69 protein-coding genes, 1 other RNA gene and 2 pseudogenes (1 of these 72 running past the window's edge) are annotated in these 57,671 nt (G+C 24.5%); 29 read left to right on the top strand and 43 right to left on the bottom strand.

Translation table 4 applies throughout. The features are described 5' to 3' along the window. The 3 genes from SKUN_RS00300 to mreB (SKUN_RS00290) all read left to right on the top strand — a co-directional run. Positions 1–107: the end of a hypothetical protein gene (locus tag SKUN_RS00300; RefSeq protein WP_053390368.1), read on the top strand. It extends 628 nt beyond the left edge of the window; 107 of the gene's 735 nt are visible here — the last part of the coding sequence; its start codon lies beyond the left edge, outside the window; its stop codon occupies positions 105–107. A gap of 171 nt (positions 108–278) precedes the next feature. Next, on the top strand, positions 279–1,322 hold the full coding sequence (gene mreB / locus SKUN_RS00295) for a rod shape-determining protein (protein ID WP_053390367.1): 1,044 nt from the start codon (positions 279–281) through the stop codon (positions 1,320–1,322). Between the two features lie 55 nt (positions 1,323–1,377). Next, positions 1,378–2,436, top strand: a complete 1,059-nt coding sequence (gene mreB / locus SKUN_RS00290; protein WP_053390366.1) for a rod shape-determining protein — start codon at positions 1,378–1,380, stop codon at positions 2,434–2,436. Between the two features lie 71 nt (positions 2,437–2,507). Here the strand turns inward: mreB (SKUN_RS00290) and SKUN_RS00285 are convergent, their stop codons facing one another. The 4 genes from SKUN_RS00285 to SKUN_RS08995 form a co-directional block, all read right to left on the bottom strand. Beyond that, positions 2,508–3,278, bottom strand: coding sequence for a TatD family hydrolase (locus SKUN_RS00285; protein ID WP_053390365.1), 771 nt, complete (start codon positions 3,276–3,278; stop codon positions 2,508–2,510). Between the two features lie 9 nt (positions 3,279–3,287). Continuing rightward, complete coding sequence (mnmE, locus tag SKUN_RS00280; protein ID WP_053390364.1) at positions 3,288–4,637, bottom strand: tRNA uridine-5-carboxymethylaminomethyl(34) synthesis GTPase MnmE; 1,350 nt, start codon at positions 4,635–4,637, stop codon at positions 3,288–3,290. Positions 4,638–5,087: 450 nt separating this feature from the next. Beyond that, complete coding sequence (locus SKUN_RS09000) at positions 5,088–5,246, bottom strand: hypothetical protein (protein WP_158500721.1); 159 nt, start codon at positions 5,244–5,246, stop codon at positions 5,088–5,090. A gap of 113 nt (positions 5,247–5,359) precedes the next feature. Next, positions 5,360–5,497: a hypothetical protein gene (locus SKUN_RS08995; RefSeq protein WP_158500720.1), complete on the bottom strand. Its 138-nt coding sequence runs from the start codon at positions 5,495–5,497 to the stop codon at positions 5,360–5,362. A gap of 840 nt (positions 5,498–6,337) precedes the next feature. Here SKUN_RS08995 and SKUN_RS00275 point away from each other — a divergent pair. The 7 genes from SKUN_RS00275 to SKUN_RS00250 all read left to right on the top strand — a co-directional run bounded on the left by SKUN_RS00275 (position 6,338) and on the right by SKUN_RS00250 (position 9,863). Then, positions 6,338–6,607, top strand: coding sequence for a hypothetical protein (locus tag SKUN_RS00275; RefSeq protein ID WP_053390363.1), 270 nt, complete (start codon positions 6,338–6,340; stop codon positions 6,605–6,607). Next, a complete protein-coding gene (locus SKUN_RS00270; RefSeq protein ID WP_053390362.1) occupies positions 6,608–7,396 on the top strand; it encodes a hypothetical protein in 789 nt (262 codons plus the stop codon). Position 7,397: 1 nt separating this feature from the next. Next, the gene (locus tag SKUN_RS00265) at positions 7,398–8,138 is read left to right on the top strand and encodes a recombinase RecT (protein ID WP_053390361.1); all 741 of its coding nucleotides are present in this window, start codon (positions 7,398–7,400) and stop codon (positions 8,136–8,138) included. 113 nt (positions 8,139–8,251) lie between these two features. Next, positions 8,252–8,728, top strand: a complete 477-nt coding sequence (locus tag SKUN_RS00260; RefSeq protein WP_053390360.1) for a hypothetical protein — start codon at positions 8,252–8,254, stop codon at positions 8,726–8,728. Then, complete coding sequence (locus SKUN_RS00255; protein WP_144416745.1) at positions 8,718–9,491, top strand: DNA-methyltransferase; 774 nt, start codon at positions 8,718–8,720, stop codon at positions 9,489–9,491. The genes SKUN_RS00260 and SKUN_RS00255 overlap by 11 nt, the downstream gene beginning before the upstream one ends. A 12-nt stretch (positions 9,492–9,503) precedes the next feature. Continuing rightward, the gene (locus SKUN_RS08990) at positions 9,504–9,662 is read left to right on the top strand and encodes a hypothetical protein (protein ID WP_158500717.1); all 159 of its coding nucleotides are present in this window, start codon (positions 9,504–9,506) and stop codon (positions 9,660–9,662) included. A 9-nt stretch (positions 9,663–9,671) separates the two neighbouring features. Continuing rightward, entirely contained in the window at positions 9,672–9,863 is a 192-nt protein-coding gene (locus tag SKUN_RS00250; RefSeq protein ID WP_053390358.1) for a hypothetical protein, read from the top strand. A 198-nt stretch (positions 9,864–10,061) separates the two neighbouring features. On the opposite strand, the gene SKUN_RS08985 is transcribed toward SKUN_RS00250, so the two are convergent. The 12 genes from SKUN_RS08985 to SKUN_RS00195 all read right to left on the bottom strand — a co-directional run bounded on the left by SKUN_RS08985 (position 10,062) and on the right by SKUN_RS00195 (position 15,403). Beyond that, positions 10,062–10,223, bottom strand: coding sequence for a hypothetical protein (locus SKUN_RS08985; protein WP_158500719.1), 162 nt, complete (start codon positions 10,221–10,223; stop codon positions 10,062–10,064). An 81-nt stretch (positions 10,224–10,304) separates the two neighbouring features. Further along, positions 10,305–10,571 carry a hypothetical protein gene (locus SKUN_RS00245; protein ID WP_053390357.1) on the bottom strand — a complete coding sequence of 89 codons (267 nt, stop codon included), beginning with the start codon at positions 10,569–10,571 and terminating at the stop codon, positions 10,305–10,307. A gap of 77 nt (positions 10,572–10,648) precedes the next feature. Next, positions 10,649–10,957, bottom strand: coding sequence for a hypothetical protein (locus SKUN_RS00240; RefSeq protein ID WP_053390356.1), 309 nt, complete (start codon positions 10,955–10,957; stop codon positions 10,649–10,651). 3 nt (positions 10,958–10,960) lie between these two features. Beyond that, on the bottom strand, positions 10,961–11,179 hold the full coding sequence (locus SKUN_RS00235; protein WP_053390355.1) for a hypothetical protein: 219 nt from the start codon (positions 11,177–11,179) through the stop codon (positions 10,961–10,963). A gap of 482 nt (positions 11,180–11,661) precedes the next feature. Beyond that, positions 11,662–11,886, bottom strand: coding sequence for a hypothetical protein (locus SKUN_RS00230; RefSeq protein ID WP_053390354.1), 225 nt, complete (start codon positions 11,884–11,886; stop codon positions 11,662–11,664). 51 nt (positions 11,887–11,937) lie between these two features. Continuing rightward, a complete protein-coding gene (locus tag SKUN_RS00225; RefSeq protein ID WP_053390353.1) occupies positions 11,938–12,318 on the bottom strand; it encodes a hypothetical protein in 381 nt (126 codons plus the stop codon). Between the two features lie 3 nt (positions 12,319–12,321). Continuing rightward, a complete protein-coding gene (locus tag SKUN_RS00220; RefSeq protein ID WP_053390352.1) occupies positions 12,322–13,716 on the bottom strand; it encodes a hypothetical protein in 1,395 nt (464 codons plus the stop codon). Continuing rightward, the gene (locus SKUN_RS00215; protein WP_053390351.1) at positions 13,709–13,987 is read right to left on the bottom strand and encodes a hypothetical protein; all 279 of its coding nucleotides are present in this window, start codon (positions 13,985–13,987) and stop codon (positions 13,709–13,711) included. Before SKUN_RS00215 ends, SKUN_RS00220 begins: the two co-directional genes overlap by 8 nt. After that, positions 13,987–14,301 (bottom strand): hypothetical protein, encoded by a 315-nt coding sequence (locus tag SKUN_RS00210; protein WP_053390350.1) that lies wholly within the window; start codon positions 14,299–14,301, stop codon positions 13,987–13,989. Before SKUN_RS00210 ends, SKUN_RS00215 begins: the two co-directional genes overlap by 1 nt. Before the next feature lie 95 nt (positions 14,302–14,396). Next, positions 14,397–14,645 (bottom strand): hypothetical protein, encoded by a 249-nt coding sequence (locus SKUN_RS00205; RefSeq protein WP_053390349.1) that lies wholly within the window; start codon positions 14,643–14,645, stop codon positions 14,397–14,399. Positions 14,646–14,992: 347 nt separating this feature from the next. Continuing rightward, positions 14,993–15,181, bottom strand: coding sequence for a hypothetical protein (locus tag SKUN_RS00200; RefSeq protein ID WP_053390348.1), 189 nt, complete (start codon positions 15,179–15,181; stop codon positions 14,993–14,995). A gap of 12 nt (positions 15,182–15,193) precedes the next feature. Then, positions 15,194–15,403 carry a hypothetical protein gene (locus SKUN_RS00195; RefSeq protein ID WP_053390347.1) on the bottom strand — a complete coding sequence of 70 codons (210 nt, stop codon included), beginning with the start codon at positions 15,401–15,403 and terminating at the stop codon, positions 15,194–15,196. A 318-nt stretch (positions 15,404–15,721) separates the two neighbouring features. On the opposite strand from SKUN_RS00195, the pseudogene SKUN_RS09980 reads away from it, so the two are divergent. From SKUN_RS09980 to SKUN_RS00150, 15 genes and pseudogenes are all read left to right on the top strand, one after another. Further along, positions 15,722–16,415 (top strand): annotated as a pseudogene (locus SKUN_RS09980) (IS30 family transposase); the annotation flags it as partial. Positions 16,416–16,950: 535 nt separating this feature from the next. After that, positions 16,951–17,244: pseudogene (locus tag SKUN_RS08665) on the top strand (IS30 family transposase); the annotation flags it as partial. 198 nt (positions 17,245–17,442) lie between these two features. Continuing rightward, positions 17,443–17,640 carry a hypothetical protein gene (locus SKUN_RS00190; protein WP_053390346.1) on the top strand — a complete coding sequence of 66 codons (198 nt, stop codon included), beginning with the start codon at positions 17,443–17,445 and terminating at the stop codon, positions 17,638–17,640. A 449-nt stretch (positions 17,641–18,089) separates the two neighbouring features. Then, a complete protein-coding gene (locus SKUN_RS11125; RefSeq protein WP_268794840.1) occupies positions 18,090–18,221 on the top strand; it encodes a hypothetical protein in 132 nt (43 codons plus the stop codon). 13 nt (positions 18,222–18,234) lie between these two features. Continuing rightward, positions 18,235–18,399, top strand: a complete 165-nt coding sequence (locus SKUN_RS08980) for a hypothetical protein (RefSeq protein WP_155522072.1) — start codon at positions 18,235–18,237, stop codon at positions 18,397–18,399. Positions 18,400–18,528: 129 nt separating this feature from the next. Continuing rightward, a complete protein-coding gene (locus SKUN_RS08975) occupies positions 18,529–18,666 on the top strand; it encodes a hypothetical protein (RefSeq protein ID WP_158500718.1) in 138 nt (45 codons plus the stop codon). 1 nt (position 18,667) lies between these two features. After that, complete coding sequence (locus SKUN_RS00185) at positions 18,668–19,426, top strand: pentapeptide repeat-containing protein (protein WP_053390345.1); 759 nt, start codon at positions 18,668–18,670, stop codon at positions 19,424–19,426. After that, positions 19,426–19,704, top strand: coding sequence for a hypothetical protein (locus SKUN_RS00180; RefSeq protein ID WP_053390344.1), 279 nt, complete (start codon positions 19,426–19,428; stop codon positions 19,702–19,704). Before SKUN_RS00185 ends, SKUN_RS00180 begins: the two co-directional genes overlap by 1 nt. After that, positions 19,704–20,150 carry a single-stranded DNA-binding protein gene (locus tag SKUN_RS00175; protein WP_053390343.1) on the top strand — a complete coding sequence of 149 codons (447 nt, stop codon included), beginning with the start codon at positions 19,704–19,706 and terminating at the stop codon, positions 20,148–20,150. The genes SKUN_RS00180 and SKUN_RS00175 overlap by 1 nt, the downstream gene beginning before the upstream one ends. Continuing rightward, positions 20,141–20,794 (top strand): hypothetical protein, encoded by a 654-nt coding sequence (locus SKUN_RS00170; RefSeq protein ID WP_053390342.1) that lies wholly within the window; start codon positions 20,141–20,143, stop codon positions 20,792–20,794. The genes SKUN_RS00175 and SKUN_RS00170 overlap by 10 nt, the downstream gene beginning before the upstream one ends. Continuing rightward, positions 20,778–21,464: an ERF family protein gene (locus SKUN_RS00165; RefSeq protein ID WP_053390341.1), complete on the top strand. Its 687-nt coding sequence runs from the start codon at positions 20,778–20,780 to the stop codon at positions 21,462–21,464. Before SKUN_RS00170 ends, SKUN_RS00165 begins: the two co-directional genes overlap by 17 nt. Further along, the gene (locus tag SKUN_RS00160; RefSeq protein ID WP_053390340.1) at positions 21,464–21,874 is read left to right on the top strand and encodes a hypothetical protein; all 411 of its coding nucleotides are present in this window, start codon (positions 21,464–21,466) and stop codon (positions 21,872–21,874) included. Before SKUN_RS00165 ends, SKUN_RS00160 begins: the two co-directional genes overlap by 1 nt. Before the next feature lie 32 nt (positions 21,875–21,906). Next, positions 21,907–22,680 carry a DNA-methyltransferase gene (locus SKUN_RS00155; protein WP_053390339.1) on the top strand — a complete coding sequence of 258 codons (774 nt, stop codon included), beginning with the start codon at positions 21,907–21,909 and terminating at the stop codon, positions 22,678–22,680. A 12-nt stretch (positions 22,681–22,692) separates the two neighbouring features. Beyond that, positions 22,693–22,851 (top strand): hypothetical protein, encoded by a 159-nt coding sequence (locus tag SKUN_RS08970; RefSeq protein ID WP_158500717.1) that lies wholly within the window; start codon positions 22,693–22,695, stop codon positions 22,849–22,851. Continuing rightward, the gene (locus tag SKUN_RS00150) at positions 22,844–23,053 is read left to right on the top strand and encodes a hypothetical protein (protein ID WP_053390338.1); all 210 of its coding nucleotides are present in this window, start codon (positions 22,844–22,846) and stop codon (positions 23,051–23,053) included. The genes SKUN_RS08970 and SKUN_RS00150 overlap by 8 nt, the downstream gene beginning before the upstream one ends. Before the next feature lie 25 nt (positions 23,054–23,078). Here the strand turns inward: SKUN_RS00150 and SKUN_RS00145 are convergent, their stop codons facing one another. Genes SKUN_RS00145 through SKUN_RS00135 form a run of 3 tightly spaced genes read right to left on the bottom strand, consistent with a single transcriptional unit; the run spans position 23,079 to position 25,374 of the window. Next, complete coding sequence (locus SKUN_RS00145; protein WP_053390337.1) at positions 23,079–23,678, bottom strand: hypothetical protein; 600 nt, start codon at positions 23,676–23,678, stop codon at positions 23,079–23,081. A 2-nt stretch (positions 23,679–23,680) separates the two neighbouring features. After that, entirely contained in the window at positions 23,681–24,991 is a 1,311-nt protein-coding gene (locus SKUN_RS00140) for a head-tail connector protein (RefSeq protein ID WP_053390336.1), read from the bottom strand. Between the two features lie 44 nt (positions 24,992–25,035). Continuing rightward, positions 25,036–25,374, bottom strand: coding sequence for a hypothetical protein (locus SKUN_RS00135; protein WP_053390335.1), 339 nt, complete (start codon positions 25,372–25,374; stop codon positions 25,036–25,038). A gap of 275 nt (positions 25,375–25,649) precedes the next feature. On the opposite strand from SKUN_RS00135, the gene SKUN_RS00130 reads away from it, so the two are divergent. Both SKUN_RS00130 and SKUN_RS00125 read left to right on the top strand, forming a co-directional pair. After that, positions 25,650–26,213: a lipoprotein gene (locus SKUN_RS00130; protein WP_053390334.1), complete on the top strand. Its 564-nt coding sequence runs from the start codon at positions 25,650–25,652 to the stop codon at positions 26,211–26,213. An 86-nt stretch (positions 26,214–26,299) separates the two neighbouring features. Continuing rightward, complete coding sequence (locus SKUN_RS00125) at positions 26,300–26,812, top strand: lipoprotein (RefSeq protein WP_053390333.1); 513 nt, start codon at positions 26,300–26,302, stop codon at positions 26,810–26,812. A 22-nt stretch (positions 26,813–26,834) separates the two neighbouring features. Here SKUN_RS00125 and SKUN_RS00120 read toward each other — a convergent pair whose 3' ends face one another. Further along, complete coding sequence (locus SKUN_RS00120; RefSeq protein WP_053390332.1) at positions 26,835–29,717, bottom strand: hypothetical protein; 2,883 nt, start codon at positions 29,715–29,717, stop codon at positions 26,835–26,837. Further along, positions 29,717–31,129, bottom strand: a complete 1,413-nt coding sequence (locus tag SKUN_RS00115) for a hypothetical protein (protein ID WP_053390331.1) — start codon at positions 31,127–31,129, stop codon at positions 29,717–29,719. Before SKUN_RS00115 ends, SKUN_RS00120 begins: the two co-directional genes overlap by 1 nt. Before the next feature lie 59 nt (positions 31,130–31,188). On the opposite strand from SKUN_RS00115, the gene SKUN_RS00110 reads away from it, so the two are divergent. Continuing rightward, positions 31,189–32,103 carry a hypothetical protein gene (locus tag SKUN_RS00110; protein ID WP_053390330.1) on the top strand — a complete coding sequence of 305 codons (915 nt, stop codon included), beginning with the start codon at positions 31,189–31,191 and terminating at the stop codon, positions 32,101–32,103. 7 nt (positions 32,104–32,110) lie between these two features. Here SKUN_RS00110 and SKUN_RS00105 read toward each other — a convergent pair whose 3' ends face one another. From SKUN_RS00105 to SKUN_RS00080, 6 genes are all read right to left on the bottom strand, one after another. After that, complete coding sequence (locus SKUN_RS00105) at positions 32,111–32,650, bottom strand: hypothetical protein (protein ID WP_053390329.1); 540 nt, start codon at positions 32,648–32,650, stop codon at positions 32,111–32,113. Between the two features lie 113 nt (positions 32,651–32,763). Further along, positions 32,764–34,611: a hypothetical protein gene (locus SKUN_RS00100; RefSeq protein WP_053390328.1), complete on the bottom strand. Its 1,848-nt coding sequence runs from the start codon at positions 34,609–34,611 to the stop codon at positions 32,764–32,766. Positions 34,612–34,614: 3 nt separating this feature from the next. Further along, entirely contained in the window at positions 34,615–35,085 is a 471-nt protein-coding gene (locus SKUN_RS00095) for a hypothetical protein (RefSeq protein ID WP_053390327.1), read from the bottom strand. Between the two features lie 67 nt (positions 35,086–35,152). Then, entirely contained in the window at positions 35,153–35,452 is a 300-nt protein-coding gene (locus SKUN_RS00090) for a hypothetical protein (protein WP_053390326.1), read from the bottom strand. Positions 35,453–35,456: 4 nt separating this feature from the next. Further along, positions 35,457–36,974 (bottom strand): hypothetical protein, encoded by a 1,518-nt coding sequence (locus SKUN_RS00085; protein ID WP_053390325.1) that lies wholly within the window; start codon positions 36,972–36,974, stop codon positions 35,457–35,459. Then, positions 36,974–37,333 carry a hypothetical protein gene (locus tag SKUN_RS00080; protein ID WP_053390324.1) on the bottom strand — a complete coding sequence of 120 codons (360 nt, stop codon included), beginning with the start codon at positions 37,331–37,333 and terminating at the stop codon, positions 36,974–36,976. Before SKUN_RS00080 ends, SKUN_RS00085 begins: the two co-directional genes overlap by 1 nt. Positions 37,334–37,739: 406 nt before the next feature. Here SKUN_RS00080 and SKUN_RS00075 point away from each other — a divergent pair, with 406 nt between their 5' ends. Next, positions 37,740–38,732, top strand: a complete 993-nt coding sequence (locus SKUN_RS00075) for an IS30 family transposase (protein WP_053390323.1) — start codon at positions 37,740–37,742, stop codon at positions 38,730–38,732. A gap of 455 nt (positions 38,733–39,187) precedes the next feature. Here SKUN_RS00075 and SKUN_RS00070 read toward each other — a convergent pair whose 3' ends face one another. From SKUN_RS00070 to dnaA, 16 genes are all read right to left on the bottom strand, one after another. Beyond that, positions 39,188–40,051, bottom strand: coding sequence for an Hsp33 family molecular chaperone HslO (locus SKUN_RS00070; RefSeq protein ID WP_053390322.1), 864 nt, complete (start codon positions 40,049–40,051; stop codon positions 39,188–39,190). An 87-nt stretch (positions 40,052–40,138) separates the two neighbouring features. After that, on the bottom strand, positions 40,139–42,157 hold the full coding sequence (ftsH, locus tag SKUN_RS00065) for an ATP-dependent zinc metalloprotease FtsH (RefSeq protein ID WP_053390321.1): 2,019 nt from the start codon (positions 42,155–42,157) through the stop codon (positions 40,139–40,141). 73 nt (positions 42,158–42,230) lie between these two features. Continuing rightward, the gene (gene tilS, locus SKUN_RS00060) at positions 42,231–43,538 is read right to left on the bottom strand and encodes a tRNA lysidine(34) synthetase TilS (RefSeq protein ID WP_053390320.1); all 1,308 of its coding nucleotides are present in this window, start codon (positions 43,536–43,538) and stop codon (positions 42,231–42,233) included. Positions 43,539–43,547: 9 nt separating this feature from the next. Next, a complete protein-coding gene (locus SKUN_RS00055) occupies positions 43,548–44,270 on the bottom strand; it encodes a tRNA1(Val) (adenine(37)-N6)-methyltransferase (protein ID WP_053390319.1) in 723 nt (240 codons plus the stop codon). A gap of 1 nt (position 44,271) precedes the next feature. Then, positions 44,272–45,108 (bottom strand): DNA polymerase III subunit delta', encoded by an 837-nt coding sequence (locus SKUN_RS00050; protein WP_053390318.1) that lies wholly within the window; start codon positions 45,106–45,108, stop codon positions 44,272–44,274. Beyond that, the gene (tmk, locus tag SKUN_RS00045) at positions 45,101–45,745 is read right to left on the bottom strand and encodes a dTMP kinase (protein ID WP_053390317.1); all 645 of its coding nucleotides are present in this window, start codon (positions 45,743–45,745) and stop codon (positions 45,101–45,103) included. The genes SKUN_RS00050 and tmk overlap by 8 nt, the downstream gene beginning before the upstream one ends. A gap of 27 nt (positions 45,746–45,772) precedes the next feature. Then, positions 45,773–46,153 (bottom strand): toprim domain-containing protein, encoded by a 381-nt coding sequence (locus tag SKUN_RS00040; protein ID WP_235511153.1) that lies wholly within the window; start codon positions 46,151–46,153, stop codon positions 45,773–45,775. 17 nt (positions 46,154–46,170) lie between these two features. Next, positions 46,171–46,344 carry a hypothetical protein gene (locus tag SKUN_RS09975; protein ID WP_235511151.1) on the bottom strand — a complete coding sequence of 58 codons (174 nt, stop codon included), beginning with the start codon at positions 46,342–46,344 and terminating at the stop codon, positions 46,171–46,173. A gap of 17 nt (positions 46,345–46,361) precedes the next feature. Continuing rightward, positions 46,362–48,386 (bottom strand): DNA polymerase III subunit gamma/tau, encoded by a 2,025-nt coding sequence (gene dnaX, locus SKUN_RS00035; RefSeq protein WP_053390316.1) that lies wholly within the window; start codon positions 48,384–48,386, stop codon positions 46,362–46,364. Between the two features lie 66 nt (positions 48,387–48,452). Beyond that, a complete protein-coding gene (locus SKUN_RS00030) occupies positions 48,453–48,896 on the bottom strand; it encodes a deaminase (RefSeq protein WP_053391566.1) in 444 nt (147 codons plus the stop codon). Between the two features lie 16 nt (positions 48,897–48,912). Beyond that, positions 48,913–49,003: signal recognition particle sRNA small type (gene ffs, locus SKUN_RS08110), an RNA gene on the bottom strand. A gap of 128 nt (positions 49,004–49,131) precedes the next feature. Beyond that, on the bottom strand, positions 49,132–50,403 hold the full coding sequence (gene serS / locus SKUN_RS00025) for a serine--tRNA ligase (protein WP_053390315.1): 1,272 nt from the start codon (positions 50,401–50,403) through the stop codon (positions 49,132–49,134). Positions 50,404–50,405: 2 nt separating this feature from the next. Next, entirely contained in the window at positions 50,406–52,868 is a 2,463-nt protein-coding gene (gene gyrA / locus SKUN_RS00020) for a DNA gyrase subunit A (protein ID WP_053390314.1), read from the bottom strand. 15 nt (positions 52,869–52,883) lie between these two features. Continuing rightward, on the bottom strand, positions 52,884–54,803 hold the full coding sequence (gyrB, locus tag SKUN_RS00015; RefSeq protein WP_053390313.1) for a DNA topoisomerase (ATP-hydrolyzing) subunit B: 1,920 nt from the start codon (positions 54,801–54,803) through the stop codon (positions 52,884–52,886). 169 nt (positions 54,804–54,972) lie between these two features. Beyond that, positions 54,973–56,091 carry a DNA polymerase III subunit beta gene (gene dnaN / locus SKUN_RS00010; protein ID WP_053390312.1) on the bottom strand — a complete coding sequence of 373 codons (1,119 nt, stop codon included), beginning with the start codon at positions 56,089–56,091 and terminating at the stop codon, positions 54,973–54,975. A gap of 170 nt (positions 56,092–56,261) precedes the next feature. Further along, positions 56,262–57,614, bottom strand: coding sequence for a chromosomal replication initiator protein DnaA (gene dnaA, locus SKUN_RS00005; protein WP_053390311.1), 1,353 nt, complete (start codon positions 57,612–57,614; stop codon positions 56,262–56,264). Positions 57,615–57,671: the final 57 nt, after the last annotated feature.

Below are 57,671 nucleotides of genomic sequence, written 5' to 3'. Positions count from 1 at the left end.
AAACAAAGCAATGAATTGAAAATTTAGTTAATATTTTAATTAGAATTTTAACAATTATGTCACCCACTTTTGTAATTCCTTTAAGCATTAATACAAACCGATACTAAACTTAATTATGGAATAATTTTTAGGAAAGATTAAGATTTATGTTATAATATTTTTGTATTGTATTCTATATCTGAAAATAAATATAGAGACTTGCAATTCATTTTATTGATTAATCAAAAATATATTAATCTAACTAATTAATTTAACAAGAAACAGGAGGACAAAATTACATGGCTTTATTTAATAGTGCAAAAAAACCGGCTTTCGTTTCTATGGATTTAGGAACTTCTAATACATTAGTATATGTTTCAGGTTCAGGAATAGTTTACAATGAACCTTCAATTGTTGCTTACAGAATTAAAGAAAACAGAATTATTGCTGTAGGAGCCGAAGCTTACAAAATGATCGGAAAAGGAAATAAGTCAATTCGTATTGTTAGACCAATGGTTGACGGGGTTATTACAGATATTCGTGCAACAGAAGCACAATTAAGATATATTTTTACAAAACTACGTATTACAAAACAATTAAAACATTCAATTATGTTATTGGCTTGTCCATCAGTAATTACTGAATTAGAAAAAGCTGCTTTGAAAAAAATTGCTATGAACTTAGGAGCATCAAAAGTTTTTGTAGAAGAAGAAGTTAAAATGGCCGCATTAGGTGGCGGGGTTGATATTTACAAACCTGCTGGAAACCTAGTGATTGATATGGGAGGAGGAACAACAGATATTGCTGTTATGGCCTCAGGAGATATCGTATTATCAAAATCAGTTAAAGTTGCTGGAAATTACTTAAATGATGAAGCACAAAAATTCATTCGTTCACAATATGGTCTAGAAATTGGATCAAAAACTGCTGAACAAATTAAAATCGAAATTGGGTCATTATCAAAATACCCTGACGAAAGAAGAATGAAAGTTTATGGACGTGATGTTGTTTCAGGATTACCAAGAGAAATTGAAGTAACACCTGAAGAAATCAGAGAAGTATTAAAAGTACCGGTGTCAAGAATTATTGACCTAACAGTTCAAGTGTTAGAAGAAACACCACCAGAATTAGCTGGTGATATCTTCAGAAATGGAATTACAATCTGTGGGGGAGGAGCTTTAATAAAAGGGATTGATCGTTACTTTGTAGATACATTACAATTACCATCAAAAATTGGAGAACAACCAATATTAGCTGTTATTAATGGAACTAAAAAATTCGAATCAGACATCTTTGATATCTTAAGATTAGAATCAATGCATGTAAAAGAATTAAATTACTAGAATAATAATTAATTGATTATATAATAGTTATTAAATTGTTAAGGAGGACAAAAACGTGAGACCAGAAACTAGACCATTTATTTCTCTTGACTTAGGAACTGCTAATGTTTTAGCATATGTTTCAGGACAAGGTGTAGTCTACAATGAACCATCATTAATGGCTTATAACAATAAAACTAATAGTTTAATTGCTTTAGGGAAAGCTGCCTATGATATGGTAGGAAAAACACACGGAGATATTAGAATGGTAACACCATTAATAGATGGAGTTATCGCAGACATGGAAGCTGCACAAGATTTATTAAAACATATCTTTTCAAGAATGAAAATGATGAACATTTGAAAAAATGCTATTGTATTATTAGCATGTCCAAGTGGAGTTACTGAACTTGAAAGAGAAGCATTAAAAAATGTTGCTAAAGAAATGGGCGCTGAATTAGTTATCATTGAGGAAGAAGCTAAAATGGCTGCTTTAGGAGCAGGAATTAATGTTGAATTACCTCAAGGTCATTTAATCATTGATATTGGTGGAGGAACAGCTGATTTAGCTATTATTTCATCAGGTGAAATCGTTGTTTCAAGATCAATAAAAGTTGCCGGAAATCATTTTGATGATGACATTCGTAAATACATTCGTTCAGAATATAATATTGCAATTGGGCAAAAAACAGCTGAAGATGTTAAAAAATTCATTGGTTCATTAGTTAAATACCATAACGAAAGATCAATGCAAATCTACGGACGTGATATTGTTTCGGGATTACCAAAAGAAGCAAAAATATCTTCAGAAGAAATTAGAAATGTTTTATTAAATGCATTTTCTAAAATTACAGATTTAGTAATTGAATTATTAGAAAATACACCACCAGAATTAGCTGGTGATATTATGAGAAATGGAATTACAGTTTGTGGGGGAGGAGCTTTAATTAGAAATATTGATAAATATTTCTTTGATATTTTCCAATTACCAACCAAAATAGCTTCAGATCCATTAAATTGTGTTATCGAAGGAACAAAAATCTTTGAAAAAACAATTAAGAAAAACATCGAAAATGGTTTATATAATTTCCAGGAAAAAGGATTATTATCGTCATTAGGTAAAAAAAGAAAATAAATTGAAGCAAAAAAAATATTAGGTTAACCTAATATTTTTTTTATTGTAATTTTTAAATTTAAAATTAAAAATTAATCAAAATTAAATAACTTACGTGCATTCTTATTAGTAATACGAATCATTTCTTCAACCGGCATATTCTTTAATTCTGCTAATTTTTTAACTGTATACATAATAAATTTAGGATAATTCTTTTTCCCTCTATATGGATCAGGAGTTAAATATGGTGCATCAGTTTCCACTAAAATTTTATTTAATGGTACCATTTTAGCAACTTCCCGTAATTCCTGAGCATTTTTAAAAGTAATATTACCAGCAAACGAAAGATAAAATCCTAAATCTAAGAATTTTTGAGCCATTTGAATTGTTCCATTATAACAATGCATCAAACCTTGTGTTATTTTTTGTTCTTTTAATATTTCATAACAATCTTCATAAGCATCACGGCAATGAATGGCAAGTGGAATATTATGTTGTTTTGCTAATTCAATTTGTTTAATAAATCAATGCTTTTGTAAATCTGGAGAAACAGTTTTATGAAAATAATCTAAACCAATTTCGCCAACAGCAATTACTTTATCACTATTTAATAATTGATCTAATTTCTCTAAATCTGAAAACCCATATTTACCAACATCAGTTGGATGAAACCCAATTGTTGCAAAAACATTATCATACTGCATTGCATGACGAACTGCTGCTTGGCTAGAATCTAAATCATAACCAACATTATTAATTCAAAACACGCCACTAATTTTAGCATCAGCTATTATTGCTGATGTTTCTTCGTTCTCATATTCATGTGACATTAAATGACAATGTGTATCAAAAATTCCTTGCATATTTTCCTCCTATTTTCCTAGGCAATACTTACTAAAAATTGTTGTTAATAAGTCTTCTTCATAGTTTTCACCTAGAATATCACCCAATATTTCTCAAGCCTCATGTAAGTCAACATTAATAATATCAACCGGAAATCCACTCATACTATTATTATATGCATTTTTTATTGAATTTGCTACTTTCTCTAATAAAGAAATTTGTTTTATATTTGACAAAACTAGTTGATCATCTTTTGTAATCTGCGCTGTTTTATATAAATTTAAAATTTTATCAATAAGAGACTTGATATCTCGGTTTAATGCTGAAATTAAAAAAATATTTTGTTGCAAATTTTCATTTTGTACTTGCATATTAAGCAAATCGCTTTTATTTAAAACTAACAAATATTCTTTATTTTTAATTAGTTTTTTAAGTTCAGGACTTAAATTCATTAAATCAGCATAATTATCAGCAACAATTAAAATTAAATCAGCATTAATAACTTGTTGACGTGCTTTATCAATTCCAATTTGCTCAATTTTATCAACTGTCTCACGTAAGCCAGCTGTATCAATAATATTTAATGTTAATGGTCCTAAATTAATCTTTCCTTCAACAATATCTCTTGTTGTTCCTGGCAAATCAGAAACAATAGCTTTATCTTCGTTCATTAATGCATTTAATAATGATGATTTTCCAACATTTGGCTTTCCTAAAATTAAGACATTAATACCATCATCAATCATTTTTCCAACTTTACTAATTTTAACTAAATCATTAATTTTTTGTTCTAAAATTAATAACCGCTGGTTTAATTCTTGTGTAGTTAAATCACCAACACCATCATATTCAGGATAATCAATATTTACTTCAATATTTGCAATGATATCTAATAATTCATCACGATATGTAATAATTAAATAAGTATTTTTATTTTGCAAATTATTCAAAGCTATTTTTGCACTAGTATCATTTGTCGCATTAACTAAGTTATTAATAGCATCTGTTTGAATTAAATTAAGTTTTTTATTTAAAAACGCTCGTTGTGAAAATTCACCTTTATTTGCTAAACGTGCTCCATTTTTTAGTAATAACTTAATAATATTATTTGTAACTAATACACCACCATGGCAATTAATTTCAATAATATTTTCTCCAGTAAAAGAATTAGGTTTTTGAAAACAAACTAAAATAACTTGGTCAATAATCTCTTTGCCATCTCTTAAATAACCATAGTAAATTTGATTTCCGTGTGGAATAATTTTTTTTGAAAAAACTTTATTAATAATTTTATAACTATCCACTCCAGACATGCGAATAATTGCAATTGCTTGCTTTACCATTGCGGTTGCTGGAGCAATTATTGTATCCTCAATCATTTTATAAAACTCCTCTTTTATTAATTAGTTATATTATATCAAACAATAAATTATAAATTCAAGTATAAAATATATAATTTTTGTGGAAATAATATACATTTAAGACCAGTTCTATCGTTAGATTAATTATACAGCTTTTTTATTAATTTTTAAATCAACTAAATTAAATCTAAAAAATGACAAAGTACATTCAAATACATTAATATCATCCAATTTATTTCAGCCAGGACGTTCGTCCCTAATATTCGTTTTTTCGTAATTAAGACATTTATATAATTCATCATATAGGTAACCATATTTTTTGTAATTATATCTTCACCATTAATATTTTTAGTAACAGTTAAATTTTTTGAAAAATATATTCTTCCAGAAGATAACTAGCGTTTTATCGTAAAATTTCGATCAACTATTTTTCATCCTTTTTCACCCATAACCAAAATCCGACTAATACTATTTTCAAGACTTTTTTTCATCTCAATTATGATTAATAATTAATTTTTCTGTTTGTGCATCATGCCCAATTCTATATTTTAAATCTTCTTTTAATTTATGGTATTTTAAAAATCAATCATTAACTTTATTTGTCATACTAAAAACCTTTTTAGTCATATCTTTAAATTCAGTAGCTGAAATTGATTGTTCTTATAAAATATAAATTTCAGTTAGAACATCATTTTTTTTATTTCTACCTCAACTAAAATTTTTACAGCGTCGTCTTTTCCTTAAATAGTATATGCATAATCAGACCCAACAGCTATAAAACTAAATCAATATTTATTAATATCTTTTCATCAAAATTCAGTTGGATCAAAAAACTCTGCTCCTTCTATTAGTTTTTTTCGATAACTATATTTTTCCAAAGTAAATTGACGTTCTTTTCCTAAAAATAAAGAATCGTATGTTTGTGGATTATTTTCCTTCTATAAACCACACACATTTTGTATTTTTGGTTTTTACAGTTTTGGAAAGTAATTTTTTTTTTAATATTTTTAATTAAGGAGTTTAAATTATGCAAACAAAGCAATATATTATTTTGAGGTCTCTAGTGAAAAAGTATGGTAAAGATAATGTTATTAATACTGTTAATAAGATTGGAAAAAAAATTGAAATTAAAAAGTAAAAGAATAAATTATTCCGCGTAATTTATTAGCGAATAATTTATTCAATAGTGTTTTTAAAGAAGCAAAGCGACAACGAGCGGATCGAGAGTTTGCAAATTTCAATTTTTTTAGTTTGTAGAATAAAGGATGAAGTAGGACAAAAAAACCGACCCTTATTGGGTTGGTTTTTTTATTTAAAAACAACCATAAAAAGGAGATGAAAAAAATATGTCTAAAAATACTTTTATTAAATGTAGTAAATGTGGAACACCAAAGCAGTTTCATACAGTTAACCATCGTGAAAAAACAGAATGATTTGAAGATGTTTATTACACTGAATATTAAAATTTTGTTTTTTTAAAACCTTAAATTTTATAAAACAACTTTAAAAATTAAATATATTGGCTCTACAAGTGTTTAATTTAAAATTACATATTTTTTAGGGAAGGTTCCCCAACAAGGCATTTCCGCCGGCATGAAACCATTAGAGCTGTTAACTTGTTTTTTTGCGATTTTGTAAATTAATGACTTTGATTAAGATAGACGCGTAGTGGTGCATTCATAACTATTAGAACAATTAACTATTGAGGAGGATAAATAATGACAAAAACAGAATCAATTAAATTTGATAAATTACAAGAAGAAAATGATGCACTTAAAGCAGAAAATGAAACACTTAAAAAAGAACTTGCTGAAAAAGATAAAGAGTGAGAAAAACTTGTATTAGAAATATATGATTTACAACAACGCCAATTATATAAAGAAGGTTTTGATGAATATTGTCAATATGTAAATGGTCGAAGAGAAGATACTTTTATTATAAAAGATAAATCTTTATATAAAAAATTACCTAATAAGGAGGTGAAATAAATGAGTGATATTGTAAAAAATACAGTAAATAATATTACATTTCATTTTCCTTTAAAAGTAGATGATTTTAAAAATGAAAGTATTTTAGCATATAATGTTCAAAAATTTAAAGAAGAAAATAAACAAGAATTAACTGAGTATATTTTTAGACATATTAATCATTATGCTTTAAATGGTTATCAAAATGTATATTTAAAAGATATTCCAAGTGCTATTACTAAAAATAATTTTGTTTTTAAAGAATGATTAGAACTTATTCAAAAATTATTAGATGAACATAATAGAATTGGAAAAATAATTACTAATTATAGAAATTATATTGAAAGATATAGAGTTGAAATTAATAATAATATGACGCAAGCACGCATACAAAAGCAACAAGAGTTTTTAAAAGAACAAGAATTAAAAAAACAGGAATTAATTGAAAAAACAAATAATTTAACACCTGAGATGGGTCTTGATATAGACCAAATTCAAGATGAACAAGTTCGTGTAATGGAACAAATTGAGCAAATTGATAAATCATTAGAACAAAAAGAATTAAAAAAAGTTGGTATTAATTTAATAAAAGAAAAAATATTAATAAAAGATATTGAAATACTGGGCATTGATAATGATTTTTTAGAAAATGCTAATCAATATGAATTAGTTCAATTAATTAAAACTTATTTAGTTATTGATGAAAAAATTGTTAAAAATGAAATTAAAGCACAATGAGATAGTAATGTAAATACTAATACTATTGGTATTAAAGGTATTAAATTCAAAATAAATAAAGGAGTGAAATAAAATGATAACTGAATTACAACAATATATTAAAGGTGCAATTATTAAATATGAATTAAAAGTTAATGATAAATATTTAAAAGAAAATATTTTAGCACTTGAAGAATTAAAAATGAAAAATGGACAAAGTTATATGCAGTTAGTTAATACTGCTGATAATACTAAAATTACAGCATTAGGTATTATTAAATTAAGTAATAAAGGGTTAATTTTTGGAAAAGATTTTAATATTATTCCATTTAAAAATAAATTAACTACTGTTATTGATAGCAAAGTTTATTGTAAAAGAATTGAAGAAGCAGGATATAGTCCAAGAAAAGCAATTATTTTTAAAGGTGAGAAATTTGAATGAGATAGTTTAAATTCATGTCCTAAAATACATGAAATTAATTTTAATGCAAATACTAGTGATTATAATGAGATTATTGGTGCTTATGCTTTTGCAAAAGATAAAAATGGTAATTATCAAGGTATTTTATTAAGAAAAGCAGATATTGAACGATTAAAAAATAGTAGTCCGAGTGGAAATAGTGAATATTCACCTTGAAATAAATGACCAAAAGAAATGGTTGAAGCAAAATTATATCGTAAATTAGCATTAGAGATAGGGCTTGATATATCTGATATTGATTTAGATGAAAAAGAAATTAAAGAAGATGGTAATTTTGAATATATTTCATTTAAAGATATTAATTTCGCCAAAAATAAGGGGCAAATTAGCGATGAACCATTATCAAATAAATAAATACCCCATCTTATCCAGAAATAGCAGACACAAATGATAATGTCGTTAAAGAAGATGATATATCAAATGTAACACCAGTAGTTAATAATAACGAACGATGAGGATTGAGCAACTTGATAAAAGTAGGTATTGACCCATCAGGAACTGGTACTACTGCTATTGTTGTATATGAAGATAATAAAGTTATTAGAAAAATTGAAATTATATATAATAATTGATTAAAACAATTAAAATTTATAATAGATGTATTTTCTGAATTTAGATATAAAAATTCATATGAAATTAGTATTGAAAATTGTTTACCAACAAATGCTAATGGTTCAAAAGATAGAGATGATTTATTACGATTAGTAGGTGCATTAGAAATTAAATTAAATGATTTACAACTTGAAATTAATTGAGTATCACCACGCCATACTAAGTCAGTTGTTAAAAATATGGAAAATTTAAGTAAATATCAGAAAATAACAGCAGTTTATGAAAAAGATAATTCATTAACTTATGAATATAGTAAAAGTTGATTTTATAATAATGAAAAAATAAGTAATCATCTTCGTGATGCTATTATTATTGCTAATTATGAAAACTAATTTAGGTAAATTATATTTAGGTGATAGTTTAGAAATATTAAAAATAATACCTAATAAAAGTATTGATTTAATATTAACTGATCCACCTTACCTTTACCCCGATATTGCTAAAAAATTAAAAAATAAAGAAAAGCATATTGAATATAATTTAAAAAAAATGCAAGATCCTAATTGTTCTAATATTCAATATCAAATTCGGAAAAGAGAACTTGAATTTTTACAAGGTGAATTTATTGATAGTTTTGATATACCATCATATTTTAAAGAATGAATGCGAATTATTAAAAAACCAAATTTTATAATTTATTTATCAAAACAACAATTAAAAGAATATTTAATTGAAATTGAAAATTATAATTTAAAATTTGAATTAATAATTTATCAAAAAACAAATGATGCACCTAATAATAATGCATATCGTAAAGATAAAGAATTATGTTTATATATTTATAATAAACCAATTTCTTATAGTAATGTTTGAAATCAAGATATGCAGACTGTTTATCAAATAACAAATAGTAATAATCAATTTATAGGAACAATTAAACACCCTACTGTTAAAGATATTAATTTAATTAAATTACAAATTAATAAACATAGTAAAGTTGGCGATACTGTATTAGATTGTTTTTTAGGAAGTGGAACAACTGCTATTGCTTGTGAACAATTAAGTCGGCATTGAATTGGTATAGAAATTAATAAAAAATATTATAAATTAGCAAAACAAAGATTAAATAGCATCCAAACTACATTATTTTTTTAAAGGAGATTATTTATGAAAAGAAAATTAATTCGTAATATTAATGTTTACTTAAATGAAAAACAAGAAAAAGTTTGAAATGAATTACCTGAATTATATACCAACTCACAACGAATAGAACATATTATTAATTTTTATATAAAACACAATAAAGGAAATAATAAAAATGAATAAATTTATTTTATGTTATCGTACAAAAAAGGTAATCGTCCATGTAAAAACTGATTTGGTGAATATATAACTGGTATTGATGTTAAAAATGTAAATATTAATTCAACCTGAGACTGAGAATATTTAATAAATAAATATGGTGAAAAGAATTTAATTATTTGTAAAGATGATAAATTAGAATTAATATTACAAAATAAAAAATAACCAACTAGGGTTATTTTTTTAAATGTTATTTATTTCATCTTTTTTTAAGACAATATTGATTTCAACTTGCTACTTGTTCTATTGTTTGTTTACAATTATGACAAATATTAACATTATGTTTTTTTAAATACTTACGAAATATTAATCAACCAAATAATATTAAATATAAGATATAACTTGGAATTTTATAAACTTTTTCTAAACATTTACCAATAGGTAATTTAATTGCTGGTATTTTAGGTATTGTAATTTTCCATCTGTTGTTTTACCATATAACGGTTTAATTTCTTGCCCTAATCATAATGATTTAGAAATCATATAAACCATTACTTTATCTTGGAATAAAGTACCTGTTACCATTGTATTTTCTGAAATACTTTCACCAACTAATTGAGTATATGCTCGTGTTAAATCTAAATATGAATGTGGTTCTCAAATTATTTATCAGTCACTAGTATTTGTACCAATTTGAGATGCGTTAATTTTTCTTGTTTCATCAGTCATACGATGTGCTAATTTATACATTAAATCTAATGCATCTTGTTGAGTTTTAATTGTACTTGTATCATAAACAAAAGCATAATTAGAATTAAATTTTGATCTAGCAATATAATTATCAATTACACCTTTTAAAAAGTATAATTCTAAATTAAACATCATATTTTCTGTAATTGAACCAGTTCATTTTGCTACTAATTCACCTCGCAATGATGGATCAGTATTTTTTAAACGATCTAAATCAAATCTTCTTCATTGTGTTTTTAATCCGATTGTATGATCAATTACTAAACGACCACGCTTAGCATTTTGATTTTGTTTTGGATTTCCTTTTTCATGATTTCATTCACTATCACCATAAAATAATCGTTCAGGTAAGGTATTGTATAAATTGCAAATGCATAATCTGCACTTTCCATATTAGGACTTGATTGTGCTGTTGCTGTTAAGCGATGAAAAGTATAATAATCAGGATTTGATAAAATATCTTTTACTCTCATTTCTTGTGCTGATAATAATAAATGTCCTTCTTTTGTTAAGTTTGCTACTCCATTTCCAATAACAAATCCTTCATGTAATCCTATAATTGATGCCATATTTTATTTTCCTTTCTGATATTCTTTTTGAACTAAGTTTTTAATTCTTTCATTAATAGGAATATTATGATTATCTTGTAAATTTTCTTTAATTTTTTGTGATAATTCTTCAATAAACATATTTTCATCTTTAATTTGAATTCCACCATTCATTAGGTTTTTCATATCTAATTGTGGTTTTTTCTCAATTAAATCTTTAAAGTTAGTTTTAATATATTCCATATCTTTACCACTATTTAATAGTTCTTCAACTAATTTACGATTTTCTTGTGGTACTTGTGATAACTCATATTCTTTTATTTTTGACTGATAATTATTAATTTTTTCTTCATATTGTTTTTCAGTTTCAGTTTTAATACGAGTTTCTACACAGGGTCTTTTATTAAAATATTATCTAATTCAACAATGCCTTTATTTAGTTTTTTATCATAAGTTATTTTAGGAAAACAATAACCTTCACCAGGAGCACTTGTTTGTATAAATTGTATTACTGATAAACCACTATGACTAATTTTGTCATTAATACTTGAAAAAGTAATTTCTTGTCATAAGAAACTGCCATCTTCTAATGAATAATAATTAATAACATTTGATGGATATAATAATTGCCTATCTTGTGGGGCAGAATTAATATCACCACCAATATTTAAACCAAAGTCATTAAATACAGTATAAAAATTATAATAATCATTAATATTTAATTTTTAAGAATCTTCATCTAAAATTAATAAAGTATATTGTCTTTCTGTTGATTGCTGAGTAAATACTTGTTCAAATTTAGCATCACCAAACTGAATTAAACTTCTATCATCAATCATATAAGCATCTCAATATTTACCAACTTTAACTTCTTTTGTATAAAAATTATCTGCTTTATTATCATTATTTATAAAATAACTTAATTTATATTGTTTTAAATATTCTAACATTCTATTAATATCATAAATATTTTCACCATCAATTAATTTTCAATAATCATTTTAATTTTCATCTTTTAATTTTATAGCAAATGGTGTTTCATTATTTGCTCATATTGTTGAGTCAACTGGTTGCTTTTTAAAATCATCAATAGTTAAAATATTAATTTCTTTACCTTTATATTTTTGAACTATTTTTAAACTACCTTGTCATTGTGCAATAGTACTTTCCATATTATCAAATATACAAGTATAAGTTCCATAATCACTTGTTTTAGCATTATTAGGTTTTCAACCTGTTTCTGTATCAGGAATATATGAACTATAAACATTAAAAGGAAATACCATTCAATGTCGATATTCTTTTATACTTTCCCTTATATCTATTGCAGTAACACCTGCTCTTGTTCTTAAATATGCCATAGCGGCTGGGCTAATTGTCATTTATTAATCCTCCTTAATTTCTGTTCTACCTTGAAAAGCATTTTGATTATTACCAGTTTCATCATATTCTAGTAATTTATTATTATTTTCTATTTCTTTTGCTTGCATTTTATCTTGTCATTTTTCAATTTTTTCATAATATTTAGTTGCTTCTAATTTATCAATATTATCATATTCAGTAATTGCTCTTATTGGTTCCATTGTTCCATTGTCTAATCTAGCAGTAATTAATTCATTTTGTCGCATTTGGTCAACCAAACTAGCACTAACAAAATCAAAACCATAAGGACATTCACCATTTCCATCTCATAAACCATAATATTTAAAAACAATATCAAACATCTTAGTATAATATTGTTTACGATATGATTGTAAATAAGCTTGTTTTTCTAAGTCTTTTGTTTTTTTTATTAATGATTGTGTTTTATTTTCTTCACTATCTGAAGCATCACCAAAAGGACTAGAAAAATTACATGCTATATATACTTGTTCAATAATAGATTTTTGGTCTTGTGTATATGTTTCTAAAATTGGTGTACCTTGTACTACTTGTAAAGATTGAGATGATGTTCCATCTGCTGCTGTTTGACCCGATTGAATAAAAATATCACTAAATACATCTTGTAATACTTTTTTATTACCATTATTATAAGCAGTCATTAAATTATCATCTAATTGACCATATCAATGTGTACGATTTGCATATCTTTCTTTTGATTTAATATTAAAACTATCTTCTAAATCAAATTGTAATTTATAACAATTTAACATTGTAGGTCATGGATTTAATGTAGTTGATATTGATAAAAATAATTGATTAGGTTCATTTATCATTTCTCAAAAAGTAATAATACCTAATTTATTTTTAAATTCTTGTACTAAAATAGGTTTAACATAATCTTTAATTTGTGTTTTACTTTGACAAACAACTACTTCATTATTTTTAGGTCAACCTTTAATAATTATTTTATCTTTAGTACAAATTAAATTTAAAATAAAACCACTATCTGATTGATGATAATTTAATCAAATATCAGCACCTTGTTCAATTTCATTTATTTTACTTACTCTTGAAGTAAAGTTAAATGGGTTAATTCATAAATCAATATTACCATCACTAGTTTCTAATAAATTAGAAATAGTTTTACCCATTAAACTTGCTGTTAATTCATTTTTATCTAATTTCTCTTTTATTTTATAAGTTTCATATCATCAATTTAATTTTTCTAAAATGTCTTTACGATGGGACTTAAATAATATATCTTTACCATTTACTAAACGCATTTGATGGCAAGCAATAATATTTGCTAAATTAATTGTTCAATCATAATTATAATATTTTAAAACACTATTAATATCATTTAAGTTTGGTAAAGAAGGGTATGTATTATTATTCATTATTATTTTGCTCCTTTAATTTTAAAATAAGTCCATAATTAATTATATTTACAGTTAATAAACTGGGTTCATTTGATAAAACTTTTACACATACTTTAACTTTTTTATATTTTTTAATATATTCGTTATATAAATTTAATTTACATATTGCAATATTATCTTTTTTTAATTCTTGACAAAGTCTTTTTTTAACTTGTCCACAAACAGACATATATGGTATTTTTGCATTTATTACACGCTCATCATGTATTACATAAATATCTTTTTTCATTAAGTTATTAACTCCCTTTGTTGTCATAATTTATAATCTGATGAATTATTATGTTTAACCATATGTTTAACCATTGATATTAATTCAAAATGTAAAGCATAAAAATCACTATCAAATGTATCATCATATAAGTCTAGCATTCTTTCTTCCCTTAAATCTTCTTTATCTTCTCATTGAATTAATTCATATTGATTTTTACTTACAGGACATTTTTCTCATAATCATTTTAATTGATTAGTATTTATTAACATTGTAAATGCTTCAATACGATTCTTTACTTTAAATTTTTGTTTTTGTGCTGGTTTAAATGTCATATATTGACCAAAACTATAATTATATTTTTCTCGATTTAAACTTTCTAATATTGCATAAGCACTATCATCAACATTAATTGATATACCTTGTTGTATTAAATTATAAAATATTGATTTAATTGATTATTATAAAACTCTAAAATATCTTTTACTTGTTCTAATGATCCTTTAAATTGTTGGTTAGCATTTGAATGTGTATATTCTGCTACTTTATATGCTTTTTTATTAAATGAATTATATATTCAAAAACTAGCTGCTGTTGTATGTCCTTTTGGACTAGTAGAGTTTGCTAAGTCAACTCCACCCAATAATTTTGTTGGTTGTATAATATCTGTTGCTTGCATAATATCAATATATCTTGCAAAAATTGAACCACTAGTATTACCTGGTAAACCTCAACTTCATACTCTTGCTCTTTCAATATCTAATTGTTATAATCTTAATTGTTCATTAACTTTATCTTGTGGTAATTCATAATTAAGTCTTCAATTAGAATAATGATTTTAATATTTCATTTTTCAATATATTTAATTTGTTCATATTTACTATGCATTATTTCTTCATTAAAAGGTAATAATTCATTACAATAACCAACAATATATCTTTTTAAACTTTCAGGATTACAAGTATTAATTGTTATTTTATTTTGATAACAACGAATAGCAAATTCTAAATCATTTAAATCTTTTTGTTAAAATTGGTCACATTCTTCTCTTCAATCAATAACTAATTTATATTTATTCAAATCAGCAAAAGCTTTTAATTTTTCTTTTCGACTTGGTGAATGTAAACCTTTACAATATATTTTGCTACCATTTGATAAAGTAAAAGTAAAATTTGATAAATTAATAGTATAAGGAATATGATTTTCATCTAACATATTTCAAATTAATTAACTTTCAATTTTATCAACTTGTCGTTCAAGCAAAGAAACTATCTTTTCGATCTTGTAATTTTCATATCGTCATCTGTTAGAAAGTCTTAATTTATTGGTTAAATCATTTAAAGTATATGGTTCATCAGGTGATTTATTTTGCCAAAATTCATCTATTTTACGATAAAATGTTCGTAAACTTGCAGTTTTTGGATTAAATTCTTTCATTTTTTGCTCCTTTTTGCATATTAAAATTGCTATTATTTAAACAATATGGTTAAATAAGAGATTATAAAACAAACTTATCAAGAACTAAAAACGTAGCAAAATGTATTAAAGAACTTAACATTATTTTTATTATGTTTATTTTACATCAAAATAAAAAGAAAGTAAAATTAATTACTTTCTTTTTATGATATAAACAGATTTCAGAGACAAAATTTATTACTTACTTATTATTTAATTGTATAATTTTAAAAATAATTGTCAATAGTTTTTTAAAAAATAGTGTATAAATAACTTTAAAAAGATTGGAGACAGAAAAAAGTGAAAAAATATATACATGTAAAATTTGATGAAAGATATTTATTTGAAGATTTATTATTTTCTAATGCTTGTAAAAAGAAAAATGGAACAATTAATATGTCAGAAATAGCACGATAAACAAATCGTGGAATTAATATTGTTAAAAGAGAAATTAATAGATTTAAAAAAATAGAAGATTATACAGCAGTTGAATCACATAAAGATTATTATAAAAAACGAAAAAAATGTATTAAAAAAATACCTGAATTTACAGAAGAACAATTAAATTTTATTCAAATTAGATTTAATAAATATCGTAATACACCTGAGCAACTTATTTATCGTTATTTTTTAAAATTTGGTGTTAAATTTCCTGCTTGTGTTAAAACTTTTTATAAATGAGTTCGTTTGGGCGAGTTTGGATTAAAAAAAGAAAATTTATGTCATCGTGGTAAAAAAATATAAAACAAAAGGAAAATCTGATAATCTTTGTTAATTAACTAATTTTAAGTCAATTTGAAACATTGAAAATAAATTTTCTAATGTTGGATGATTTGAAATGGATACTGTTGTTGGTAAAAATCATCAATCTTCTCTTTTAGTTTTAGTATAACAATCAAGTAAAAAATACTTTGCAATAAAATTAGAAAATCATACTGCTAATGAAGTTTTTGAAAAGTTTAAAGAATTAGTTAAAATAAATAATTTAATGGGTTGTAAATTGTAAATGCCAACCGATAAAAAGTTAACTATTAATTTAATTAACTTTTTTAAGTTAATTATAGGAGGTTGAAATTATGCAAACAAAGCAATATTTTATTTTGCAGTCGCTAGTGAAAAAGTATGGTAAAGATATTGTTATTAATACTGTTAATAAGATTGCAAAAAAAATATTGAAATTAAAAAGTAAAGAATAAATTATTCCGCGTAATTTATTAACGGATAATTTATTAAATAGTGTTTTTTAATGGAGCAAAGCAATAACGAGCGGAGCGATTTTACAAATTTCAATTTTTTAATTTATGAAAGGAGATGTATTATGCCAACTTGATTAACTACAATTAGACCTTGTTTGGGAAATTTTACATCAAGACAATATTTTAAAAAAATTTTTTCAAATTAAATTAATATTTGTGTATTGTTAATAAAATCTATTTTTTTTGTTATATTTAATTTTAAAATATTAAAAATATTATTTTTAATTTGTTATAGTTTTATTAACTTTTTATCGTTTAGTTTTACAGTATACAGGTAAAATAAAAGACGTAATAACTGACAGAGGAAGAGAATTTTATAAATGAAGAGAATTAGAAATATTCGCTGAAACACAAATATATTTTTGTGATGCTGGTAAACCTCGCCAAAAACCTTTAATTTAATATATGAATAGTGAATTAAGACACTGATTTCCTTTTGGAACTGATTTTAATAAAGTTAGTCATAAACGATTAAATTGAGTAGTTAATGATGTAATTAATGAAAAAATACGGCCCTGTTTAAATTGAATAAATGCAAAAGAAATATTTTTACAGAATATTAAATAAATTTATTAAAATTCTTAATAAATCCTTTTTAGTGTGCTTAAATATGGTTAAATTAAAGTATATTTATAAAATAAGTATATTTATAAAATAATTTTATTTTTTAAAAAATAGTTGCATTTGTTAAAAATGATGTTATCATCAAATTAACAAGAGATAGAATTTGCTACTTGAATATACTTGATGCAAGAGGATTAATATATGGGTTCTTGTACCGAACCAAAAATTTCGCATAATGTAAAATGATTAAAAGGATATGGTGCTAAATCATATAGTGAAAAAGTTTTTAAAAATATGATTGCAATAAAAATGGCGAAAAAAAATGGTGTTAATTTAATTGATTTTTATCTTAATAAATTAAACAAAAAAAAATGAAAAATAATAAAATTATTATTTTAAAATGTAGAATAAAGGATGAAGTAGGACAAAAAAACCGACCCTTATTGGGTTGGTTTTTTTATTTGAAAATTAACTCTAAAAATTAAATATATTGGCTCTACAAGTGTTTAATTTAAAATTACATATTTTTTAGGGAAGGTTCCCCAACAAGGCATTTCCGCCGGCATGAAACCATTAGAGCTGTTAACTTGTTTTTTTGCGATTTTGTAAATTAATGACTTTGATTAAGATAGACGCGTAGTGGTGCATTCATAACTATTAATTGCAAGGATAAAAATAAAATCGTGTGCGTAGAGGTTGAATAACTTTTAAGAACTGGGCAGGGATTTCTTAATTAATCTACTAGTGGGGACTTGATGAGGAGGTACTTAATACTACAAGTAACTACAAAATGTAGAACATTGTAGTACTTTGTAGTTAATTGTAAAAAGGAGAATTTAAAAATAACTATGAAAAAGAAAATATGTTTTAAAAAAAGATATTGAGGTTATTGCTTTAAATGTAATAAACAAAATAAATATATTATTACACACGATGAAATTACTGATGAACATTGAGCATTAAATACTAAAAAGAATTAGGAGGAATTAAATTATGACTAAAAAATACTTATTAATTATTAAAAATGAATATTTAACTACTTATGCTTATTACACACTAGAAGAAGCAAAAGTGCGAGAAAAAATTGAAAATAATAATTATGGCTTATCAACGGCAATTATTGATTTAAAAGATATTGAATGAAAAGGAAATAAATAATATGAGTACACCAACATTAATATTATTTCATCTATTTCATCCTTATTTACATTGTCTTTTTTAATATATGGAATAAACAAAATTACTAGAACTGAAAAAGCAATCAAAAAATTAAAGGAGATAAATAATATGTGAAAAGATGAAAATGGAAATATTTATACTGAAGAAGATTTATTTAATGAAGCATTAGAAGAATGTCATTCAGAAGAGAGTGCTTATGACTATATTGAGACATTAATTATGAAAAAGAATTTGGAGGAATTATAATATGAAAACATTAAAAGAAGTTATTAAAGACTTAACTAGTATTGAAGTTGAACAAGAAAAATTAAATCAATATTTAGAAAGTGAAATATTAGATTTACGCGGTGCTTATTTAGGAGATGCTGATTTAGAAGGTGCTAATTTAAAGGGTGCTAATTTAAAAGCTGTTAGATTTGCTGGTGCTAATTTACATGGCGCTAATTTATATGGTGCTAATTTAAAAGATGCTTATTTAGAAGATGCTAATTTAGAGTGGGCTGTTTTAGAATATGCTAATTTAAAGGGTGCTAATTTAAAAGATACTGATTTACGAGATGCTGATTTAGAAGATGCTAATTTAAAGGGTGCTAATTTACAAGGTGCTAATTTAAAAGGTGCTTATTTATATGATGCTTATTTACGCTGTGCTGATTTAGAAAAAGCTGATTTAGAAGATGCTAATTTAAAAGATGCTAATTTACGCTGTGCTAATTTAGAAAAATCTAATTTACGCTGTGCTAATTTAGAAAAAGCTGATTTACGATGTGCTAATTTAAAGGGTGCTAATTTAGGAGATGCTGATTTAGAAGATGCTAATTTAAAGGGTGCTAATTTAGAAGATGCTGATTTATATGGTGCTTATTTACATGGTGCTAATTTAGAAGATGCTGATTTAGAAGATGCTTATTTAATTGGTGCTAATTTAGAAGATGCTAATTTATTTGGTATTAAAATCACCAAAAAACAATTAAACCAATTAACTATTATTGAGGAGGATAAATAATGACAAAAACAGTTAAAGAAATAGAACAAATACAAGATATTATAGATTTTATTTGTTCTAAGCATCAAACAAATGTAGATGATAAATTATTTAAATTATATGAAATTAGAAATAAAATGTTATATTACGAAAATGAACTTGCTGAATTAAAACAACAACAATTATATAAAGAAGATTTTGATGAATATTGTCAATATGTAAATGGTCGAAGAGAAGATACTTTTATTATAAAAGATAAATCTTTATATAAAAAATTACCTAATAAGGATGTGAAATAATGAATCAATTTACTGCTATTGGTAGAACAACAAAAGATATTGAAATTAAGAAAACAAATAATGGTAAAGAATATGCTATCTTTCAATTAGCAGTGGCAAGACCACACTCAAATAAAAAAGAAACTGATTTTATTCCTTGTCAAGTTTGAAATAAACAAGCAAGTGTATTACAACAATATTGTCAAAAAGGTAGTCAAATTGCAATTAAAGGTATTTTACAATCTTTTAAAGATAAAGATAATAAAATACATTGAATGGTAAGAGTTTATAGTTATGAATTTTTACAAACTAAGAATAATTTAAATAATGATACATATAATGATATACAATCTATAACACCAAACATAACAGATCAAACCCAATTAATACCAAGAAATATTCGTTTAGAAGAAGTAGAAACAAAAGAATTATTTGAAAATCAGGATGATACAATTTTATGAGATTAGATTTAAAACCTTTATATATTTATAATGATAAATTACATAAATATAGCATTTTAATCCCAAGTGTTAGTCAAATTGTTAATATTTTAATACCAAAAGATTATTCGCAAATTGATGAGAATATTTTAAAATTAGCACAAACTCGTGGAATATGTTTACATAATATGATTGATAATTGAATAAAAAATAATTTTGATAATGAATTAATTGAGTTTATTGATTGTGATATAAAATCACATCGTGAATTATTTAAAAATTTTATAAAACTATATCAAGAAACTTTTAAAGATATTAACTTTAAATATTATGAAACTGAAAAAACACTTTATAATCCTTTAATGTGTGGTACAACTGATTTTATTGGCATAACAATAAATAATGAATATATAATATGTGATTGAAAAATTACTAGTTCTAATGAAAAAACTGATATTAAGCGTTATATTTGACAATTAAAACTTTATTATTTATTAGAAAAAGACTTTTGTATAAATAGTAAAAAAATATTAATGATAATTATTAATCCAAAATTAAAAATAGTAATTAAAGAAAAAGTTAATATTACTAAACAAGATTTAGAACAAATTAAAAATGCTATTTTAATATGACAAGAAAAAGAGGAGTGAGAAAATGCCACAAGAAACTAAAAAAACATTAATTGAAAGTATTGGTGAAATACAATCTGATATAACCATTTTTGTTAATAAAAATGCACGAAATGATTTTAATAAATATAATTATTTTTCTGAAAGTGATTTATATAAAGTTTTAAAACCAAAATTAAAAGAACATAAGATAACATACACAATAGAAAGTATAGGTGAACCAACATTTATTAACAATACTGTTAAAAGTAAAGATGGTGAGAAAATAGTAATAACTTATTATTCAAAAGGTTTATTAACACTTTATAAAGAAAATGAAAAAATTGAATTAGGAATTACTTTATCAGCACAAAATAATGATATGGCAAAAGCAGTTGGTAGTGCTTTAACTTATGGAGCTCGTTATTGATTATGTAAAACTTTTGGAATAGCAACTGATGAATTAGACCCTGATAGTACTGAAATAAGTAAAGAAAATAGTAATGAAGTTAATAAAGAAATTATTAGTAACTTAAATCCAAATTGAATGAGTGATCAACATTACAATAATATTAAGGATTTTATTACAAATAAAACAATTAAGCAAGATATTATTTTAAGAGGTAAAACTTGATTAAAAGAAGAATTAAATGTTGAAAAATTATCACCAGTTATAATTAGAAGACAAAATGAAGATTTTTATAATAAATTTAAAGAAAGGTTTTTAAGATAATGATAAAAGTAGGTATTGACCCATCAGGAACTGGTACTACAGGTATTGTTGTATATGAAAATAATAAATTAATTAAAAAATATGAATTTACTAATAAATATTGAAAAGAACACTACAAGTTTATTAATAATAAAATTAAAGAAACAATGATATTTATTAATGTTGAAGATTGTTTATATACAAATGCTAATGGTTCAAAAGACCGCGATGATTTATTAAGATTGCTTGGTTCTTTATGTGTTTTGTATTCTATTAATTGATGAGTATCACCTCGTTATACTAAATCAGTTGTTAAAAATATGGAAAATTTAAGTAAATATCAACAAATAACAGCAATTTATGAAAAAGATAATTTATTAACTTATGAATATCGTAAAGGTTGATTTTATAATAATGAAAAAAATAAGTAATCATCTTCGTGATGCTATTATTATTGCTAATTATGAAAACTAATTTAGGTAAATTATATTTAGGTGATAGTTTAGAAATATTAAAAATAATACCTAATAAAAGTATTGATTTAATATTAACTGATCCACCTTACCTTTACCCCGATATTGCTAAAAAATTAAAAAATAAAGAAAAGCATATTGAATATAATTTAAAAAAAATGCAAGATCCTAATTGTTCTAATATTCAATATCAAATTCGGAAAAGAGAACTTGAATTTTTACAAGGTGAATTTATTGATAGTTTTGATATACCATCATATTTTAAAGAATGAATGCGAATTATTAAAAAACCAAATTTTATAATTTATTTATCAAAACAACAATTAAAAGAATATTTAATTGAAATTGAAAATTATAATTTAAAATTTGAATTAATAATTTATCAAAAAACAAATGATGCACCTAGTAATAATGCATATCGTAAAGATAAAGAATTATGTTTATATATTTATAATAAACCAATTTCTTATAGTAATGTTTGAAATCAAGATATGCAGACTGTTTATCAAATAACAAATAGTAATAATCAATTTATAGGAACAATTAAACATCCTACTGTTAAAGATATTAATTTAATTAAATTACAAATTAATAAACATAGTAAAGTTGGCGATACTGTATTAGATTGTTTTTTAGGAAGTGGAACAACTGCTATTGCTTGTGAACAATTAAGTCGGCATTGAATTGGTATAGAAATTAATAAAAAATATTATAAATTAGCAAAACAAAGATTAAATAGCATCCAAACTACATTATTTTTTTAAAGGAGATTATTTATGAAAAGAAAATTAATTCGTAATATTAATGTTTACTTAAATGAAAAACAAGAAAAAGTTTGAAATGAATTACCTGAATTATATACCAACTCACAACGAATAGAACATATTATTAATTTTTATATAAAACACAATAAAGGAAATAATAAAAATGAATAAATTTATTTTATGTTATCGTTCTGAAAAAGGTAATCGTCCTTGTAAAAACTGACTTGGTGAATATATAACTGGTATTGATGTAGAAGATGTTAATATAAATTTAACTTGGGATTGAGAATATTTAATTAAAACATATGGTGAAAAGAATTTAGTTATTTGTAAAGATAATAAATTAGAATTAATATTACAAAATAAAAAATAACCAACTAGGGTTATTTTTTTAAATGTTATTTATTTCATCTTTTTTTAAGACAATATTGATTTCAACTTGCTACTTGTTCTATTGTTTGTTTACAATTATGACAAATATTAACATTATGTTTTTTTAAATACTTACGAAATATTAATCAACCAAATAATATTAAATATAAGATATAACTTGGAATTTTATAAACTTTTTCTAAACATTTACCAATAGGTAATTTAATTGCTGGTATTTTAGGTATTTTAGTTGTTAATCAAGCAGTACCATGTAATATTGGATAAGATATAACAATCCCAGCATATCCAAAAAACCCACCATCAGTTATTTCATGTTGACCAAACATAAATTCTTTAACTGGTTCTAAACTTTGAATTCAATTAAAATGTAAGCTAGTAAAAAATAATCCATATAAACTTAAAAATGGAGTATGATATAAAATTGATAAAGCATTATATCGCATAATATATGCTTTTTTAATATGAAATGGATATTTATCATATTTTAAAAACTTACGATTTTTTCAAGTTTTAAAACTTTGACTTGGATTTCTTTGTTCAAAACCTAATCTTTGTCAATAAGTACCATTTTCATTTTTAATAATAATGTTTTCTTTATCTATCATATTTACACCTCTTGTCTTAAAATAAGAACACTATTTATTTTTACATTACTACCAGTATTGCCATCAGTTAAATAAATACGGCCAGTAGTATTATATAAGGCAATACTATAGTGGGTTTTATCCATATCATCAATAAAAGCAACTGTTTGGCGTTTTGATAAAGTTTTATTTTCTTTTGGTTCTTTAAAATAAGGTGGGTCAAGTCGTAAGTTACCTTCGGCAGTACTCCGATTAGTTGGTGATATTCTAACTTGATAACGGTATTTTTCTGAAAAATTAGGAATATCAATAAAATTAGCACTATCAGGTTTAAATGATGGTATTGGAACTGATTCTCATCTAATTTTTTTACCTATTCCCTCAAGTATTTTTTGAACAACTTCAACTGTAAATTTTAATTCCCAAACTTTACTCAAAGATAACTTGTTTTCTTCAATATCAAAATCATCTGATATTAATAACCCTATACTACCATCATCTTCATCTACAAATAATGGTACATTAACTTCTACTGGTTTACTTTCTTTTGCTTTTCAAACATTATTTTCATAATAAATCGTATCATTATCAAAAGGAACAGATAATGCATTATTAGAATTATATACAATACTTTTATTATCAAGTTTAATGGAAATATTTTTTATATAATTATTAATAAAATTCTCTAATAATTGTTGTGATATTTCAATTTGTCATATTCCACTTTTTTCAGTACTAGATCATGGAATAATTGATAAAGTATTAGATGTAAACATACTTTTTTTTCATACATATTTAGCATCTGCTTCACTTAACATAATTGGTCTATCTTTATGATTAGTATCAGATTTCCCAAATCCATTATTATATTGATTTGTAAAACCATAATTATCTGGATTTATTTTAGTTAATGTTTGAGACTTATAAAACTTTGCTTTTTCTAATAAACTAATAATATCAGGTGAAAATTCTATTTTCATATTAGTAGGATATGTATAACTGGTAATACCATCACTACTAATTTCACCACCAGTTGAATATTCAATCCCAGTTCTTATTAAATATTGAGTTTGTAAACAACAAGCAATTTTTACATAATTAATCCGTTTTTTATCAATTTCACTATTAGGATCAAGTAAAGGAAACTCAGTTTCTAAACGATAACCACAAATACTATCTAATTGTAAACTTGCTCTTGTAATACCTTCAATTAAATAATTTGAAATAGTATCATCATAAAGTTTTTTACCATATTGTGCTACTAATTTATCAAAACCCTCTCAATTTTTAAACTCTTCTAATGTTATTAATTTAAAACTTTCTAATTTATTCATAATTCACCTCTATGCATCACCATTATAAACAAAAAAAGTCTTTTTTAGACTTTAATTGTTTTATCTGATAATTTAATATCTTTTTTAGAAATTGATTTTTTGGCTCTTTGTAATTTAACAATATGATTAAACTCTTCTTCACTAATAGGTTTATTTGTTTCTAATACTTGTGCTCATTCTGTATTACCAAGACCTAAAGTATTAGCAGTTTGCAATAAACCTAAATGAATAGCATCTAATGTTTCTTGTCCTACCACTTTATTTGTAGATTCTTTAACTTTATTTTTCATTATTTTTTTAATTAAAAGTTCTACACCTTTATAACCTAAAATTCCAACAAAAGCAATCCCAGCTCCAATACCAATTAAAACCTCATAACTCATATTTAATCTTCCTTTCTTAATTTTCACATCACCATCTTAGCATCAAGATAAAAATAATCAAGAATTAAATTAAAAATTAAAATATGGTTGCAGATATTATTTTTTATTATATAATTAAATTGTCCTAGGGATAGAAACTGTGGAAACACAGTCGCTGCAACTTTTTAAAAGTTAGTAGGCACGCAGGAAAACAGAAAGTAAATACTTTCTGTTTTTATTTAACTAAATTAAAATAATATGGTATGATAGTGACAACAAGGGAGGATAATTCTACAATGAAAAAATTATTAACTTTATTTGGTGCAATTACATTATTGGGAACAAGTGCAACAAGTTTAGTTGGGTGTAATAAAACAGAACAAGAATATACACCAAATGAATTAAAAAAACTAAAACAAAAAAAGAAAATAGATACAACAGATAAAAATATTAAAGATAACTTAGAATGAATAGCACCACAAGAAGAACCATTTAATATTATTGATAATCATAATCATTATTTTTATGTAGTATGGCGTGGTGTTAAAATTGGTGGAACAGATGAAGATGTAAGAGTTGAATATGGAATATGAAGAATTATTAAGTTTAAATATAATTATTCTAGTCCTTTAATTTTGGATACCGACATTTTTGGTAATTCACTTTCTTTAGAATTAAAAGAAAATAAAATATATTTAGGTATTAAACCCAATGGTTATGATTATATTTTTAATCATTGAATATCATCAGATTATACTTATAAAAAAAATATTAAAGAAGTTTATCGTTGAAATTTAGAAACAAAAGAACCTAATTTAGTTATTGATAATGATGGTAATATAAAAGTTAACGAAGGATAAAAAAAGAGATTTAATTATCTCTTTTTTATTTAATTAAATTAAAATAATATGGTATGATAGTGACAACAAGGGAGGATAATTCTACAATGAAAAAATTATTAACTTTATTTGGTGCAATTACATTATTGGGAACAAGCACAACAAGTTTAGTTGCTTGTAATAAACCACAATATAGCGAGGATGAATTACAACAACTAAAACAAGAAAACCAAATAAATACTACTAACCAAGAAATTAAAGATAATTTAGAATGAATAGCACCACAAGAAACGCCGTTTAATGAGAATGATAATAAATGATATTATGTAGTATGGCGTGGTGATGAAAATGATAATTGAAGAATTGTTAATTTTAAACATTCTGATTTACAATTAAAAATTTTAGATAATTATAATGAATATGAACTTGTATTAAATAAAAATATAATGGGATGTTTATTTATTCTTTTAAAAACATTTATGGGTAGTAGTAATAAACATTTTTGAAATAACAATAATAACAATACTTGAAAACTTTTTAAAGTTTATCGTTGAAATTTAGATATACAAGAACCTAATTTAATTATTGATAATGAAGGAAATATAAAAGTTAATGTTTAATAAAAAAAATAGGAATAAGTTCCTATTTTTCTTTTAATTTAATATTTGCTATTGGGTTAATTTCAATTTTAAAATTACCCAATATATTGGTCTGAATAAGTTGTTTTCCAACTCAATAACTAATGTTTTTAACAAACAATTCATATAAAACTCGCATTTTTAATTTAACACCATCATTATAAAATACAATTTTGGTTTTAAAATAATAACCTGATAACCTTACAATTCAAGGGTAATCCTTTTCTTCTAAATATTCAAAAACAGTAAATCCAGAGTTATTAATATCTTTAATTTTAATTTCAGTATTTACTCCTAATGGTTCATTAATATATTCTTTATATGCTCATATTCTTACTTTTCCAGAATTTGTACTAATTGTAAAACTATCATAATTATCTTGAACTTGTTTTCAATTAGTAGCACCAAATGTACCAAAATCAAATAATATTATATCTTGTGAATATGTTTTTTCAATAGGTTTAGAATAATCAATGTTAGTATTTAATTCAGTATTTGCTTTACTTAAATTAATTTGTACTGTATAGAAATTAATACTTGGTGGTGGGTCTGGTAATTTTACTGGTCATTCATGAACTATATCATCATCTATATATTGATCTAAATAACTAAGTGAATAAAGAGTTAATCAATCTCGAACTGAATTATTATATAAAGATGTTGTTTGTAAACTAACAAAATAACTCATAATTGAATATGGGTCATATATATCAATATCATCTGAAAACATATAAATACGAACTGCTGTTTTACCTAAATTATAAAACCCAATAGCATCAATTATATATCGACCACTACCAATGATATCAGTTAATATATTATTACTTTCCATAGTTGGTAATGATACAGTTTCTTCATTAATTAAATAAATACTATCTTCACTATTAAATGCTTCTGGGATCACAACACTACTAATTTTATAATTTTTACCAAATTCTTTTTTTGTTTTTTTAGATCAAAGCGATGCTGTTATTTTATCAGTTAAAGTAAATGCTCAACTTGTATTACTTGCACTAGCACCAATAATATCATTTACCTCATCTTGAGTATTATATCTAAAAGCATCTAGCGGGATATTGCCTTGATTTTTTGCTTGTGTACCACCACTTTCAACAATAGGCCAATAACTTTCATCATAAAAAGTATAATTTGATTTTCCTATAAATAAAGGTATTCCATTATTAATATTTGGATATAAATTATTAGTATTTTTATTTATTTCTTTTCAATAAATCGGAATACCCAAACTTATTGCATTTAAAAATTTACCAACAACTGGAATATCTCTTTGAGTTCATGCAATACTTTCTGTTACATCTATTGGTAAACTAATAATATGATTATTCATAACACTAAATAAATTTAACATATCTTTTAATTGCCCACGATTTTTACTTGGATTAATTTTATTATGTCCAATATCAAAATTATATTTAAAATAACCATTTGCTCTAACATCATAATCACGATTAATAACACCATTACCTTTATAATTTAATGCAACATCTTTAATAGTTAAATTATTTAGATTAGTTGCTTTTGTTAAATCTCTATTAGTATTTAAATAACCTTCATAATTCTTTTTAATTTCTTGGTTTGTTTGACCTTGTTTTCTTTTTAATCAGTTATCATACTGACCATTAATAGCAGGTATTCCATTTGTTAATAAATAAGTAGTTAATGGTTTTGATGATTTTGTTAGACTATCAGCAACTGGCATTTTTAAATCATCAATAAATAATCTACGTTGTGGATATACTTTTTCATTTCATTTCCCTAAATTTTCAATAGGGCGACCAAAAATAACTGGTGCTGAAAAAGCATTATTACCTAATAATGTTAATTGAATACTTTTAATACCATTATCACCAGTAAATTTTTCATTAATTTCATAATCTTTTGGAATACCTAAATCATCTCATATTATTTTAGGTATTACATAACCTTCACCTGCTGCTGAAAATTGTACAAATTGCTGAATAGTTTGTCCGGTAGTATTAATATAATCTTTAACATAACTAAAAGTAACATTTCAATATACTAATTCATTTAAGTCATTATATTTTGGTTGAGCATTTGAAATAAACATTAATAAATTATCATCAACATCTTCTTTATCAGATTGTAAAGGAACTAAATAAAACCTTAAAAAATCTTCTCGTTGAAAATTATAGGTAGTTTCAATCGTAATTGTACGATCAAGATATCAAGCATTATATTCACCAAAATATTCTTCACCAACTAATTTAGAAAATTCAACAGTATCATTAATATTAACAATATGACATTTATAAGCATCACCTTTAAATTTTCTTTTAATAGCAAAATTATCTAATGCTTTATTAATTTTTTGTAAATTTATAACATAAACATTAAAACCATTTTCATTATTAATTTTTTCTCAAATATCATTAACTGGATAATTATTATCAGGATTATCTTTATTAATAAAAACTTGTTTTGTTGCATCTCATAAATAAATTTTTTCAGTACTAGTAATATATAAATAACTAACTTTATCCGTTAAACTATTTTTAAATTCATTAATAGAATAAGTAAATCAATCTTTATTTTTTTTAAAAAAATCATAATTTCAAATATCAGGTATAGCACGAGATCTAATTTTAATAGCATTTTTTCATTGTGCTATTATTCCTTCTTTCCCAGTAAATATTTGTGACATTTGTGTAAAATTCTGTGGAACACCATTATTAGGTTGAAAACCTTTATCTGTAATATTTACTAAACCAGTTTTAATAATAAATGGAAAAAAGAAATAATTACTTTTAATATCAATATCTAATTTAGTTAAATCAGATCTTACACTATTATCCATTATTCTTTCATTTAAGTTTTTAAAAATACTATTAATATTTGGTACTTGCATTATTGTATATCTCCTTTAATATCTTCTTCTCTTGTTTGATTATAATCAATATAATTCATTTCTTGCTCTAATTGTTCTTTTTGTTCTTTTTGTTCTTTTTTAACTTCTTCATACATCATGCGTGCTTTTTTATTTGTTACTTTTTCTTGTTTATGAATTGCTCTAACATGAGTAATAGTTCCATTATTTATTTGTCTATCAATTACCTCAGATTGAGTAATTTCATTAACTATTGATATATCTATAAATTCTAAGGTATAAGGTCTAAAATTATCATTATTCTGACTATTATCATCTAAACTATCTCATTTTTTATAATGTTTAAATATATAATCAAATAAGCGATATAATTTAGGAAATCGTAAAGACCTTTTTTGTAAAGTAGTATGAATATCTAATTTATTATTCATTAATGACTCTGTTTTATTTGTATAATTATTTCCTGAAAAATTATCATATTCATAACCAGCACCATTAAATATCATTTTCATAGAATAATCACTATCAATAGTTATTTCAGTATAATTTTGTTGAGCATGAATTAAACCAACACCAGTAGTACCAGTCATAGCATATTGTTGAACTGTACTAGTAATAATAGCATCAGCACTTACTAATTCTTCATCACCTTTACCAGTATCTGTTAATGAATTAGTAGTATTTTTTTGTCCTACAAAATGAGTACGATTTATAATTCTTTCAATTCTTTTATAATAAATATTATCTTGTACATCTTTAATTAAATTAAATACAGGTAAACAATCTGGAACTGCATCTGCTGTTGTTTTTGTTCCATGAGCTAATTTAGGTAAGTTTGTAAATTCAACAATAGGCAATATTTCTATTCCAGTATCATATTCCATTATAGATACTGGTCTTAATTTACTTTCTAATTCTCCATAAGTTTGTCAAATACCAATTTCTAAATCTTTTGCAGTATAATAAGTTATTTTTGCTTTTCTTGGATAAAATTGTACTTTTTGATATCACATATAATCACTTTGGGCAGGTAATATTCACATTTCTGCATATTGTTCTATTTCTGAATATTTAGCAATACGGACACTTGAACCAATAGGTGCAACATCAATAGTTAAATCACCAGTTTCTGTTTTTAATAAATACATTACACTACGACCATATAAACTATTTGCTAATTCATTTTGAAATAATTTAGAATAAACATAGTTTTTTTCATATCATTCTTCTATTCAATCTTGTGTATCATCATTATCACAATTAAACATTAAACCTTGTCCAATAGTTAATGGAGCTGCTTTTCTATTAGCAATAATTCAAGGAATATCAATATAATATTTTTGTTCTGATAATATTGGGTATTTTCCTTTTTCTAAATAATTTAAATATTCGGGTTGTTTATTTAATTCTTTAAAATCTATTTCATTATTCATTTTTACACCTCTTTTTGTCATCACCCATTATATAATCACCATAAGGAGAGTGTCAAAATATGTGAAAATTATTAACATTAATTACTAGTATTTTAGAAAACCCTAAAATAGCATTAAGAATTATAAAATTATTAGAAAAATATGGTAATTCTAAAATAAAATCAATTTTACAAAGTATAAAGGATATTGAACATCAATTAACACAAATTCAATATTATTTAAATCCTAATATATTAAGTGATTTATTAATAAAATTACCTAAAAATTTAGAAATACAATTATTTAAAGATATTAGTTTTTTAGATAAAAATAAATATAAAGAAATTATAAATTCATTAACACCAACAGAAAATAATTGAACTATATTATCTAGTAGTTGATGTAAAAAAGGATTTTTTCAAATAACTAATAAACAAAAATTAATAGGTAATTTAACTATTTTAATTCAATCAGATAATGATAAACAAAAAAGATGATATGGACCATATAATTATCCAAAAGTACATATTCAAGTTTGACAAGCAATGAAATCAGCAATAGGTAAAAATGGAACTGGGGCAGGATCAGTATTTTGAAATATGTGATTACATGTATGATTACGCAGTGAATTAAGAGAATATGTTAATTGACAAATATATACACAACAAAATAAAGGCGGCGGTGATGTTAAATTAAGAGCAAGTCGTATTAATAAAAACTTATTAGAATTAAATAAAGAAATAAATCGTTATAGTACTAATTTTTATCAAACAAAAGATGCTAAGTTAAATAAAAACAAGCAATTTATTGATAATAAAAATTGATTAATTCAACAACGAGAATATGCTACTAATTTAAAATTAGGTTATCAAAAATTACATACTAAAATAATATCAAAACCAAAAACAATTAATTTTTATAATGAAATTAAAAAAGGATTTAATATAATTAAAAACCCAATAAACACAACAAAAAATAAAATAAAAAGGAAATAAATCCTTTTTATTTTCTAGTAGCAGCAGGAACTGTAATTTGCTTTCCAGTTGTTTCTTCGGTTAATCAATTTGTACCACTTAAACTATATGGCACTTCAACATCTTTACTAAAATCACCTTCATCTCTATCATTAAAGATTTGATGTGAATAATCTAAAATATTAACATTATAATCTGATGTTCTTAAACCAGCATTAATTTTTTGAATTGCTTTAATAATTCCTGTATTCATTTCATCAATTACAACTGATTTTTTAGTTAAATCAGGAACATCACTATATCAAGGTGTTATTAAAGACCCAATATTATCTTTACTAAATCGTTTAATACTAATTTTATTTACTTTTTGTACTTTATAATATTGAACTTGTGCTGTTCCAGTTGCATTATTTTTACCAGCAATATAAATATCAATTTCAATATCTGTTGATGTAATATCATAAGTATCTGGTGAACCTTGATAATATAAAGGTCATCAATCAAAATCATTAGTTGTTAAACTATTATCAACTGCTTTAACTGCTTTTAAAGCTTTATCATTTAACAATGATCTTAAATCTTCACTTGCTACTTTTTGTGGTACAGTAATTGCTTTAATTATTTCATCATCTGTTACACTATCTACACTTTTAATCTTATCGTGAATATCTATGGCGCTACTTACTTTGAATAAATTAAGTTAACTGTTCCACTATATTTATTTGGATTTCCAGTTGCTAATGCGCCAGTAGATGTAATAGTAGAGAATGTTGCATCTCCAGTTTGATAGTTAGTATTTTTTACTTTAATAGCAGTTTCTAATTCTGCTGTTGTTGGTGTATTGCCTGCCATTGTTATTTGACCTAAATTAGGTACTGTAATAACTGTTGATAAAGCAGGAATTGTCTTATTAATTAATATTTTTTTATCATTAATATTTTGATTATCAATAATACCAGCATTAATATGTAAATAAATATTACCATTTACAATTTGATTAACTGGTAAATAAGTACCTGCTGAATTTATTTGAATTGGATAATCATTTTTACCATCACTTAATATCATAGCAGAACGCATAAATGCTATAACTCTATCTTTCTGGTTTGTAGTTAAATTATTATCTAATACTTTATCAAATAATTTTTTAATTTCTGCTTCATCAGGAGTAGATTGATTAATTCCAAAAAATTTATAATATTTTTTATTTACATTCATATTTAATGATGTTTGATCTACCTCTAAATTATTAATATTATTAATAGTATTTAGCATTGCATTTTTAAATGTAGGATTATAAAAATCTTTATAATTTGGATCATAATCTAATAATTGATAAGTTAATTCATTTTCTCATTCCCCAGTAAATTCATTATATTTTTGTCATGAATCACCAGTTGTATTTGTATTATCTCACATACGAGCAATGGCATCATTTTTTTCTTGATCATTAAACTTTTCTTTAACAATTAAAAAACCTAATTCTGGTCTTGTTAAAGCAGGTAATGAAAATAATACACGACTTGTAAATGCTGGTTCTTGTGTATCATTATCAACATAACTAATATTTTCAGTAAAAATAGTAATCATTGCTGCATTTTCTCTATGAATTACAAGTCCTTCAATTTTTTTGCTAATAGATAAATCAAATCCACGAGTTCTATTCATTCCTTCTAAATTAACTTGTAATTTTCCATCTGATGTTTTACCATATAAAGGTTTAATATTTTGCCCTAATCATAATGATTTAGAAATCATATAACCCATTACTTTATCTTGGAATAAAGTACCTGTTACCATTGTATTTGCCGAAATACTTTCACCAACTAATTGAGTATATGCTCTTGTTAAATCTAAATATGAATGTGGTTCTCAAATTATTTCTCAGTCACTAGTATTTGTACCAATTTGAGATGCGTTAATTTTTCTTGTTTCATCAGTCATACGATGTGCTAATTTATACATTAAATCTAGTGCATCTTGTTGAGTTTTAATTGTACTTGTATCATAAACAAAAGCATAATCAGGATTAAATGATGATCTAGCAATATAATTATCAATTACACCTTTTAAAAAGTATAATTCTAAATTAAACATCATATTTTCTGTAATTGAACCAGTTCATTTTGCTACTAATTCACCTCGCAATGATGGATCAGTATTTTTTAAACGATCTAAATCAAATCTTCTTCATTGTGTTTTTAATCCGATTGTATGATCAATTACTAAACGACCACGCTTAGCATCTTGATTTTGTTTTGGATTTCCTTTTTCATGATTTCATTCACTATCACCATAAAATAATCGTTCAGGTATTGTATAAATTGCAACTGCATAATCTGCACTTTCCATATTAGGACTTGATTGTGCTGTTGCTGTTAAGCGATGAAAAGTATAATAATCAGGATTTGATAAAATATCTTTTACTCTCATTTCTTGTGCTGATAATAATAAATGTCCTTCTTTTGTTAAGTTTGCTACTCCATTTCCAATAACAAACCCTTCATGTAATCCTATAATTGATGCCATATTTTATTTTCCTTTCTGATATTCTTTTTGAACTAAGTTTTTAATTCTTTCATTAATAGGAATATTATGATTATCTTGTAAATTTTCTTTAATTTTTTGTGATAATTCTTCAATAAACATATTTTCATCTTTAATTTGAATTCCACCATTCATTAGGTTTTTCATATCTAATTGTGGTTTTTTCTCAATTAAATCTTTAAAGTTAGTTTTAATATATTCCATATCTTTACCACTATTTAATAGTTCTTCAACTAATTTACGATTTTCTTGTGGTACTTGTGATAACTCATATTCTTTTATTTTTGACTGATAATTATTAATTTTTTCTTCATATTGTTTTTCAGTTTCAGTTTTAATACGAGTTTCTACACTTGGTAAGACATTAGATAATATTTGCTTTTCTTTTTGTTCTAATAAAGCATTAATTTCATCTTGTGTCATATTTTCTTTATATTCATATTTAAAGTTTGACATACTTTAATCCCTCCATTATTTTTTTATAGAAAATTTCAAAAACTATCGTCACCATCTTACCATCATTTTAATTTTTGTAAACTTGTGGATATTTTTTCTTAATTTCAGTTCTAGTTTCTTCAATACCTTTTTTAAAACCTTTTTCATATTGTTCTAAATATTCTTTTTGATTATTAACACCATAATCATAAGTTTCTTTCATTAATTCTTGAAATATTTTAGTATGTTCTTCACAAGCAGGAACACCAATACCATTTCAATTTTTACTTACTCTTTTAAAACACTCTTTACCATCTATAATCATTCAACATATATTTTTATCCATTCGCATTTTTTCAACATTTCTTTTAATTTGTTTTTTTGCCATAATTTTACCTTCTCTTTCCAAATTGCTTACTTATTAAAAATGGATTATCTAATGTTTTTATAAAATATTCCATAATATCCATAACAGCATAAGTCATAGCATCAAAACCATCATCAAATAATTTATTATCTTCTAATTTATAAGTAGATTTATTTGCTGGTGGTTTCTTCCATTCCATTTTTAACATATCTTTAAATAACTCTGGTGTTAATCTTTGACTAATTTGTAAATAATTCTTATTTAGCAGGATGATTATAGCATCAATTCTATCAGTTCTATATCATATCTCTTTATTAACTGGTTTAAATATTAATCAATTAGCATCAGGAAAATATTTTCGCCTAATATTATTTAATGTATCAACCTCTACTAAATGACCACCACCAGTATCAACATTTACCTCTAAACCATTATATAAATCATTTCATTGTGTAGCACATATTATATAAAAGTGTACTATTTCATGTAAAACTTTCATTATGTCTTTTTGTACCATTTCAGCATTACTATGTTTATATTCCATTAATGGTGTCATTTTTTTATAATTGTTATCTATTCCCATTAAAATTGCATGGGTAGCATGTCCTAATGGTGATTCAGCATAACCTAAATCTAATCCTGCTCTAAAATTAACTAGTTCAAAATCATATAATTTACTAAATAAATAATTAGCAAAAATAGATCCATCTAATGCACCGGGCATTCCAATTCCTCAAACTTCATATTTTTTAGGTCATTCTGCTTTTAATTCATATAATTTCATTAATTCATCATAATTTAAATTATCTTTATTAATTAAATAATTAGTATAATGATTAATTACTTTTTTATCATATGCTTTTTGACCTGTTTTAGGATCTAAGACTGGAACTATAATTTTAGATATTTGTTCACCATTACTTTCTAATTCTTTACGATTAAATGGCATTAATTTATTTATATAATCGATATGATCTTGATAAATACTATCAGGATTAGTACTAGTAATTAATATTAATTTTTTATAATCACGAACTGCTTGCATAATTGCTTCTTTTTCTGCTTTACTAAATTCATTTGCTTCTTCTAATCAAATAATACATAAATCAGCACCATTTGCTCGTGCTGTTCCTTTACCTAATACTTGCGATGAATTACTTTTTCTTGCTCCTTGTAATTTAATAAAACTACCATTAGGGAATAATCAAGTTGGTTTATTAAACCTAGCATTATATTGATAATGTCCACCTTTTCATTTTTTAGTATCATTTAATATTAAACCTATTTTATCTAAGGCATCTTGAATATCTTGTTGCATTTCAGCAGTATCAGCACTATTTAATCTAAAACCATATATTGCTATTTTTTTATCTTTATTTGCTAATACAACACAACTTAATAATGCTATTAATTCATCAATAGAATATGTTTTACCTGCTTTACGACTACCTGCTAAATTAATCTCATCAGCAATATATTCAGTACTATTCAATAGACTAGTTACTATTTTATTAAAATAACTATATTCATATAACATTGCCATTATATATCACGACCATTCGTTATATTAATTACTGGTGGAGTATAATTTATTTCAGTTTCATTTTCACGACCATAATACTGTGCATATACTGATACACCCCCCTTAGTTTCATTTAAGAGATGTAATTTTATATTATTTTCTAATATTCGTATTTTCATTTTTAAGGTATTATAAGCAATAATATTGCTATTTTTAAGGTTTTCATATTCACCTTCTTCTAATTCACAAAATATTAATAAGGTTTCTTTTGTAGCAAGTTTGTAATTATTTTGTATACAATAATCATCAAATTTACTTATTTTTACATCAATATTCCGCTTTTTTGCATCTTTTCACCAATTAATTCCCACTTTTGCCATCTTTTTTACCTCTTTTGTCATCACCATTCTACAAAAAAAATATCAAAAAGTAAAATTGTAAATGTAATGAAAATAAAAATTCACAAAATAATAATTGTGAATGCAAAAAATAATTTTTTATGATAATATTAAATTGGACATAAAAAAAAGTGAGAGTTAACCACTCCACTAATCTATTATTACTAAATTATCCTATTCGGATAATTTTTTAATTATGTAAATAATTTGCAATAAAAAAAGACTTTTTCAAGTCTTTATTCTTAGTAATTTTTAAACAAGAGATTAAGGGTTGAATAATCCTACTTGTATTAAATTACATCACCATCCTAACATCTTTTAATAAAATGTCAATAAAATTTTAATTTTAATGTATAAATATATATTAAGAAAGGGTTGAACAAATCTTATGAAAAAGAAAAAATATAAACATTTTAATCTTGAAAAAAGATATAAATTAAAAGAATATTTAGAATGCGAAACATTTAAAAAGAAAAATGGTACACCTAATTATTCTAAAATAGGAGAAGTAATGAATAAAAGTCGTAATACAATTAGATTAGAGGCTAAAAGACTTAAAGAAGAATATGAACCTGAAAAAGCACATAAAGATTATAAACGAAAGCGTAAAAAATCTATTAAATATACAACAATTACAAAAAAAGTTGTAAATTATATAAGAAAAATTTTAAGTAAAAAAAGTTATTCACCAAGATTAATTATTTATGAATATGAAAAAAAATATAGTGAAAAGTTTCCATTTTCACATATGACACTTTATAAATATATTGATTATAAAGTTTTTGATGATGAAAATATTGAAATTAAGAAAAAATTACCATTTAAAGGTAAAAAATATAAAACAAAAAAAAGAAAAGATGATCGTGGTCAATTAACTAATATTAGATTTATTGAAGAAGCAAAACATGAAAAAGGTACTTTTGGTTGATTTCAAATGGATTGTATTGTTGGAAAAAATCATCAATCTGCTTGTTTAACTTTTACGGAAGAAAAGAGTTTATATACTATTTGTTTTAAATTAAATCAACATAATTCAGAAGAGGTTAATAATGCTCTTAAATGTATTTTTAAAAATAAACTTTATAAAGTAAATATAAAAGGAATTATTACAGATCAAGGTAAAGAATTTAGTAAGTGAAAAGAGATAGAGAAAATTACTAATACAAATGTTTATTTTTGTGATGCTGGAACTCCAACTCAAAAAGCAAAAGTTGAAAGAATAAATAGAGATATTAGATGATATTTACCTAAAGGAACTGATTTTAATACTGTTACTCAAAAAGAAATTAATAAAGTTATGAAAATTATTAATGAAAAGCCTCGACCTAGTTTAGGTTGATTATCCTCCAGAGAGGTATTTTTACAAAATACTAATATTTAACTTTTTTAAATATAAATTATATATTTGTAACAAATTTTTATTTTTGTCGTGCTTAAATATTAATTTATATTTAAAAAAGTTATTTTTTTTTGAAAAAATATTGCATTTTAAAATAAAAAGTATATTATCAAATTAATAAGGGTTGATTGACCTACTTGCATCTTTACAATACAAAAATGAAGATAAGCATAATAAGCAATTTTTAATAAATAAAAATGTTCCTCACCAAGCACAAGGTTTTATTTAAAATTTAAAGTAAAAATCAATAATTTAAAATAAATTTATTAAGATAATTTGCGAATTATTGATTTTTGTATTGTAAATTATTAATTTTATGTTATCATTAAATTAATAAAAAAAATAAATTTATCTTTTTCTTAGAAATTTTATTTTAGTAGATAAATATTTATTAAAATGATGTATCACCAACCGAATAATTTATGCCATCCTTGCCCTTATTCTTTAAGTAAACTTTTTAAATCACTTGCTCTAATATGATATTTTTTGCGGCAAAAATCACATGCAATTTCAATTTCACCATTATTTATTAAAATTTCATTAAGTTGCTCATTACCTAATAATTTTGCTGATTCTAAAGCTTTTTCGTATGAGCAACTACATTCAAATTTAACTTCATCAACTTCTAACACTTTGGCATTTTGATCAATTAGTTTAAAAATATTAATTAAATTATCTTCAGCAATTAATTTATGACTAATGTTTTCTAAATTTTCAATTTTTTCTTCTAAATAGTCAATATCTTCTTCTTTATGTTCTGGTAACAACTGTGCGAAAAAACCAACTGCTTTTGCAATTGTATTATCTTCATTCATTTTAATTGAACATGCAATAACTGATTTAATTTGTTCACTTTGTGCTAAATAATAAGTAAAATCTAAATTAATTTCACCAGAAATTAATTGAATTTGACCTGAGAAACTTTCTTTCATTCCTAAATCTTTCATTACACGTAAATAACCATTTGTACCAACTACTTGGGAAATAACATTATGTTCACGATCAATTTCATCAACATAAAATTGTGGATTAGCACAAAATCCTCGTACTTTATGACCAGTATATTCTGCCATAATCGTTCCAATTGGACCATTTCCATTAATAATACTTGTCATTTTATCGGTTGCATTTTTCATAACACTACCAATTAAAATAGTGGCTAGAACAACTCTTGACAACACAATTGTTGCAAGCGGATTAGTTGCATGTAATTTAATAATATCGTTTAATGATTTAGTTGCATCAACAACTGTCATTTTAACATTATGAACATTACTAATTGCTTTCATTACTTTGTCCATTTCTTTAAACTCCTTTATAAATTTCTTTCCTTTGCAATTATAGTATAATCATCGTTAAAAGTAAAACAAAAAGTAGGCTTAATTAGCCTACTTCTTATTTGTATTATTATTTTTATAATCTTCTGGGTGATCTTTTTTTCGTTCTTTTGGTTTAACTTCTAAAATTTCACCTTTTGCTTCTTTTTCTTTATGCTTTGCTGCACGTTCTTTTTCATGAATTACTTCATCAGGTAATTTATGATATTTATCAATATATTCAATCTGTTCTGCCGTAATTGTTTCTAATATTTTTAAACTTTCAGCAATTAAATTTAATAAACTACGATTTTCAGAAATTAATGCTTTTGCTGTTACATAACAATCATCTAAAATTTTACGAACTTCAGTATCAATTTTAGCCGCAATATTTTCTGAATAACGTTTTCTTGTTCCAGTATATTCATCTTTTGGTGATTCAAATTGAACTAATCCTAAACAACTCATTCCATATTCAGTAACCATATGACGTGCAATATTAGTTGCTTTTTCTAAATCATCATGTGCTCCTGTTGTTATTTTTGTTTTTCCAAAAATAATCTCTTCTGATGCACGCCCACCTAAATAACCAGTAATTGTCGCATATAAGTTTTCTTTACTATGAAACATTGTTTCTTCTTTTGGTGTCATAATTGTATAACCACCTGCTTGTCCACGTGGAATAATAGTAACTTTTTGAACTTTGCTAGCTGCTTCTAAACGTAAACCAATTAGAGCATGACCAGCTTCATGATAAGAAACAATATCTTTATCCATTACTGAATATTTACGTGATTCTTTTGCTGGTCCCCCAACAACACGATCAATCGCTTCATCAATAATATTAACAGTAATAATTTTTAAATTATTACGAACACATAAAATTGCTGCTTCATTTAAAACATTCTCTAATTGAGCTCCAGAAAATCCTGGCGTTCTTTCCGCGATTCGTCTAAAATCAACCTCTGTTGAAACTACTTTATTTCGAGCATGTAATTTTAAAATTGCTTCTCGTTCATTAATATCTGGTAATGAAATTTGAATCTGACGGTCAAAACGCCCCGGTCTTAATAAGGCAGAGTCTAATACATCAACTCGATTTGTTGCTGCCATAACAATAACTCCCGTATTAGTTCCAAAACCATCCATTTCAACTAATAATTGGTTCAATGTTTGTTCATTAGCACCACTCCCAATTGAAACAGTTCTTTTTCGACCAACAGCATCAATTTCATCAATAAAAATGATACATGGTGCAGCTTTTTTAGCTGCAATAAACATTTCACGAATTCTTGAAGCACCAACTCCAACAAACATTTCTTCAAATTCAGAACCTGAAATTGAAAAGAATGGGACACCAGCTTCTCCAGCAACAGCTTTTGCTAACAAAGTTTTTCCTGTACCTGGTGGTCCTTCCATTAGAACTCCTTTTGGAGCACGAGCACCCATACTTGAATATTTCTGTGGATTCTTTAAATAATCAACTAACTCAACTAACTCTGTTTTTTCTTCATTAATTCCTGCAACATCAGAAAATTTAACAGTAGATTGAATTTGGCGTGCTTTATTTTTCCCCATTGAAAAGGGATTAGCACCTGACATCCCACCAGACATTTTTGATAAACGAGCAATCATAAAGACGGCGATTCCCATTATTAATAATCATGGTACTAATTGTATTAACATCGCTTGTCACATTGGAACAAACTCACGGTCAACTGAAACAAGACCACCTTTTAATTTATTTTTAAAATTTTCATCTCATGTATTTGTTGGTATTTCGTCCTTGTAAGTATAAGCTCTAAAACCTTCAAGATTTCATTCCGAACTATAACGAACAGTTTTGATAACACTATCCTCAGAATATCGAATTACCCCTTCCATAACTACAGTATTTTTACCAACATTAGCCTTAATAGTAATTTCATCAATATTTTGATTGTTATAATTTTTAGTATTACCAATTTTTTGCATTTCTCCTTCGCTAATTTTTGTAATATCTGATTTTGTTCATAATACAATTGTTAAAATAATCAAACCAATAAAAATTAATGAACTTATAATTGCAAATCACATTCTTTTTTTATTCATAACTATTTCCTTTCTATTAAGACTTTTAAAATTAATCTTTTTCGGTCATTTTAAATATTGACCCAATTCTAGACTATTTTATCATAAAAAAAAATAAATTGTATTTTTCCGCTAAAGTATTATTAATAAATTTATTAATTTTTAAATCAACTAAATTATTCGCATAAATAAGGTTATTATCCTTATCTAATACAAAATAACTTTTTCGTGCTAAAAGCGGTACTTTATTTTTGATAAATAAACGATTTAAACGCATCTTATTAATCATTGCATTTCTTAGCAAAGATAAATCGTTGGTAATTGTGATTGGTCATTGTGCTGCTGCTATCATAAAATCATAATTATTTTTAGTTCCCGAATTAATAATATTTTCTTTTCATTTTATTGGTAATCCAATTGTTGGTGTTATTTGAATTGTTGTTAATTCTAAAAGTTCATTATTAACAATTTCAACATTATCATATGATTTAATTAAAGAATATCTTGAATTAATTTTAAGAATAATATTTGGTTTTAAACTTTTTAATTCCTTAATTATTTCATCTAAAAACTTTCTTTTTTTATTACTAATTAAATAAACAAACTTATTAATTTTAAAATAATTAAAAATAATAATTTTTTGCAAATGAATATTATTAAGAGCATTAAAACTAGTAACATTAATTTGCCCAAAATTTTCAATCAAATATTTTTTTGCAACTAACTTTAATTGTTCATTTTCCTTATTTTTTTCCTCAATTTCTAATAACATATCTTGTAAATTAATATCCTGAATTTCATTACGAATAATATTTCGATTATAAATCGCTAAGATATTAGTTGAATCAATTGCATAATTAATTTGCTGATGAAATAAATATTCAATAATTTCTTCTCTTGATATTTTTAACATAATCCTCAATATTTTTAGTTTTTTGTTAAATAATTGAGAATAATAATAACTAGTTTTATTTAGACCATAATATTCAACAATCCCATTTCGTTGTTTTTGCAAAATATATGTTTCAATATGATCAGTCAAATTATGGGCAATTAAAACACCCTGGAAACATTTTTTTTCACTAATTTGTAAAAAAAAATCATATCGTATGCTACGAGCAACTGCTTGAAAATTATGAGAATTAGTCTGATACTGTTCATAGTGTTTCGCTGTCACTTTTTTTACATATACCTTAATATTTCGTTTTTGGCAATATTCAACAACAATTTGTTCATCATAGTCACTATCTTTTCGCTTCTGGTAATTTACCAAACATACAATGAAATTATTAATATCAAACTCTGAATTATTATAAATATTGTCAAGTAAAAACATACTATCAGGACCACCAGACACCCCAATAACATATTTTTCATTCTTTTTTAAAAGTTTAGTTTCCATTTCTATCACCTATTTTCGAAATAATTTTAAAACTTGTTCTGTATAATGATAATTCTTATTATGAACAATGATTGGTTTTTCAACAATAAGGCCTGCCCCACTTTGAAAACGAGCTTCAATTAAAACATTATTTGCTTTACTTTCTACAAAAGGATGAATAAATTGTAGGCGTTTAATATTAAAACCATACTTAATTAATAATGCAGTAATTTCTAATAATCTTGTTGTACGATGAATAATTGCAAAATACCCTCGATTTGCAACTAATTTCTTAACAGCAAAAATAATCTCTTCTAATGTGACATCTGTTTCATGGCGTGCTGGAATTAATAATTTATTTTTTTCATTTAATTTTGCTCCATTAACTTTAAAAAATGGAGGATTACAGACAATTAAATTATATTTAACATTAGCATTAGTTTTAATATATTCATTAATATCATTATGAATAATTTTAATCTGTTCAATTTTATGATTTAATGCAACATTTTCCTCTGCTAATTGTACAGCTTCTTTTTGCAATTCAATGCCAGTAATTGGTGCTGAAGTTAAAGTTGATAAAATTAACGGAATTACCGCATTATTAGTACCAATATCTAAAATATTTTTTATTTTTGTATTTAATGTTGCAAAACGAGCCAGTAGGACTGTATCCAATGAAAAATTAAACATATCAGTTCGTTGGTTAATTTTAATTCCCTCATAATCTAATAAATCATTTAAAACTTTCACTTTACACCTCGTTATATCAATCAATAAATCCCTTTTCTAAAATTAATTCTTTATTTAAATTTTCCAATAATAAATTGGCAATAGTATAACAAATTTCAATTAACTTGCTATTTTTATGATTTAGTTTTTGAATTAAATCTTGATTTGTAATTTGATATTTTTCTCATTCTTTCTTTTTTAAAACATTAGCAATTGCTAAAAAAAATTGGCGGCATTCAACACTATCATAATTATTTAACTGACGCATATGAATAAAGTTATTTATCGAGTTACTTGCAAAATTGTTAAAAAAGGTAGAAATAAATTCATTTTTAAAATCATCAACTTCTAATAAATCAGTTGTATTTTCTAAAATAATATTTAAACAACGTGATTTAATAGTATCAATAACATTTGTTTTATTAGTTGTTAACAAAAAAGCGTATGTATTTTTACTAGGCTCTTCTAAAAATTTTAATAATGAATTAGCCGCTTCTAATGTTAATAAATCAATACCATTAATAACATATACTTTTATTCCTGTTTGTTCTAACGCAGAATAATTAAATGTTTGAATAATTTCTTGAATTTCTTCTTTTTTGATTGTTGTTTCAAAATCACCTTTAATTTTTAAATCATAATAAGTTTTATTATTAATGCGGTGACAAATATCACATTCACAATCTACTTCTTGTTTTTTAAAACACAATAAAAATTTAATAACTTCTGTTGTAAATTTTTCTAATTTAACTTTATTATTGCAAGAAATCAAAAGTTGATTTAATAAATTATTTTTTAAAATTAAATTTTTAAATAGTGTCATTTTCTCAACATCATTTTTTGTAAATAAATTATCCATTTTCTTTGTCCTTTATTTTTTGAATAATTTCATCAACATAATAATATACTTGTTCTAATACTTCATTCACTGGTTTACTAGCAGCAATAACTTTAATGCGATCTGCATTTTCACTAATTAAAACTTGATATCCTTCATATACCTTCTTGTGAAACGAATTTTTTTCTAAATCAAGACGGTTCATTTCAACCTCATTTCGAACTTTCATTCTTTCACTTGCCATTGTTGGTTGAATATCAAAAAAAAGAGTTAAATCTGGCTTTGTTGTGCCCAAAACAATAGATTGTACTTCATCTAATGTTCGAATTCCTAATCCACGAGCATATCCTTGGTATGCTGAAGTAGAATCCATAAAACGATCACAAATTACAATTTCTCCTCGTTTTAACGCCGGCAAAATATCTTCAACAACATGTTGCCTACGAGCAGCAATATATAATAAAGCTTCTGTTCATGGGTCCATTCCTAAATTATGTTTACTTAAAATAACATTTCTAATTTGCTCAGCAATTTCATTGCCTCCTGGTTCTCGTGTTAAAACAACTTGATATCCTTCTGACCGTAATTTTTCTTTTAATAATTTTGAAATCGTTGTTTTTCCAGAACCATCAATTCCTTCTAATGTTATAAATATCATCATTACACTCCCTGTTCTTAAACATCTTTACGTCCCTCTAAAACTTGTTTTAATGTTACCTTCATCAATATAATCTAAGGAGCCACCAATTGGTATCCCTTGGGCTAAACGTGATATTTTTATATTAAAAGGTTGCAAAAATATTTTTAAGTATTGAGCTGTTACTTCTCCTTCAAAAGTAGCACCAACAGCAATAATCACTTCTTTTATAATTTTATCATTCATTCGGGATTCTAACGCAGAAAAAGTCAATTTATCTGGTGTAATGCCATTTTTTACATTAATTTCACCATTTAAAACATGATAAACTCCATTAAAAACTTTTGTTGGTTCGATTTTTATAATATAAAAAAAATTGCTAACAACACAAAACTTTTTTTGTTCACATAAATTATTATGGCAAAACAAACAAACATTATTTTACATTAATGTTGAACAAATTGAGCATTGATGATAATTATTTTTGATTTCATTAAAACATGCTCTAATGATTCCAATAATGATGGTTTAATAATTAATTTATTAAAAATCCTTTCCGCAGTTTTTTTACCAACACCTAAAATAGTTTTTAATTCCATAATTAATTCTTCATAGTTCATTTCAAATTTCCAATCAATTATTCTACTATCTTAATGTTATCAAAAATCTGTTTACCAGTTTCAAGAACATCTTTATATTCTTCATAGTTATCAATTTGTTTAACTAATAAATTTTGGTAAAAATCTTCAATATCAATTAATGTTGGTTTTGGTAATTTATTTTCTTGTCTAATTTTAACATAATCATTGCGAACACTAGTTCACTCAGTTTCACTTAAGGCAATAATAATAAAATCAAAATCAAATGCTTGGAAAATCTTATTGCGAAATTCTCAATTACACATTTCAAAACTAATTCAATTTGCTTCTGGTTTTGTATTAGTTACAATAATCAGTCCTTGTTCTGATGCAGCCACATATTTAACATCATAGAAACTAATTAATTTATCTAATTGAACTACTTTACCTTTTTCGTTAATTAATTCCATAAATTTATTTTTAAATTTTTCTCTCTTTTCTTTACTAGCTTTAATTAAAATATTAAAAATTTGATTATTAGAATAATTAATATTAGAAAATTCATAGATATTAACTTTATTTTTCATATCGTCACGATATTTTTGTAAGTTAGTTATGCATTCTAATTCTTTTCCATAAGAAATTTGCTCTGATCCAACTGACTGAAAACTTTCTTTTTCCTTTTTTTGTTCAAAATTAGTTTGAAGATCATTTTTATCTAATATTATTTTATCTTGTTGTTGTTCTATGTTACTAAAAGAACTATCATTAGGTTTTTCATCATTAAATAATGGTTGGTTATTAGGTAATTTCGGTTCTTTTAAATTAATTATTTCATCATTGTTTTTTAATGATATAACTTGATCTTTTTCATAATTATTTTCTATCATTTCTATATTTTTATAAATTTGTTCTATTTTATCATGATTAATTTTTCTTTCCTCTGTATGCTCTAAAATCACTAAATCACTTAATTTTAAATTCTGTAAATTCTTAGTATTATTTTCAAAAATTGCTAAAGCTTTTAATAAAATTAATTCAAAATACATTTCTTGTGTTTTACTATTTCGCATTTTGCTTGCTGCTTCAGTAAACAAATCAAGTAACATAATTAATTCTTTTGAACTTAATTGTTCAACAAATTCTTTTGCTTGTTCTTCTGATAATAAATTTAAAAAAAATGAATTATTTGTTTGTTTAAACTCAAAAATTTCTTTTAAAATATCTAATAAATTTAATGTTAAAATTTCAAAATCAGAACCTGATTTATAAATTTTTTTACTAGCCATTAAAACTTCTGCTGTTTTATATTCTAAAATATCTTTTAATAATTTTAATTTAATGGTTTTTGAAACTGTTGCAAAAATAATATTTACATTTTCTAAGGTAACATTTCGATCAGAAAACATAATTACTTGTTCTAAAATACTTAATGAATCGCGAGCACTACCATCAGCCAAAAGAGCAATTTCTTTAATCGCAACCAAATCATATTTAATTTCTTCTTTTTGTAAAATATTAATAATATTATTTTCTAATTCAACTTTTGAGATCTTACGAAAATTATATTGTTGACAACGTGAAATAATTGTTGCAGGAATTTTATGACTTTCAGTTGTTGCTAAAATAAAAACAACATGTTGTGGTGGCTCTTCTAATGTTTTTAATAATGCATTAAAAGCTGAATTAGTTAACATATGAATTTCATCAATAATATAAACTTTATATTTTGTCATAGTAGGAAGTAACTGAACGTTATTTCTAATTTCTCGAATTTCATCAACACCATTATTTGAAGCAGCATCAATTTCAAATACATCAACTGCTCCGGAGCGGTTTATTTCCTGACAACTAGCACATTCATTGCACGGATTCCCTTTATCTAAATTAATACAATTAATTGCTTTTGCAAATATTTTTGCAATCGAAGTTTTCCCTGTTCCACGTGGTCCTGAAAATAAATATGCATGCGAAAATGTATTATTTATAATTGCATTTTTTAAAGCTTTTTTAATTTCAATTTGTCCAACAATTTTATCAAAATTATTTGGTCGATATTTACGATATAAAGAAATATAATCCATTTTTTATGCTCCCGCCCAATATTATTGTTATAATAACTTTATTTTACTCCTTTAATTACAAATATTCTATCTTAATTGTTCAAAAAATTTCTTCATTAAATCTTTTAAAATAATATTTTTCTCATGTTTTATAACATGTTGAACTTTTAATTTTGAAACATCAAAAGTATGATTAGACTTTAAAAAACCATATTTTTCATTTGATAAATAATAATTAATAACTTTAATTCCTGAATTAATTATTGCTCCTAGGCACATCATACATGGTTCAACAGTAACTCATATTGAACAATCACTAATTTTATTTGTTCGTTTTTTTCGACATGCTTGATTTAAAGCATAAATCTCAGCGTGTGTTGTTATTGAATTTTTTGTTGTTTTATTATATCCAATGGCAATAATTTTACCATTTTGGTCAACAACTAATGCAGAAATTGGAACATGTTTTTTCTTATATGCTCGTTGTGATAACTTATATAATTTATTGAAAATTAATGTAGTATCTGTCATAAATTCACCTTTATCATAAAAAATGTCATTACACATAGTCCTTAGTCTTATGGCTGCTACCTTCCGGTCCTGACCAATTTCAAATGTAACTATTGTAATGACATAAGTAATTATATCATATAATTTTATTTTGCATATCTTTATTTATTAAAAACTGCAATGTTTCACGTGAAACATTGCAGTTTTTTTGGTTTTTCTTTTCCTTGACTGTTTAAAATGTTTCACGTGAAACATTTTAAACAATAACAGTTTGACCTTGAAAATAAGGTTGCAATTTTTGGGGAATTGTAATAGTCCCGTCTTCATTTTGATAATTTTCTAAAATGGCAGCAATTAAACGATCAATTGCTAAACCTGATCCATTTAAAGTATGAACATATTTTATTTCATTATTAACATCACGATAACGTAATTTCATCCGACGTGCTTGAAAATCAAGACAATTTGAACAAGACGAAATTTCCCGATATTTATTCTGACCAGGCATTCATACTTCTACATCATATGTTTTTGTTGAAGAAAATCCCATATCACCTGAACACAACAAAATTACACGGTATGGGATTTCTAATAATTGAAGAATATTTTCTGCATCTAATACCATTTTTTCTAATTCTTCAAATGAAGCTTCTTCGGTAGTAAACTTAACCATTTCAACCTTTTTAAACTGGTGTAAACGAATAATTCCTTTTGTATTACGTCCAGCAGAACCAGCTTCCTGACGAAAACATGGTGTATAAGCAGTATGATAAATTGGTAACTGATCTTTATCCAAAATTTCTTCACGGTATAAATTAGTTACTGGTACTTCTGCAGTTGGAATTAAATATAAATTATCTTTTTCAATATAATATAAATCCTCTTTAAATTTTGGCAGGTTTCCTGTTCCATACATAATTTGTGGTTGTACTAAAATTGGTGGTTCAATTTCAATATAATCTCGTTTTGCATGTTCATCTAACATAAAGTTCATTAAAGCACGTTCTAATTTAGCTCCCATTCCTTTATATACTACAAAACGTGAACCTGATATTTTAGTTCCCCGATCAAAATCAATTAAGTCTAATGCTGTCGCTACTTCTCAATGTTCTTTTACTTTCTTATGATTTGAAATTTTACCTCATTTACGAATTTCCACATTATCGTTTTCATCTTTCCCACTAGGAACTAAATCATCTGGAACGTTAGGCGTAACTTCTAAAATTGCTTTAATTTTTTCTTCAACTTTATTTAGTTGTTCATCAATTACTTCAATTTTTTGTTTAATAGTACTAATTAATTCTTTAATTGTTTGTACTTCTTGGTCTTTTTTTTCTGCTATTAAAATTCCAACTTTTTTTGATTCAAGATTTTGTTTTTCTTTTAATTTTTCTGATTTAACAATTAATTCGCGACGTTGAACTGATAATTTTTTAATATTTTGTAAATATGAAAAATCATCATGCCGGCGATTTAATTTCTTTATTATTTTGTCAAAATTTTCAACAATTTTTTTCTGATCTAACATTTTTATTTTTCTCCTTCAATGCTAATTTTATTTTTTAAAATTTCAATAACTTCTAATTTATCATCTTGTTCTAATCGCATAATTTTAACACCCGATGTTGTTCGACCAAATAATGGAATTTGTTCTAGCGAAAAACGAATAATATTTCCTTTTTTTGTTCCTACTAAAATATCTTCATCACCATTTACAGCTTGAACAAATTTTAAATATCCTGTTTTATCTGTTAAGTTAATTGACTTAACACCATTAGTATTTCGTCCTGTCAAACGATAATTTTCAATTGCTGTTTTTTTTGCATAACCATTTTCAGTTACTGATAAAACATATTTCCCAGACCGTCCTGAACTAACCCCAATGGTTTCTCCAACAGCATTATTAGCAATTCCTTTAACCCCTACTGATTGTCGTATCATTGGCCTAATTTCTTCTTCATTAAATCGAATTACTTTTCCAATATTATTTCCAATAATAACATCATCATGTCCTTTTGTAATAATCACGCTTACTAATTCATCATTATCTTTTAACTCAATTGCTACTTTTCCTGTTTGACGAATTTGATTAAATTCACTTATCTTTGTTTTTTTAATAAGACCTTTTTTTGTCACAAAAAATAAATTATCCTCTGTTGAAATTGACTCATCTATAGCAATAATTGTTTGAATGTTTTCTGTTTTATCAATTGCGATTAAATTAATAATTGGTAACCCCCGTGCATGTCGTGAATATGTTTCAATTTGATAAGCTCGTAATTTATACACTTTTCCAAAATTTGAAAAAATTAATAATGAGTCAATACTATTAGCACTAATAATTTTCTTTAAACTATCTTCAATATTTGCTAAACCAATAATCCCTTTTCCACCACGATTTTGTAATTTAAAAGTATCATCAGCTACTCGTTTAACATAACCATCTTGTGTTAACATAATTAAAATATCTTCCCGGCGAATTAATTCTTCTGGATCAATTTCTGTTAACTCTTCCTTAATAATGTGACTACGCCGCTCATCACCATATTTTTTCTTGATTTTTGTTAATTCCGTAATCATAATATCAATTTGTTTTTCACTATTATTAATAATCTCTTTTAATTCAGTTATTGCTATTTTAATATTTTTAATTTCATTAATAATTTTTTCAATTTCTAATCCAGTTAATCTTTGTAAGCGCATTTCTAAAATTGCTCATGCTTGTTCAACTACTAAATTAAATTTATTAATTAAAGCATTTGATGCAATCTGTATTGTTTGTGATTGTTTAATAATTGTAATTACTTCATCAATATTATCAAGCGCAATTTTTAATCCTTCTAAAATTATTAAACGATTACAATTTTTCTTTAATTCAAACTGACTACGTTTAATAATAATATCAATTTGATGTTCAATAAAATATTTTAAAATTTGTTTTAAACCCATTACTCTTGGTTGGTTTTTGTATAATGCTAAAATATTTAACGAAAAATTAGTTTGAAGTGGTGTTAATTTATATAACTTATTTAAAATAACATTTTCTTGAGCATCACGTTTTAATTCTAAAACAATACGAACCCCTTCCATGTTTGATTCATCACGAAGATCACTAATTCCATTAATAATTTTGTCGCGAATTAATTCTGCAATTCGTTCCAACAATTTTGCTTTATTAATTTGATATGGAATCTCTGACACAATAATTCGTCTTTTATTATTATTTTCTTCAATATCAATTTTTGAACGAATTGTAATTGCTCCATTTCCTGTTTCATAAGCTTTAATTAAGCCGTTTCCAGCCGTAATTAATGCTCCCGTTGGAAAATCAGGTCCTTTAATAATTTTCATTAATTCAACAGTTGTTATTTCAGGATTTTTTGTTACCGCAATAACACCATCAATTACTTCATTCAAATTATGAGGTGGAATATTAGTTGCCATTCCAACAGCAATTCCGCTAGCACCATTAACTAATAAATTTGGAAAATATCCTGGTAAAAAAGTCGGTTCTTCTTCACTGCCATCATAATTGTCAATAAAAATTGTTGTTTCTTTTTCAATATCTTTGATTAGTTCACCAGCAATTTTACTCATTTTTGCTTCCGTATATCGCATTGCAGCTGGAGCATCACCATCCATTGAACCAAAATTTCCATGCCCATCAATTAAAGGATAACGATAAGAAAAATCTTGTGCCATCCGAACCATTGTTTCATAAACAGCAGTATCACCATGGGGATGATATTTCCCAATTACTTCACCAACAATTCGAGCTGATTTCTTATGTTGTTTATCATAAGTCATATTTAAATCTCACATTGCATAAATAATACGGCGATGAACTGGTTTTAATCCATCACGAACATCAGGAATTGCACGTGAAACAATAACTGACATTGCATAATCTAAAAAGCCATTTTTCATTTCATCAGCAATATCAATATCACGAATTTTACCATCATAATCATATCCATCATTTTCTGATTTCATCATTATATTTCCCTTCTAGACATCTAAATTTTTAACATATTTTGCATTTTCACGAATAAATTTTTTTCGTGGTTCAACATTTTCACCCATTAATTCATTACAAATTAAATTTGTTTCAAATGCATTATTAACAGAAACTTTCAATAATAAACGCTGTTCTGGATCCATTGTTGTTTCTCATAATTGTTCTGGATTCATTTCTCCTAATCCTTTATAACGTTGAATTGTATAATTTTTATTTTGTTTTAATAATTCTTTTTTATAAAGTTCTAATTCATTATCACTATAAGCATATTGAATCTTATTACCATTTTGAATTTTGAATAGTGGTGGTTGAGCAATATAAATATTGCCATTTTCAATCAAATCTTTCATATAACGATAAAAAAATGTCAATAATAAAATTCGAATATGTGCACCATCAACATCAGCATCAGTCATAATAATTACCTTTTGATAACGTAATTTTTTATAATTAAAATTATCTTTAATACCTGCTCCTAATGCGGTAATAATTGAATTAATTTCATTATTTTCAAATATTTTAATTTGTTTTGCTTTTTCAACATTTAAAATTTTTCCTCGTAATGGTAAAATTGCTTGAAATTTTCGATTTCGACCAGATTTAGCACTTCCACCAGCAGAATCCCCTTCAACAATATAAAGTTCAGCTATTTTAGCATCTTTTGTTTCACAATCTGCTAATTTACCTGGTAATGAAAAACTATCCATTACGGTCTTACGACGTGTTGTTTCTTTTGCACGTTGTGCAGCAATTCTTGCTTTTAATGATAAACTTATTTTTTCAATAATTTTTTTTGCATCTTCTGGATTTTCTAACAAATAACTACTTAATCCTTTTCCAACAATATTAGAAACAATTTTTTTAACTTCACTGTTTTCTAACTTTGTTTTAGTTTGACCTTCATATAGTGGATCCGGATGACGAATAGAAATTATTGTTGTCATTCCTTCTTTAATATCATCTCAAATAAATTTATCTTCGTTACCTTTATTATTTTTATTAATATTTTTAAAATAATTATTTATTTCACGAACAATGGCTAATTTAATACCTTCTTCGTGGGTTCCACCCTCATGGGTATTAATGTTATTACAAAAAGAAAAAATATTTTCTGAATAATTGTCATTATATTGTAACCCAAATTCAACAACAATATTATCTTCTATTCCTTCAACATAAAAAACATCGTTTAGTGGCGTACCAATTGTTTTATTTAATTCTAAAACATAATCTTTAATTCCATTATTAAATTGATAAACAACCATTTTTTCTTCATCATCTTCTCGTAAATCAACTAATGATATTTCTAATCCTTTATTTAAAAAAGCTAATTGTTTAATTCGATTTTGAATTGTTGAAAAACTAAAAATTGTTGTTTCTTTAAAAATCTTTTCATCTGGTAAAAAAGTTACTGTTGTTCCAGTTTCTGAAGTTGAACCAACTTCTTTAATTGATGTTAAAATTTGACCACCATTATGAAACTCCATTACATATTTTTTATTATTTTTTCTAACTTCAACTTTTAAATATTTACTTAAAGCATTAACAACACTAGCTCCTACTCCATGTAAGCCACCAGAAATTTTATATGTATTTGAATCAAATTTTCCTCCTGCATGTAAAATAGTAAAAACAGTTTCTAATGTTGAAACTTTTGTTTTTGGGTGAATTTCAATTGGAATTCCACGGCCATTATCAACAACTGTAATTGATTCATCTTTATTAATGATAATTTTAATTTTATTAGCAAAATTAGCTAAAACTTCATCAATTGAGTTATCAACAATTTCTCAAACTAAATGATGTAAGCCTCTAGCATTTGTCGCCCCAATATACATACCTGGTCGTTTTCGAACTGCTTCTAAACCTTCTAAAATTTGAATTGATTCTGAATTATAATTATCACCCATAAATAATTCTCTCCATTTCTGCTTTCTTTTATTTTACCATTATTAACTAATTTTAGGCCTAAATTATCAAATATATTTTTAAATATTATAAAAAATATTTTTATATTTTTAGTGTCTAATTTAACCCTATAAAAAAGTTATAAAATAAAAAAAACTAAATAATTAGTTTTTAATATAATCGAATTGGTAAAACTAATTGTTGTAATGTTAAATCATCATTAGCAGAAATAATTAATGGTTTTGTTTCATCAATCATTTTAATTGTAATTTCTTTTGTTTTAAAGGCTTTTAAAGCATCCAAAATATACTTTGAATTAAAAGCAATTATTTGGTCTGCTCCTTCAACTTTAAAATCTTTAATTTCTTCTTCTGTGTTACCAATTTCTTGCGTAAATGAAGTAACTAAAACTTTTTGTTCTTTTATTTTTAATGTAACAATTGTTGTCATCACCTCATTTGATAAAACACTAGCTCGCTCAATAATTTTAATTAGTTCACGATTATTGATTGTTAATGAAGTATTAAAGGAAGTTGGAATAACTTTACTTGTATCAGGATATTTTCCTTCAATAATTTTTGTTTGAACAATTGTATTATTAATAATAATACTAACTGATTTATCAGTAATTTTCATTTTAATTTCTTGGTCATTTTCTGAAATTAAACGGCCAATTTCATTAATAAATTTTCCAGGAATAATAACATCAAAATTATAATTATTACTATAAGCAATCTTTTTACATGATAATCGAAATGAATCAGTGGCAGTAATTATTAATTTTTTATTATTTTGATCTGTTTTAATATTTAAACCATTAAAAACTATTCTTTTTTCTTTTTCTCCAATTGCAAAACTTGTTTGTGAAATAATTTCTTTTAATACTATACTTGTAAAATTTATTTCTTTACCCTCTGTTTCAAATGATAAATGTGGATAATCTGCTGAGTTTAATGTATTTAAAACTGAATCAAAATTACTTGCTTTGATTTTAATTAAATTACCCTCAACTACTTCCAAAGTAATAAATTCATCTTCAATTTTACGAATAACTTCAACAATAAATTTATTTTTAATTAAGACACTTCCAATTTGAGTAATACTTAAATCAGTGCCCATAATTTCTGATTTAATTGATGTGTCACCATCAGAAGTAGTAAAAGTAATTTTGTCTTTTTTAACTTCAATTAAAATTCCTAGTAATGAAGGAATTAAAGTTTTTTGAGAAATTATTCGACTTACTTTCAATAATTCATCTAATATTTTTTCTCTTTTAATGTTTACAATCATTTTTTTTACTCCTTTCTTTTGTATATTTTGTAATATATAAATAATTATATACTATTGTTAAAATATTGTTTTTTTATTTATTAGTATTATAATGTAGATAATGTGGAAAACTTGATAAAGTTTTAAATAATATTATTTTTTATTAAAAAAAAAGTGTGGAAAACATTGTGTTATTTTCCTTCAATTTTTCTACGAATTGCATTTACTAAATGTTTAAATTCTTTGTTTGTGTTAATATGTGTTTCAACTTTTTTAACACTATTCATAACAGTTGTGTGGTCTTTACCACCAAACTCATTTCCAATTCTTGTAAATGGTTCATCTAATAATGTTCGACAAAAATACATTGCTAATTGTCGTGCTTGCATTACATTACTAACTCGTGATTTACTCATCATTGCTTTGATAGTAATATTATAATTATCAGCAACAATTTGTTTAATTTTTTTAGGGGTAATTTTTTCGTTATTTTGCAGAGGAGCATTTTTAAATGCTTTTTCAACATCAGCTAATGTAATAATTTCATTTGGTTTTTTGTTCATAACAGCTAAAAATAATAATCGCTTAATTGCTCCTTCTAACTTTCTAACATCACTGTTAAAATTTAAAGCAATAAATTCTAGTGATTCTTCTGAAAATAATCCTAAGTTATTTTGATGTTTTAGTTTTTGTTCTAATATTTTAAGAGCTGTTTCAAAATCTGGTGAATCTAAACCAATACTTAAACCATATGAAAAACGAGAAATAATTCTAGATTCAAAACCACCTAGATCATCAGGATATTTATCAGAAGTAATTACAATTTGTTTATTTTTTTCAATATATGAGTTAAAAATATGAAAAAATAATTCATTTGTTTTATTGCGTTTTGCTAATAATTGTATGTCATCAATTAATAAACAGTCGTAAATATCATAAGATGTTTTAAAAGCTTCAATAATTTCATGTCCTTGATTTAAAATATCCATAGCAATTTTTCCAAACTCATCAGCTTTTAAATATTTTACTCGGTTATTTGTTTTATAAATTTCATTTACCTTATTTTTAATTGCATGTAATAAATGTGTTTTTCCTAGTCCAGAGTCTCCATATATGAATAATGGATTTCATTTTTTTCCAAGATCTAGAGCAACTGCTAAAGCTGCTTGCATTGCTTCATGATTAGAATCTCCACGAACAAAATTTTCAAAAGTATAATTTTCATAATAAGCAATGTTATTGTTTTCTGTTAATGTATCAATTTTACTAATTACAGATGCTTGTTTATTAATATTTTTTTCTAATTCAAAAGAAATATTATATTGGATTCCAGTCAGTTTTTTTAAGATATTTTTAATTTTTTCATTTAATCCTGCTTCAAAAACACCAATTGCAATTTCTGATTTTGTTGTAATTAAGCAGTTATTATCAGATACAGTATATAAATTTGTGTCACTAATATAGTAGTTGTAAATTTCTGGGGAAACTGATTCATCACGAGATAATATTTCTTTAACTTCAATCCATAATTCTTTTGTGTTCATTAATTTCATCTCCAATAGTTTTTATCGTTATTAATTATAAATAAAAGATGTGGAAAA

The sequence above is a fragment of the Spiroplasma kunkelii CR2-3x genome (genome assembly GCF_001274875.1).
Lineage (GTDB): Bacteria > Bacillota_I > Bacilli_A > Mycoplasmatales > Mycoplasmataceae > Spiroplasma > Spiroplasma kunkelii.
This window is presented reverse-complemented; position numbering and strand designations above follow the sequence as displayed.